General features: G+C 62.3%; 55 protein-coding genes (2 of these 55 cut by a window edge). 21 read left to right on the top strand and 34 right to left on the bottom strand.

What is annotated here, in order from left to right; translation table 11 throughout:
* On the bottom strand, window positions 1–271 hold the 5' portion of the coding sequence (locus B0E50_RS02430; RefSeq protein ID WP_077439484.1) for a hypothetical protein. 227 nt of this gene lie to the left of the window's left edge; the window shows 271 of its 498 coding nt (coding positions 1–271); its start codon is at window positions 269–271; the stop codon falls past the left edge of the window.
* 72 nt (window positions 272–343) lie between these two features.
* Window positions 344–1,675, bottom strand: coding sequence for a glycosyltransferase family 4 protein (locus B0E50_RS02425; RefSeq protein WP_168170789.1), 1,332 nt, complete (start codon window positions 1,673–1,675; stop codon window positions 344–346).
* A 305-nt stretch (window positions 1,676–1,980) separates the two neighbouring features.
* On the opposite strand from B0E50_RS02425, the gene rfbB reads away from it, so the two are divergent.
* The 4 genes from rfbB to rfbD are packed head-to-tail and all read left to right on the top strand — an operon-like array spanning window position 1,981 to window position 5,437.
* A complete protein-coding gene (gene rfbB / locus B0E50_RS02420; protein ID WP_077439482.1) occupies window positions 1,981–3,030 on the top strand; it encodes a dTDP-glucose 4,6-dehydratase in 1,050 nt (349 codons plus the stop codon).
* A gap of 24 nt (window positions 3,031–3,054) precedes the next feature.
* The gene (gene rfbA, locus B0E50_RS02415; protein ID WP_077439481.1) at window positions 3,055–3,945 is read left to right on the top strand and encodes a glucose-1-phosphate thymidylyltransferase RfbA; all 891 of its coding nucleotides are present in this window, start codon (window positions 3,055–3,057) and stop codon (window positions 3,943–3,945) included.
* Complete coding sequence (rfbC, locus tag B0E50_RS02410) at window positions 3,942–4,499, top strand: dTDP-4-dehydrorhamnose 3,5-epimerase (RefSeq protein WP_077439480.1); 558 nt, start codon at window positions 3,942–3,944, stop codon at window positions 4,497–4,499. The genes rfbA and rfbC overlap by 4 nt, the downstream gene beginning before the upstream one ends.
* Window positions 4,496–5,437, top strand: coding sequence for a dTDP-4-dehydrorhamnose reductase (gene rfbD, locus B0E50_RS02405; protein ID WP_077439479.1), 942 nt, complete (start codon window positions 4,496–4,498; stop codon window positions 5,435–5,437). The genes rfbC and rfbD overlap by 4 nt, the downstream gene beginning before the upstream one ends.
* A 246-nt stretch (window positions 5,438–5,683) precedes the next feature.
* On the opposite strand, the gene B0E50_RS02400 is transcribed toward rfbD, so the two are convergent.
* The 6 genes from B0E50_RS02400 to B0E50_RS02375 are packed head-to-tail and all read right to left on the bottom strand — an operon-like array spanning window position 5,684 to window position 11,642.
* Window positions 5,684–7,213 (bottom strand): hypothetical protein, encoded by a 1,530-nt coding sequence (locus B0E50_RS02400; RefSeq protein WP_077439478.1) that lies wholly within the window; start codon window positions 7,211–7,213, stop codon window positions 5,684–5,686.
* Between the two features lie 2 nt (window positions 7,214–7,215).
* Entirely contained in the window at window positions 7,216–7,578 is a 363-nt protein-coding gene (locus B0E50_RS02395; protein WP_077439477.1) for an EamA family transporter, read from the bottom strand.
* A complete protein-coding gene (locus tag B0E50_RS02390) occupies window positions 7,575–8,276 on the bottom strand; it encodes a WbqC family protein (RefSeq protein ID WP_077439476.1) in 702 nt (233 codons plus the stop codon). Before B0E50_RS02390 ends, B0E50_RS02395 begins: the two co-directional genes overlap by 4 nt.
* A 3-nt stretch (window positions 8,277–8,279) precedes the next feature.
* Window positions 8,280–9,932: an HAD-IA family hydrolase gene (locus B0E50_RS02385; protein WP_077439475.1), complete on the bottom strand. Its 1,653-nt coding sequence runs from the start codon at window positions 9,930–9,932 to the stop codon at window positions 8,280–8,282.
* A complete protein-coding gene (locus B0E50_RS02380) occupies window positions 9,923–10,663 on the bottom strand; it encodes a class I SAM-dependent methyltransferase (protein ID WP_077439474.1) in 741 nt (246 codons plus the stop codon). Before B0E50_RS02380 ends, B0E50_RS02385 begins: the two co-directional genes overlap by 10 nt.
* Before the next feature lies 1 nt (window position 10,664).
* Complete coding sequence (locus B0E50_RS02375; RefSeq protein ID WP_077439473.1) at window positions 10,665–11,642, bottom strand: glycosyltransferase family 2 protein; 978 nt, start codon at window positions 11,640–11,642, stop codon at window positions 10,665–10,667.
* Between the two features lie 278 nt (window positions 11,643–11,920).
* Between B0E50_RS02375 and B0E50_RS02370 the strand changes: the two genes are divergently transcribed.
* The gene (locus tag B0E50_RS02370; RefSeq protein ID WP_077439472.1) at window positions 11,921–13,333 is read left to right on the top strand and encodes a mannose-1-phosphate guanylyltransferase/mannose-6-phosphate isomerase; all 1,413 of its coding nucleotides are present in this window, start codon (window positions 11,921–11,923) and stop codon (window positions 13,331–13,333) included.
* A gap of 141 nt (window positions 13,334–13,474) precedes the next feature.
* Here B0E50_RS02370 and rffA read toward each other — a convergent pair whose 3' ends face one another.
* The 6 genes from rffA to B0E50_RS02340 all read right to left on the bottom strand — a co-directional run bounded on the left by rffA (window position 13,475) and on the right by B0E50_RS02340 (window position 20,299).
* Entirely contained in the window at window positions 13,475–14,623 is a 1,149-nt protein-coding gene (rffA, locus tag B0E50_RS02365; RefSeq protein WP_077439471.1) for a dTDP-4-amino-4,6-dideoxygalactose transaminase, read from the bottom strand.
* A 342-nt stretch (window positions 14,624–14,965) separates the two neighbouring features.
* Entirely contained in the window at window positions 14,966–16,795 is a 1,830-nt protein-coding gene (glmS, locus tag B0E50_RS02360) for a glutamine--fructose-6-phosphate transaminase (isomerizing) (RefSeq protein WP_077439470.1), read from the bottom strand.
* A 131-nt stretch (window positions 16,796–16,926) separates the two neighbouring features.
* Complete coding sequence (locus B0E50_RS02355) at window positions 16,927–18,297, bottom strand: pyridoxal-phosphate dependent enzyme (protein ID WP_077439469.1); 1,371 nt, start codon at window positions 18,295–18,297, stop codon at window positions 16,927–16,929.
* A 167-nt stretch (window positions 18,298–18,464) separates the two neighbouring features.
* Entirely contained in the window at window positions 18,465–18,692 is a 228-nt protein-coding gene (locus B0E50_RS02350) for a YdcH family protein (RefSeq protein WP_077439468.1), read from the bottom strand.
* A 387-nt stretch (window positions 18,693–19,079) separates the two neighbouring features.
* A complete protein-coding gene (locus tag B0E50_RS02345; protein ID WP_077439467.1) occupies window positions 19,080–19,712 on the bottom strand; it encodes a hypothetical protein in 633 nt (210 codons plus the stop codon).
* A complete protein-coding gene (locus B0E50_RS02340; RefSeq protein WP_077439552.1) occupies window positions 19,709–20,299 on the bottom strand; it encodes a DUF4398 domain-containing protein in 591 nt (196 codons plus the stop codon). The genes B0E50_RS02345 and B0E50_RS02340 overlap by 4 nt, the downstream gene beginning before the upstream one ends.
* A gap of 114 nt (window positions 20,300–20,413) precedes the next feature.
* On the opposite strand from B0E50_RS02340, the gene B0E50_RS02335 reads away from it, so the two are divergent.
* The gene (locus tag B0E50_RS02335) at window positions 20,414–21,499 is read left to right on the top strand and encodes a PilT/PilU family type 4a pilus ATPase (RefSeq protein WP_139350729.1); all 1,086 of its coding nucleotides are present in this window, start codon (window positions 20,414–20,416) and stop codon (window positions 21,497–21,499) included.
* A 72-nt stretch (window positions 21,500–21,571) separates the two neighbouring features.
* Here the strand turns inward: B0E50_RS02335 and maiA are convergent, their stop codons facing one another.
* The gene (gene maiA, locus B0E50_RS02330) at window positions 21,572–22,246 is read right to left on the bottom strand and encodes a maleylacetoacetate isomerase (protein WP_077439465.1); all 675 of its coding nucleotides are present in this window, start codon (window positions 22,244–22,246) and stop codon (window positions 21,572–21,574) included.
* A 172-nt stretch (window positions 22,247–22,418) separates the two neighbouring features.
* Between maiA and B0E50_RS02325 the strand changes: the two genes are divergently transcribed.
* Both B0E50_RS02325 and B0E50_RS02320 read left to right on the top strand, forming a co-directional pair.
* Window positions 22,419–23,600, top strand: coding sequence for a phosphoglycerate kinase (locus B0E50_RS02325; protein ID WP_077439551.1), 1,182 nt, complete (start codon window positions 22,419–22,421; stop codon window positions 23,598–23,600).
* Window positions 23,600–24,238, top strand: coding sequence for an HAD hydrolase-like protein (locus tag B0E50_RS02320; RefSeq protein WP_077439464.1), 639 nt, complete (start codon window positions 23,600–23,602; stop codon window positions 24,236–24,238). Before B0E50_RS02325 ends, B0E50_RS02320 begins: the two co-directional genes overlap by 1 nt.
* Window positions 24,239–24,305: 67 nt before the next feature.
* On the opposite strand, the gene tkt is transcribed toward B0E50_RS02320, so the two are convergent.
* Window positions 24,306–26,309, bottom strand: a complete 2,004-nt coding sequence (gene tkt, locus B0E50_RS02315) for a transketolase (RefSeq protein WP_077439550.1) — start codon at window positions 26,307–26,309, stop codon at window positions 24,306–24,308.
* Between the two features lie 269 nt (window positions 26,310–26,578).
* Here tkt and B0E50_RS02310 point away from each other — a divergent pair, with 269 nt between their 5' ends.
* The gene (locus B0E50_RS02310) at window positions 26,579–27,301 is read left to right on the top strand and encodes a hypothetical protein (RefSeq protein WP_077439463.1); all 723 of its coding nucleotides are present in this window, start codon (window positions 26,579–26,581) and stop codon (window positions 27,299–27,301) included.
* A gap of 236 nt (window positions 27,302–27,537) precedes the next feature.
* Complete coding sequence (locus tag B0E50_RS02305; RefSeq protein WP_174575015.1) at window positions 27,538–28,134, top strand: porin family protein; 597 nt, start codon at window positions 27,538–27,540, stop codon at window positions 28,132–28,134.
* Between the two features lie 101 nt (window positions 28,135–28,235).
* Here B0E50_RS02305 and B0E50_RS02300 read toward each other — a convergent pair whose 3' ends face one another.
* The 4 genes from B0E50_RS02300 to B0E50_RS02285 all read right to left on the bottom strand — a co-directional run bounded on the left by B0E50_RS02300 (window position 28,236) and on the right by B0E50_RS02285 (window position 32,281).
* Window positions 28,236–29,240 carry a class I fructose-bisphosphate aldolase gene (locus B0E50_RS02300; protein ID WP_077439461.1) on the bottom strand — a complete coding sequence of 335 codons (1,005 nt, stop codon included), beginning with the start codon at window positions 29,238–29,240 and terminating at the stop codon, window positions 28,236–28,238.
* Between the two features lie 131 nt (window positions 29,241–29,371).
* The gene (locus B0E50_RS02295) at window positions 29,372–29,815 is read right to left on the bottom strand and encodes an energy transducer TonB (protein ID WP_077439460.1); all 444 of its coding nucleotides are present in this window, start codon (window positions 29,813–29,815) and stop codon (window positions 29,372–29,374) included.
* A gap of 94 nt (window positions 29,816–29,909) precedes the next feature.
* Window positions 29,910–31,385: a pyruvate kinase gene (gene pyk, locus B0E50_RS02290; protein ID WP_077439459.1), complete on the bottom strand. Its 1,476-nt coding sequence runs from the start codon at window positions 31,383–31,385 to the stop codon at window positions 29,910–29,912.
* A gap of 80 nt (window positions 31,386–31,465) precedes the next feature.
* Window positions 31,466–32,281: a S1/P1 nuclease gene (locus B0E50_RS02285; RefSeq protein WP_077439549.1), complete on the bottom strand. Its 816-nt coding sequence runs from the start codon at window positions 32,279–32,281 to the stop codon at window positions 31,466–31,468.
* A gap of 140 nt (window positions 32,282–32,421) precedes the next feature.
* Between B0E50_RS02285 and gap the strand changes: the two genes are divergently transcribed.
* Window positions 32,422–33,423, top strand: a complete 1,002-nt coding sequence (gap, locus tag B0E50_RS02280) for a type I glyceraldehyde-3-phosphate dehydrogenase (protein ID WP_077439458.1) — start codon at window positions 32,422–32,424, stop codon at window positions 33,421–33,423.
* 127 nt (window positions 33,424–33,550) lie between these two features.
* Entirely contained in the window at window positions 33,551–33,970 is a 420-nt protein-coding gene (locus B0E50_RS02275; protein ID WP_077439548.1) for a group III truncated hemoglobin, read from the top strand.
* A 42-nt stretch (window positions 33,971–34,012) separates the two neighbouring features.
* On the opposite strand, the gene tpx is transcribed toward B0E50_RS02275, so the two are convergent.
* Window positions 34,013–34,513, bottom strand: a complete 501-nt coding sequence (gene tpx / locus B0E50_RS02270; protein ID WP_077439457.1) for a thiol peroxidase — start codon at window positions 34,511–34,513, stop codon at window positions 34,013–34,015.
* A 174-nt stretch (window positions 34,514–34,687) separates the two neighbouring features.
* On the opposite strand from tpx, the gene B0E50_RS02265 reads away from it, so the two are divergent.
* A complete protein-coding gene (locus B0E50_RS02265; protein WP_077439456.1) occupies window positions 34,688–35,224 on the top strand; it encodes a DUF2058 domain-containing protein in 537 nt (178 codons plus the stop codon).
* A 125-nt stretch (window positions 35,225–35,349) separates the two neighbouring features.
* Here the strand turns inward: B0E50_RS02265 and B0E50_RS02260 are convergent, their stop codons facing one another.
* From B0E50_RS02260 to hmgA, 3 genes are read right to left on the bottom strand one after another with little or no spacing between them, the layout of a single operon-like run.
* The gene (locus tag B0E50_RS02260; RefSeq protein WP_077439455.1) at window positions 35,350–36,336 is read right to left on the bottom strand and encodes a fumarylacetoacetate hydrolase family protein; all 987 of its coding nucleotides are present in this window, start codon (window positions 36,334–36,336) and stop codon (window positions 35,350–35,352) included.
* A 25-nt stretch (window positions 36,337–36,361) separates the two neighbouring features.
* A complete protein-coding gene (locus B0E50_RS02255) occupies window positions 36,362–36,943 on the bottom strand; it encodes a hypothetical protein (protein WP_077439454.1) in 582 nt (193 codons plus the stop codon).
* Window positions 36,940–38,247 carry a homogentisate 1,2-dioxygenase gene (gene hmgA, locus B0E50_RS02250; protein ID WP_077439453.1) on the bottom strand — a complete coding sequence of 436 codons (1,308 nt, stop codon included), beginning with the start codon at window positions 38,245–38,247 and terminating at the stop codon, window positions 36,940–36,942. Before hmgA ends, B0E50_RS02255 begins: the two co-directional genes overlap by 4 nt.
* 142 nt (window positions 38,248–38,389) lie before the next feature.
* Between hmgA and B0E50_RS02245 the strand changes: the two genes are divergently transcribed.
* Window positions 38,390–38,839: a hypothetical protein gene (locus B0E50_RS02245; protein ID WP_077439452.1), complete on the top strand. Its 450-nt coding sequence runs from the start codon at window positions 38,390–38,392 to the stop codon at window positions 38,837–38,839.
* 44 nt (window positions 38,840–38,883) lie between these two features.
* Here the strand turns inward: B0E50_RS02245 and hppD are convergent, their stop codons facing one another.
* Window positions 38,884–39,978 carry a 4-hydroxyphenylpyruvate dioxygenase gene (gene hppD, locus B0E50_RS02240; RefSeq protein ID WP_077439451.1) on the bottom strand — a complete coding sequence of 365 codons (1,095 nt, stop codon included), beginning with the start codon at window positions 39,976–39,978 and terminating at the stop codon, window positions 38,884–38,886.
* Window positions 39,979–40,088: 110 nt separating this feature from the next.
* Between hppD and B0E50_RS02235 the strand changes: the two genes are divergently transcribed.
* The 3 genes from B0E50_RS02235 to B0E50_RS02225 all read left to right on the top strand — a co-directional run bounded on the left by B0E50_RS02235 (window position 40,089) and on the right by B0E50_RS02225 (window position 42,054).
* The gene (locus B0E50_RS02235; protein ID WP_077439450.1) at window positions 40,089–40,550 is read left to right on the top strand and encodes a MarR family transcriptional regulator; all 462 of its coding nucleotides are present in this window, start codon (window positions 40,089–40,091) and stop codon (window positions 40,548–40,550) included.
* Between the two features lie 208 nt (window positions 40,551–40,758).
* Window positions 40,759–41,676, top strand: a complete 918-nt coding sequence (locus B0E50_RS02230; RefSeq protein WP_077439449.1) for a DUF3365 domain-containing protein — start codon at window positions 40,759–40,761, stop codon at window positions 41,674–41,676.
* Window positions 41,677–41,679: 3 nt separating this feature from the next.
* Window positions 41,680–42,054, top strand: a complete 375-nt coding sequence (locus B0E50_RS02225) for a toll/interleukin-1 receptor domain-containing protein (RefSeq protein WP_077439448.1) — start codon at window positions 41,680–41,682, stop codon at window positions 42,052–42,054.
* A gap of 514 nt (window positions 42,055–42,568) precedes the next feature.
* Here the strand turns inward: B0E50_RS02225 and B0E50_RS02220 are convergent.
* From B0E50_RS02220 to B0E50_RS02210, 3 genes are all read right to left on the bottom strand, one after another.
* Window positions 42,569–44,692: a choice-of-anchor tandem repeat GloVer-containing protein gene (locus tag B0E50_RS02220; RefSeq protein ID WP_168170786.1), complete on the bottom strand. Its 2,124-nt coding sequence runs from the start codon at window positions 44,690–44,692 to the stop codon at window positions 42,569–42,571.
* Window positions 44,693–44,869: 177 nt separating this feature from the next.
* On the bottom strand, window positions 44,870–46,378 hold the full coding sequence (locus tag B0E50_RS02215; RefSeq protein WP_077439446.1) for an oligopeptide:H+ symporter: 1,509 nt from the start codon (window positions 46,376–46,378) through the stop codon (window positions 44,870–44,872).
* A 106-nt stretch (window positions 46,379–46,484) separates the two neighbouring features.
* A complete protein-coding gene (locus B0E50_RS02210) occupies window positions 46,485–47,333 on the bottom strand; it encodes a tryptophan 2,3-dioxygenase family protein (protein WP_077439445.1) in 849 nt (282 codons plus the stop codon).
* A gap of 303 nt (window positions 47,334–47,636) precedes the next feature.
* Here B0E50_RS02210 and pdhA point away from each other — a divergent pair, with 303 nt between their 5' ends.
* Genes pdhA through B0E50_RS02195 form a run of 3 tightly spaced genes read left to right on the top strand, consistent with a single transcriptional unit; the run spans window position 47,637 to window position 51,130 of the window.
* Window positions 47,637–48,737 (top strand): pyruvate dehydrogenase (acetyl-transferring) E1 component subunit alpha, encoded by a 1,101-nt coding sequence (gene pdhA, locus B0E50_RS02205; RefSeq protein ID WP_077439444.1) that lies wholly within the window; start codon window positions 47,637–47,639, stop codon window positions 48,735–48,737.
* 3 nt (window positions 48,738–48,740) lie between these two features.
* Complete coding sequence (locus tag B0E50_RS02200; protein WP_077439443.1) at window positions 48,741–49,721, top strand: alpha-ketoacid dehydrogenase subunit beta; 981 nt, start codon at window positions 48,741–48,743, stop codon at window positions 49,719–49,721.
* Window positions 49,722–49,741: 20 nt separating this feature from the next.
* On the top strand, window positions 49,742–51,130 hold the full coding sequence (locus B0E50_RS02195; protein ID WP_077439442.1) for a dihydrolipoamide acetyltransferase family protein: 1,389 nt from the start codon (window positions 49,742–49,744) through the stop codon (window positions 51,128–51,130).
* A 65-nt stretch (window positions 51,131–51,195) separates the two neighbouring features.
* Here B0E50_RS02195 and B0E50_RS02190 read toward each other — a convergent pair whose 3' ends face one another.
* Both B0E50_RS02190 and B0E50_RS02185 read right to left on the bottom strand, forming a co-directional pair.
* On the bottom strand, window positions 51,196–51,846 hold the full coding sequence (locus B0E50_RS02190) for a DUF6348 family protein (RefSeq protein WP_077439441.1): 651 nt from the start codon (window positions 51,844–51,846) through the stop codon (window positions 51,196–51,198).
* 45 nt (window positions 51,847–51,891) lie between these two features.
* Entirely contained in the window at window positions 51,892–52,395 is a 504-nt protein-coding gene (locus B0E50_RS02185) for a M48 family metallopeptidase (protein WP_077439440.1), read from the bottom strand.
* A gap of 76 nt (window positions 52,396–52,471) precedes the next feature.
* Here B0E50_RS02185 and B0E50_RS02180 point away from each other — a divergent pair, with 76 nt between their 5' ends.
* Entirely contained in the window at window positions 52,472–52,855 is a 384-nt protein-coding gene (locus B0E50_RS02180) for a VOC family protein (RefSeq protein WP_077439439.1), read from the top strand.
* A gap of 19 nt (window positions 52,856–52,874) precedes the next feature.
* Here B0E50_RS02180 and B0E50_RS02175 read toward each other — a convergent pair whose 3' ends face one another.
* From B0E50_RS02175 to B0E50_RS02160, 4 genes are all read right to left on the bottom strand, one after another.
* Window positions 52,875–53,198: a hypothetical protein gene (locus B0E50_RS02175; protein ID WP_077439438.1), complete on the bottom strand. Its 324-nt coding sequence runs from the start codon at window positions 53,196–53,198 to the stop codon at window positions 52,875–52,877.
* Window positions 53,199–53,233: 35 nt separating this feature from the next.
* Window positions 53,234–54,598 carry a tryptophan--tRNA ligase gene (locus B0E50_RS02170; RefSeq protein ID WP_077439437.1) on the bottom strand — a complete coding sequence of 455 codons (1,365 nt, stop codon included), beginning with the start codon at window positions 54,596–54,598 and terminating at the stop codon, window positions 53,234–53,236.
* A gap of 34 nt (window positions 54,599–54,632) precedes the next feature.
* Window positions 54,633–55,547: an arginase gene (gene rocF / locus B0E50_RS02165; RefSeq protein WP_077439436.1), complete on the bottom strand. Its 915-nt coding sequence runs from the start codon at window positions 55,545–55,547 to the stop codon at window positions 54,633–54,635.
* Window positions 55,548–56,331: 784 nt separating this feature from the next.
* Window positions 56,332–56,498, bottom strand: partial view of a hypothetical protein gene (locus tag B0E50_RS02160; protein WP_077439547.1) — the 3' portion only. It continues 85 nt past the right edge of the window; the window shows 167 of its 252 coding nt (coding positions 86–252); its start codon lies beyond the right edge, outside the window; its stop codon occupies window positions 56,332–56,334.

The following is a 56,498-nucleotide window of genomic DNA, read 5'->3' as shown; positions in this document are numbered from 1 at the left end:
TGCGCATCCTGGCATGCACCTGTGCGAGGTCCGCAAGTCGATCGCCCAGCTCGCGAATCTGCTGCAGCTGACCGTCTCTCGCCACCAGCGACTCGCGGTAATCATTCTGCAGCGAGTCGAGACGCTCGCGCACGACGGAACAATCATGCTCGACCTCTACCAGTCGGCTCAATCTCTGGGCCGCAAGCCAGTGCCAGTCAAGCGGGGCCGATACCGCGCCCGCAGTGGACACTGCGGCTTGATCGGCCGAAACAGCATGGTGTTCTTTCATAGTTCAATCCAATTCATTGGCTCAACCACTGCTCCATGCAAAGCCGGCGATTCGGCATGTGCGCCTGGTTGTTCATCCATTCCATGACGGCGCCTCATGCGCCATGTTCGCATCAGGCATGCTCATCCCGTTCGCGCCATTCAGGCGGAATCGCTGCACCAGCACATTCATGCAGGCCTCCACGGAAAAGTCTCGTGCCATGTCACGTGCCGCCTGCCTGCCCAGGCTGCTTGCCAGTTCGCGATCCTGATACAACGCATGCATGTAATGCGCGGCATGCCGGAAATCCGGGTCGGCCCAATGCTGACCCTCGGCATGTGGATACTCACCATGCCGCACGGCGATCATCCGGTAGTCCACCAGACAACTGTTGTCCTTCGTCATGAACTCCATGTTGCCCGAGTAAGCCGTGGCCACCACCGGCTTGCCCATGTGCATCGCTTCGGCGATACCCAGCCCGAAACCCTCGCAACGATGCAATGACACATATACGTCGATACAGCGATGCAGTGCCTGCAAGTCGCTGCGCTCCAGCATGTCATCACGCACCTTGATGCGGCGGTCGCGCGCTGCGACACCGAGCAACTCCATCATCAGCGTGGCATTGCGATCACCATTGCCCGACTTGATCAGCAAGGTGACTTTTTCATCCCCTCGCGGAAATGCCGCTCGGAAGGCTTCGATGACGGCATACGGATTCTTCCTGGCTATCGCCGAATTGAAGTCGAACGAGCAGAAAAAGACATAGTCGTCGTCGCGCAATCCAAAATGACCACGCTGCAGGCCGCTGTCGCTGCCTGACATCAAAGGCACCGGGACACGCGTAACCGGCTTGTTGCAGACCCGGCGCAATGACTGCTCCACGAAGGCAGACGAAACCATGATCTCGTCGACTTGATCGAGTGCATGCAACCAGTCTTCCGGAAATTTCTCGAGCTCCCAGAACCAATAGCCTATGACGTGACGGTCACCGCCATGGCGCACGCCTATGCTGTGCAGCGTATCTTTCCAATGGTCGGGGTTGACGAAGATGAGGTCCTGCGTGAACGAGGATGCTGTCCTTACGTGAGGCGCCAGCGTCTGGTCACGACGATCATGTGGAATATCGATGTCCACATCATGCAGCGACACCGGGTAGCCGGAAACAAGCAAGGCATTGGCATAAAGCCGCGCACACTCACCCAGTCCGAGCCAGCGGGAAAGGTAGCCGTACAAATTGACTCCCTGGTCGCATTCGACAGCCGGCGTCCCCGTGCGGACCGCCAGGCCGGCCGCCGTCCCCGTGGCGGAATGCTGCCAATCGCCCGTGCGCTGAAATCCGAGCCCCTGCCGAGCCGGCCTTTCCAGCACGCCACGCACCCATTGTCGGATCGGGACAGGAATCCGCAGGCGGATTGCGGTCAAGCGTGAGCTCGACAATGCCCGTATGAGAAAACCCCGCAACGTCGGACTGAGCATTTTCAGGTTTGGAACCGACACAGCCACCTCGGGTATTTCGACGTACGTGTTTCAGTCATGTGGTTCGCAAACAACGCGTTTCGACGGTCGGGTGCCCATACGTCGCAGGATCATGCGGCAGCACACGGATCGGGTCAGGGATGCCGGCAAATCAATGGCATACATGAACGCATACGTGGAGCCGGATAGCGCATGCTGACACTCTCCCAGCGCTCTATGACAGAATACTTTGGATTATTCCGGAGTTATACATGAAGACATGGCTGGTCACCGGCGGAGCCGGTTTCATTGGCGCCAATTTCGTGCTGCAGGCAGTAGCCGATGATCTGCGCCTCATCAATCTGGACAAGTTGACCTACGCCGGCAATCCGGACACGCTCGCCTCGCTCGTCGGCAACGACCGCCACATCTTCGTGCAGGGGGATATTGGCGACCGTACGCTGGTAGCGAAGCTATTGTCCGAATACCGCCCGGATGCCATCGTCAATTTCGCCGCCGAATCGCACGTCGACCGCTCGATCGATGGCCCGGCCGCCTTCATCGAGACCAATGTGGTCGGCACGCTGGGTCTGCTCGAATGCACCCGCGACTACTGGCGCGGCCTCGAAGGCGCCGCACGCGACGCCTTCCGCTTCCTGCATGTCTCCACCGACGAGGTGTATGGCTCGCTGGGCGCCGAGGGCAAGTTCACCGAGGCTACGCCGTACGCACCGAACTCGCCCTATTCTGCCTCGAAGGCCGCCTCCGACCATCTGGTACGCGCGTTCCACCATACCTACGGCCTGCCGGTACTGACCACGAATTGCTCGAACAACTACGGGCCGTACCAGTTTCCGGAAAAACTCATCCCGCTGATCATCCAGAAGGCCTTGGCCGGCGAACCGTTACCGGTTTATGGCGATGGCCTGAACATCCGCGACTGGCTGTTCGTGGGTGACCACTGCAGCGCGATCCGACGTGTGCTCGAGGCCGGCCGCGTTGGCGAGACCTACAACGTGGGCGGCAACGCCGAGCGCGAGAACATCACCGTGGTGAAGACCATCTGCGCGCTGCTTGATGCGCGCCGGCCGCTGGCCGATGGGCGCACGCGTGAATCACTGATCACCTATGTCAAGGATCGCCCCGGTCACGACCGGCGCTACGCCATCGACTCGCGCAAGTTGCAGGATGAACTGGGTTGGCGTCCGTCGCAAACCTTCGAAAGCGGCATCGCGCAGACGGTGGACTGGTATCTCGCGAACCAGTCATGGACCAAGCGCGTACTCGACGGCAGCTATCGCATGGAGCGTCTCGGCTCGTAAAGCCGAGATCATCAGGATTCGATCATGAGTCACACACAGAAAGGCATCATTCTCGCCGGTGGTTCCGGCACCCGGCTTCACCCGATCACCCGCGCGGTCAGCAAGCAGCTGCTGCCCGTGTACGACAAGCCGATGATCTATTACCCGCTGGCCACGCTGATGCTGGCCGGCATTCGCGAAGTGCTGGTGATCAACACGCCGCATGAGCAGGAGATGTTCAAGCGCCTGCTCGGTGACGGTTCGCAATGGGGCATCGACATTCGCTACGCCGTGCAGCCCTCACCGGATGGCTTGGCGCAAGCATTCACCATCGGACGCGATTTTGTCGGCGGCCAGCCCAGCTGCCTGGTCCTGGGCGACAACATCTTCTACGGCGTCGGCCTGACCGAACGTCTCAAGCGTGCTGCCGCGCGCGAACACGGTGCCACCGTGTTCGGCTACTGGGTGAAGGATCCGGAACGCTACGGCGTTGCGGAATTCGATGCTGCCGGCCAGGTCATCGGCCTGGAGGAAAAACCGTTCAAGGCGAAATCCCATTACGCGGTCACCGGCCTCTATTTCTACGACGGCCGCGTCTGTGATTACGCAGCGGCGCTGAAACCCTCGCCTCGCGGCGAGCTCGAGATCACTGATCTGAATCGCTGCTACCTGGATGACAAATCGCTGCACCTGGAGCAACTCGGCCGCGGTTTCGCCTGGCTGGATACCGGCACCCACGAATCACTGATGGAGGCCGGCAACTACATCGAAACGATCGAGAACCGCCAGGGCCTCAAGGTATGCTGCCCGGAGGAGATTGCCTACGTCAATGGCTGGATCGACGCCGAGCAGTTGCTGGCGCTGGCCGCACCACTGGCCAAGACAGGTTATGGCCAGTACCTGCAGCAACTCACGACACAAGGCCATGTGCGATGAAAGTGATTGAAACCGCATTGTCCGGCGCACTGATCATTGAACCGCAAGTGTTCGGCGATGCCCGCGGCTTCTTCTACGAGAGTTACAACAAGGGCAAGTGGCAGCAAGCCGGCATCCGGGCCGACTTCATCCAGACCAATGTCTCGCGCTCAGCCAAGGGCGTGCTGCGCGGCCTGCATTACCAGTGGCCGAACCCGCAAGGCAAGCTGGTCAGCGTGCTCGAAGGCGAGGTGTATGACGTGGCGGTGGACATCCGTCGCGGCTCGCCCACGTTCGGACAATCGGTCGGCGTGATGCTGACCGCCGACAACCATCGCCACTTCTGGATACCGGAAGGTTTCGCGCACGGCTTCTGCGTGTTGTCGGAGTTCGCCACGTTCACCTATCAGTGCACCGCGCTTTACGACGCCAAGGCCGACGCCGGCATCCGCTGGAACGACGCCGACCTCCGCATCGACTGGCCGTTGGGCGAGCCGCTGCTGTCGGAAAAAGACAGCAAGGCACCCTTGCTGAGGGATGTTGAGTCCGATCGCCTGCCGGTGCTCCAGGCGTGAAGATCCTGTTGCTTGGCGCCAACGGCCAACTGGGCCGAACCTTTGTCGACCACGGAGGCCTGGCCACTCGAGGCGACCTGATCATGGTTACGCGCGACGGCTCCTTCGGCGGTACTGATGGCAGCTGCGAGGTTTCGAATCTTGCCGAACCGGCGACGCTTGCTGCCCTGCTCGATCGCGTAAAGCCGGATGTCGTCATCAATACCGCCGCCTATACCGCCGTCGACCGTGCCGAACAGGAAGAGGAATTGGCCACCCTCGTCAACGGTGAGGCCGTCAGCGTACTCGGCAGCTGGGCCAAGGTGCATGGCGCGTTGATCATCCACTATTCGACCGACTACGTCTTTGATGGCAGTCAGTCACGGCCGTATGCCGTCAACGATCCCACCGGTCCGTTGGGAGCTTATGGCCGCAGCAAACTCGCCGGCGAACGAGCCCTGCACGACAGCGGCGCGGACCATCTGATCTTCCGCACCGCCTGGGTCTATGCCGCGCACGGTCAAAATTTCCTGCGGACCATGCTGCGCGTGGGAGCGGAACGTGAAGAGCTGCGAGTGGTCGCCGATCAGCACGGTGCGCCGACCAGCACGACGGTCATCGTGGAGGGCACACTCGCGGCTCTCGACCGCTGGTTGTGCAGCGACAAGACGGCGCGCACTTCACTTCAGGGTGTGCATCATCTCGTGGCAAGTGGCGCCACGACCTGGCATGGGTTCGCCACCTCCATCTTCGATGGAGCCGTGCAGCAACGGATCGTGGAACGCGCCCCTCGCATTACCGCGATCAGCACCGCCGAGTTTCCCACGCCTGCACGTCGACCCGCATGGTCGGTACTCGACAACGCCGGTTTCGCCGAGAACTTTGGTTTCCAGCCCCCTGCCTGGCAGCAGGGTCTGGAGGATGTCTTGTGCAAGCTTTCAGCTAGTTCCGCGAAATAGCCCGGCGCCATTCGAATAGAGGGTTGCGCAGATCATCAATGGCTTGCCATCGATCTGCGCCATCAACGTCAAGGCGTCGGACTGTATGACCTTTGCCCCGACTGGTACCAAGTGGCGCCGATCAGGTACCAGCTCAGCGGGGGCCAGTGACAAACGAATCACTGGAGTTGAGATTCCCGGTTTCCTGTGAACAAAATCAATTGCCCCTGATACTTCGCGCCAATCTTGCCCTTCACGAAAAGCAGCTCACTCACCGCGAACATATTGCTCAAGCCCCAGGCCCCCAGACTCTTTCCGCCGAAAATGCTCCTGGATGAAGCGATAGGTCAACGGATGAGTCACCGGATAAGCCAGACTCTTGCGTCCATCGAGTGGGCCGGTGGAAATCATGATCGAGTCAACCGGTGAACTCGACAGGCGAGAGATCTCGTGAAGTTCAAACGAGGCCTTCCGGGGAAACAGCGGATAGATTTCCCAGATCGGCGATTTTTCATTCAACACCGCGAGCAGACCGGGATAGTAGGGCAACGCAAACACCAGGCCATGAACCTGCGCTGCCTCGTCCAGCATGCGTGCAGCCCCCTTATCGACCATCACCGTGTCGCCCTGCACGCGCACTGCCTCGAGTTGCGACGCATGATGAAGCGCCCAACGAGGCTGCAGTGGGACGGCTACCGGCAGAGATATCAACAGCAGGACGGCGACAGTGACGTATTTGCCAGCGTTGCGGCGCCATGCGAGCGACGCTGCGGCCAGAGCAAGCGCCAGAAAGGGAAGAATCGCCTGCGCCATATGAGGGGCGTCAGCACGCGAAAATGCCACGTTGGCATACGGCACGGCGAGCGTCCATGCCGCCATGAACAGGCTTGCCGTGGGGCCTGCATCGCGTGGCATTCGACGCAGCAGAAAAACAGCGCCAGCCACCAATGCCATCGGGATGACAACGAACAAGAAGCCCAGAGTCAGTTGCGGAAGTGCAGTACCGACACTCGACGCCGCACCGATCCATGGCCACGGGATCGGCAAGGGCAGATTGGTTCCGCCATACTCGAACAGCAAGTAGTGCAGCACGCTTTCTTCAGCACCCAGGTAACCTGGTACGAAGCTCGCTGCGAGAAGGACCGGACTGTAGCCGGCTAAAACACCACCTGCCCAGCACAGCAGCCACTTCAGTCTCACAACCACCCGATCACGGTAGTACAACAGCGCCATGGCGAGCACGGTGGCAACCACGCCATACATGCCGTGATTCTGTCCGATCACCGCGGCGACCCCCACCGATAGACCAAGCTGGAAGTAACGGGTTGCATCCGGTTTGCGGAAGAGCCGGTACAGGCATAGCAGCAGGAGAGCACAGATGGCGATATCGAAAGTCTTGTGCCGCGGCACCATCCAGAGAGTAAAGAGCACAGCCACTGGCAACAGTTGCCAGAACCGCGACATGCGCCACGCTGAGCCAACCACGCCGGTCGCCAGCGCGACGCCCATGGCCGCGATCACGGCAAGCCCCGCGCGCAGTGCGAGGATGCCATGCGCCTTGAATGCCAGAAGCGCTGCGGTCAGGTAGTAGCGCCCCAACTCATAAGACATGAAGTCGCGTAGAGGTACGTCGCCGGCCATGACGCGTTGTACGCCATACCAGAGATAACCCTCGTCATGCAGGAAGTCACCGAATGCCCGATTGAGTCGATAACTCAACCAGGCCAGCGACGCGGCCAGAATGGCGGACACCACCGCAGCGCGCCGTATCGACCAGCCCCCCTCCCCAAGTTGCATGCTCAGACTCGACTCGTCAAAAGAAGGCCTGCGATCACCAGCACGAGACCAGCCATCTTGGAGGTGGTCAATGACTCACCGAAAAAGGGGATCGCAAGAAGGCCGACAAGGACGAAATTCAAGGCCATGAAAGGGTAGATTTTGCTCAAAGGAAAGCGCGAGACAGCCACGATCCAGCAAGCCGAGGCGAGAAAGGCAGCAATCAGCCCGCTCAAAACCCATGGACGCAAGAACATCTGCAGCACGTACAGGAGCAACTCCCGGCCACCAGCGGGCGAAGGCGGGGCGAGACTGGTCTGCCACTTCAGAACCAATTGCCCAAACACGGTAAGGATGATGGTGAGTGCGACGAACAGGTAACTCATCGTTTTGCCCCCTCACGCCAACCCCAGAGATAGTAGGGTGCGTCTGGCCCGGTGTTGAACAGGACATCCAGTACCGATACCGCGTGCTCGAATGGTGGATAGGGTTGATCGTACGTGGGATACCCCGAGTAGTCCTTGTATTCGAGTGCTATCCCGGCCGCCTTGAAGCATTCGTCGTCGATATAGTCCCTGGCTGCGGGACCGGACAGGTAGCTGGTGGCACCGCTCTGCCTGACCATATCGAGCAATCGCTCAAGCTTGCGGCCACTGACGGTGAACTGGCGGGAATCCATGAACTCGGTTGTGATGCCCAGGCAATCGGTGGCTATCGTGCGCGTCAGCCATTGATTCATTTCAGACAGGTTCTTCCAATGACGCCCACGATAGAACTCCTCGAACAGCGCTCGGTACAGGCCGAAGTAGGGAGCCTTGGAATAGCTGTGCAAGAGTGATTTCCAGTGACTCTCCTGCCACTTGGGACTCTCCATTTCCACTTCGTGGATGAGCCGGCTGGTATCGGAGCCGACAGGGACAGTGAGCCACATGAGCCCATCCTTGGACTTGATGCGGTTGCGCGAACGCCAATCCCTGCTGGTGAACTGGACGTCATCCAGAAAGATAAAGGTATCCACGTCATGGATGATGTCGAAATAGCCCTTCCATGGAATGTAGTTCGACTGAATGCTCGCAACCCTCACGGATTACTTCTCCTTGTTGATGCGCGCCAGCCGGAGCGCCAGCGGAAGCACACGAAGATCAGCGGCGATCCAGATGTTCGCGCTGGCGGCAGGCGCCACCAGATCGAGCAATTCGCGGTTCAATCGGTAACGTCCTCCCGGGCGATCGACCAGGAGGCACGATCGCCATCCCGCCTGCGTCGACCCGAGTGCATCCCTGGCCGGATTATCACCCACCATGAGCAGTCGTCCAGCGGACATGCCCAAGCCGGATGCCACTGCATCAAACGGCGCCCGCGCCGGCTTTTCCCCGCCATGTTCACGACTGAACACCAGCAGATCGAAAGCCTTGGCAAGCTCTCCGCAAGCAGCCAGTTTGGCGCGTTGCCCGGTGGGCGGATTGTCCGTGAGAAGGGCCAGCTTCAGACCTTGCGCATGCAACTCGCGCAGAACATGGGCCACTTCAGGGAAAACATGCGCGGTTTCCGGAGTGACGGAGCGATAGGCTTCCAGAAGGTGTTCATGCAGTGAATCATCACCTAGACGGTCGACGATGACGTCAATCAACCGTGCATGCTCTCCCTGCTCCAGCGCGATATAGGTTTGCAGCAGCAGCGTTTGTGTTTCGACCCGGCCCTCGAGACGTGCCCCCGCCAGTCGCATCCGGTCGAAAATCCAGCGTTTGTGATCGATCAGGGTGTCATCCAGATCAAACACCACGCCGCCGATGCTTCCCGGCTCGAAGAGCGGGATAGCCTGCCGTGCCAGCGAGCGCACCGTTCGGACAGGCCGCAGCGAATGCATCGCAGGCCCACCAAGCAGGAAGGCCACCAGATTGTTTCCTTCTGCCAGCGCATGCGCACTGGAGGTTCCATGCCGAGGATTGATATCGGAGACGAAATACCCTGCGCCGGGAGTTCGCAGTATTTGCACATTGAAGAGCCCGCAAGCTCCCCGTTCTAGTAGCCATTGCACCAACTGGTCCAGCAACGGCGCCGCAGCACGATCATTATCCGAGTCGCTCACGACAGCAAAGCCACTCGATGTGCGCACGCGCCTGCGCATGGTCAGAGGGGACGCACGCCCTTGAAAGTCGACGGCAAAGTCGATGGATAACTCATCGAAGGAATCCAGCCACGACACCCAGACATGTGAACTGGACAGGGGCTCGACATCGTCGGACCTCAAATCGGCAGGCGTCCGCAAGACCATTGCCTCCCTTCCGCCCCAACCTGCTCGTGGGCGACCAAACAGCGGGAAGGCTGCATCCAGCCTGAGATCCATGCGGCGCTGAACGGCAATGCCGGACTCTTCCAGTGCGGAATACAGCGCCCGTTTGTCCAGCAGTACATCGAGCAATGCCGACGGGCAGACCGCCGTTCGCGCACCGGCTTCCAGCAAGCTTGGCCCGAGCAGGGCCAGGCGCCGCAACTCGCGCTGGGTAGCAGGGATGACCAGGCTGATGCCCTCGGTTCGAACCAGGTCAATCAGAAACTCATCGAAGGTGACAGCATCAAGCGCCGGCGCGACCACGTAGCGATCCGCATAAAGCTCCCCCACCGCGTCGCAGGTGCTGTCGACCACGACCACCCGTGCACCCGGCATGGCGTGAATTGCCTCAATAATTCCCTGCCCCTGGAAACCTCCGCCCGCGATCAGCGCGACGGTCAGCGACATGACCGGGCTTCCAGGAAAATGGCGTTGCAGATGTCGGGGAGATCAAACCCCACCTCGTCCATCGCGCGCAGGATCTCCGGGGAGAGATTCATCGATGCGAGCTGTGCCGTGGTCAGCGGCTTCAACATCAAGCCTGCGCGCCCAACAACCTGCAGACCGCATTCGGTCATCAATGCCGTCAACGAGTCAGGATCGAAATAGCGCCGATGACCCAGCGCGAGATCGGCAGGGCTGAGATTGTGCACATCTGATAGAAGGCCGGCTTGATGACCAATCATTCGATGCAATGAGTGCGCATTGGGAACAGCAACCATCAACCTGCCGCCAGGTGCCAGGAACTTCGCGAAACGGCGCAATACCAGCGCGGGGTCCACTACATGTTCAAGAACAAAGCCCATCTCGATAACGTCGAAAAGGCTGTCCGTGGCAAAGTCCTCGAAGAAGGAATGCTCAAGCCTCACATAGGCTGGCGGCACTACCTCTTTCTGGAACATTTCGATGATGCTCGCCGAACCTTCGACAATCACGTACTCGCGAAGTCGACCGGCGAGTGCGTCAAGCAGTCCCTGCACGGTTACACGATGACCCACACCGAGACTGAGTAGCGAAAATTTCTGCAGGTCCCGGGTTCGCCGGATCATCTGTACCAGACCGGCGCGCAGCAGCCGAATGTTGTCATCGAAAAACTCGAATCCCGGTGCGTAGGCCGTACTGTCCTGGTCGATCAACATGTCATTTGGGTTCAATGGGGGATTGCTCGATATGTTTCACGATGTAAAGCGGCCGCTGCTGGGTCTGTACGAAAATGCGGCCAACATAGATACCGATTATCCCCAGCCCGATCATCATGATCCCGAAAAACGCGGTGAGCAGAGCGACGATTGTGGGAAACCCGACCAGGGTCGACCCGGGATCAATCAACTTTCGCAGGACGACATAAGCGGCGTTGACCAGGGAGCAAAGCAGCGCGACACCGCCGATCCAGAGGCTTGCATACAGCGGCTTGGCCGAAAATGAGGTAACCGCCTGGACAAGCAAACTCAGCCGCTTGCCCAGCGTGTACGAAGAGACACCTGCACGGCGCGTCTTCACCACGGGAATGCCCAATTGAAGGAAGCCAGCCCAATACATCATGCCAGCCAGAAAGACATTGCGGTCGCCAAGGCAAAGAAGCGCTTCCACGTAACGCCGGTTCATCAGTCGTTCGGTAACGACGCTTGGAGGTACGGCGGTATCGCTCAGGCGATTGAAAGCCGACCAGAACAAGCTTCCTCCCCTGCGCTCAAGCCAACCGCCCTTGCGCTCCTGCTGGTAGCCATACACTACATCGGCTTGCGTCTCGCCCATCTTCTGCCAGAGGTCACCGAGGAACCCCGGCGACACTTCCAGGTCACAGTCGACAAGAAACACTCGATCTCCCCGCGCATGCGCCATGCCGGCAATCGCGGCTTGGTGGTGGCCAAAATTGCGTGACAATTCGACCAGCCGGATATTCGAACGCTCCCGACAAAGCTGTCGGACCCAGCTGGCCGAGTCGTCTGGCGAGCCATCGTCTACAAAAACGAATTCAACCGATGAAATACCGAGACCGCCCAGGACCTCATCGCATAGCCTGACAAATTCACTCAGGAACGGACGGGACTTGTACAGGCAGGTGACAATGCTCAGCGCGCATGCGTTGCCCACTTGCTCTACGCCACTGGCAGACATAAGAATCTCTATTGCGAGCGTTGATGGTGAAAGCGGTCAAAACAAATGGACAGAGGTCGGTGAGTTTAGCTCAAGGGTCATCGGCGCAGCCATCCCGATCCGGCTTGAACTCTTCGCCCACCATTGCCTGCGGTCGCAGGATGCATGCCAGATGGACAGACAAGCTCAAGTCCGCCCAGAATGGATCGATGGCATAGGATCATGTCGTTCAACAAGCACCAGCGACAAGACGTCTGATGCAGACAGCCCTCGCCAACTATTGAAGGACATCGCAACTGATGCTCACACCCCTCATCCTAAGCGGCGGCAGTGGTACGCGGCTGTGGCCCGTATCGCGCAGAAACCTGCCCAAGCAGTTCCTCGCACTGGCCGGCCAAGGCACCTTGTTCCAGCAGACCATCGCGCGTGCTCAGCAACTTCCGCTGGTGGCGGCACCCATCGTCGTGGCGAGCGAGGACCACCGCTTTCTGGCTGCCGACCAGTTGCTTGAGGCCGGAATCAAGGACGCTACCATTGTGCTTGAGCCGTTGGCCCGGAATACGGCTCCGGCGATTGCACTCGGTGCCTTGCAGGCGTTGCAGCGCGACGCTGACGCCACCCTCCTGGTGCTTCCCGCCGACCACTTGATCGGCGACACCGAAGCGTTCGTCGACGCCGTGAACAAAGCGCTTCCGCTGGCTGCAGAGGGCTGGCTGGTCACCTTCGGTATCCGCCCCGAGCGTGCCGAAACCGGTTTCGGCTATATCCGGCGCGCCGCGGCGATCGACAGCAACGGCTTCCGGGTAAGGCAGTTCGTCGAGAAGCCGGACCTGGCGACGGCACAAGCCTATGTTGCCCACGGCGACTATGACTGGAACTCGGGCATGTTCCTGTTCAGGGCATCCCGTTACCTGGAAGAATTGGCTGAGCACGCGCCAGCCATGCTCGCTGCTGTGCGCGCGGCCCACGCAAAAGCCTCGGGCGACCTGGACTTCGTGCGCATCGACCACGACGCCTTCGCGACCGTGCCTGACGACTCGATTGACTATGCAGTGATGGAAAAGACCGCCCGCGCTGCGGTGATTCCGGTCAGTTGCGAATGGAGCGACATCGGCTCGTGGTCCGCCCTGTGGCTGACCGGTGACAAGGATGCACAGGGAAATCTTCTCGAAGGCGACACGCTCGCTGTGGATACGCACAACTCGCTGCTGCGCTCGCACGAGCGCCACCTGCTGGCCACGATCGGTGTCGACGACCTCATCGTGGTGACTACACCCGACGCCACCCTGGTGGCGCATCGCGACGCCGCGCAGGACGTCAAGAAGATTGTCGAAACGCTGAAGGCTGCCGGCCGCAGCGAGCATTCGATCCACCGCGTGGTGCATCGCCCGTGGGGCAACTATGACTCGATCGAGGCTGGCGAGCGGTTCCAGGTCAAGCGTATCCGGGTCAAGCCCGGCGCGAGTCTGAGCCTGCAAAAACATCACCATCGGGCGGAGCACTGGATTGTCGTTTCGGGTACGGCGGAAGTCACCTGCGACGACAAGACGTTTTTGCTTGGTGAAAACCAGAGTACCTACATTCCGCTAGGCAGCAAGCACCGCCTGCGTAATCCCGGCAAGGTATCGCTGGAGCTGATCGAGGTACAGTCAGGCAGCTACCTTGGTGAAGACGACATCGTGCGCTACGACGACGTTTACGGTCGCGCCTGACTCCCTCAGTCGAGCCGGGCCCGATCACTTAGACCGAATGGTCTCGGTTCTTGAGCAGTTCGCCATCTGATACCGAACCGCTTCGGCATCAGATGGCATTCTCTTTCAACGGACGCCCCGGAATCAGCCCGACCTGGCGAGTCAACCAGCAAGCTTGATGGCGCTCGTCAACACGCTGAGCACCCTTTGCTGGTGCGCCTCCGTCAGCCCCATCCACAGAGGCAGCCGAATCAGCTGTTCCGACTGACGGTTCGTCACCTCCAGCGATCCATGTACCCGGCCATGACGTTGCCCGGCCGGCGACGAATGCAGCGGTACGTAATGGAACACGGACCCAATGTCGTTGCGCCTGAGTTCGTCCAGTACCTTCTGCCGGTTGATCTGCGGTGCAAGCAGCACATAATACATATGAGCATTGTGCTGGCAGTCGACCGGCACGATATGGCGTCGAAGAACACCAGCGTCCTCCAGCGGCTCCAGTATCTCGTGATAATGCCGCCAGCTGGCCAGGCGCGATTGCGTGATTCGATCCGCTTCCTCAAGTTGCGCCCATAGGAACGCCGCAATGAGCTCACCCGGAAGGAACGACGACCCCACCTCCTGCCACGTGTACTTGTCCACTTCACCTCGGAAGAAGCGGCTTCGATCCGTACCTTTTTCCCGGATGATTTCGGCGCGGAGGGCCAGCTCCGGATCATTCACCAGAAGCGCCCCACCCTCGCCCGAGATCACGTTCTTCGTCTCGTGGAAACTGAAGGCGCCAAGGTCACCAATGCCGCCCAATGCGCGCCCTTTATAGCTGGACATCACGCCCTGTGCCGCATCCTCCACCACCTTCAGGCGGTAGTGCCGGGCGATCGTCATGATCGTATCCATCTCACACGCCACGCCGGCATAGTGAACAGGGACAATCGCCCTCGTACGTGGAGTGATGGCCGCCTCGATCAACCGTTCATCCAGGTTCAATGTATCTTCGCGGACATCCACGAAAACCGGCACACCGCCCCGCAGCACGAATGCATTCGCCGTCGACACGAAGGTGTAAGACGGCATGATGACCTCGTCGCCTGGCTGGATATCCAGCAACAAGGCGGCCATCTCCAGGGCAGCCGTGCAAGAGTGGGTCAGCAGCGCTTTGGTGCTACCGGTGCGCTCTTCGAGCCAGCCGTGGCAACGCTTGGTAAACGGGCCGTCACCTGCCAACCGGCCGCCGAAATGGGCCTCGGCTATGTAGTACAGCTCCTTTCCCGTCATATACGGCCAATTGAAGGGGATATGGCTCTCTTTCATTTCGTCGACACTCCATCAGCGCCCTACGACGCCTCTTGCGCCAAACTGGGATCCAAGCAAGGCAAGCAGAAACAACCTGAAAATGTGCGCATCCCAAGCTGTCGGATTGCGAGCCGACCCGTCGCACATTGCCTGGAAACAACACATCCTGAAACACGAAATTGACTACCGCGGTGTCGGCGGATGCGTGGCCCGACTGGGTGAATGCGCCGGTTCTGATGAAGCCTCTGGTTCAGCGCCAACAGGATTGTGCACCCGGTGTCACCCCGAACTCCGACAGGTCCCCCTCATCCAACAACCTGGAAAGCGACCGGATCCACAGGAATCACGGGACTCTGCGCGCTACTCCACCGTCACAGACTTGGCCAGGTTGCGCGGCTGGTCGACATCCGTGCCGCGCAACACGGCGACGTGATAAGCCAGCAGTTGCAACGGCACCGTGAACACGGCCGGTGCAATGAAACTACCGCCGGATTCCACCCGCAGCATCGCACCATGACCGGCCATGTCATCCATGCCGGCTGCACCGTCGGCAAACACGATCAAACGACCGCCGCGGGCGCGTACTTCCTGCAGGTTGGATTTTAGTTTGTCCAGCAGTGGACCATTCGGCGCGACCGCGACTACCGGCATGTCTTCGTCGACCAGGGCCAGTGGCCCATGCTTGAGCTCGCCAGCCGGATACGCCTCGGCGTGGATATAGGAAATTTCCTTGAGCTTGAGTGAACCCTCCAGCGCAACCGGATACTGCGCCCCACGGCCGAGGAACAACGCGTGCTGCCGGTGGATGAATTCCGCCGACAACTCGATAATTGCCGGCTCCAGTTTCAGTGCGCCTTCGATCGCACGTGGTAGATGCAACAGCTCGGCGCACAGCACTGCATAACGCTGCGGATCGAGTCCGTTGCGCCGCGCCAGCTCCAGCGCCAGCAAAGCGAGTCCGGCGAGCTGCGTGGTGAATGCCTTGGTCGAAGCCACCCCGATCTCCGGGCCGGCGCATGTCATCAGCTTCAGGTCTGCCTCGCGTACCAGTGAGGATTCGGGCACGTTGCAGATCACCAGGGTGCCGAGGTAACCGCGGCGGCGCGACTCGCGCAACGCCGCCAGTGTGTCGGCCGTTTCGCCAGACTGCGAGATGGCAACGAACAAGGTGTCGACAGGTACCACCGCCTCGCGGTAACGGTATTCGCTGGCCACCTCCACGCTCACCGGCAACTGCGCGTATTCCTCGATCCAGTACTTCGCGACCAGGCCGGCGTGATAGCTGGTGCCGCAGGCGATGATGTGCAAGCCGCGTGTGCGCTGCAGCAGCGCGTCGCTGTCAATACCGAAGATGTTCGGCAGCACACCATGCGGGCCAATGCGCGCCTCCAGCGTATTGGCCACCGCACTTGGCTGCTCGAAGATTTCCTTCTGCATGTAGTGCCGGTATTCGCCGCGCTCGACGGCGTCGGTGGACAGCTCGCTCTCGTGCACCATGCGCTCGACCGGGTGCCCGTCGAGAGCATGGATCTGCACCGAGTCGCGGGTGATCTCCACCACATCGCCCTCGTCGAGATACAGCATCTTGTTGGTGACCTGGATCAGTGCCTGTGCATCCGAACCAAGGAAATTCTCGCCGATGCCGACACCGACCAGCAGCGGTGCGCCACGACGCGCACCGACCACGCGACCGGGCTCGTCACGGCTGATCACGGCAATGGCGTAGGCACCTTCCAGCTCGCGCACGGTGGCCAGCACGGCCTCGCGCAGGTTCAGGCCCTGACTGATGTGCCGATCGATCAGCGCCGCCATCACCTCGGTGTCGGTCTCCGAAGTGAACACGTAACCGGCCGCCTGCAGCTCGGTGCGCAGGCTGGCGTAATTCTCGATGATGCCGTTATGCACGATGGCGACACGACCGGCCACATGCGGGTGCGCATTCGCTTCGCTGGGCACACCATGCGTGGCCCAGCGGGTGTGTGCGATGCCGGTGCCACCGGGAATCGGATCGGCGCGATACAACGCCTCCATCTCGCGCACCTTGCCCTTGGCACGCACGCGCCGGATCTCACCCTGGTCGAGCACGGCCACGCCCGATGAATCATAGCCACGGTATTCCAGTGCCTTCAGGCCGGCAATCAGCAAGGGGGCGACGTCGCGCTGGGCAGCGGCAGCAACAATTCCACACATGGCGAGTTCTCCTCATGACGAATGCGAAGCTTCCGGCCCCGCCACAAGCCATCATTCTGGCGACGTTGCATTGCTATCAGCTTTCGTGGCGCATGCCCTTCGTTCGCGGCCACACCATCGAATCAATCCGCTCAGTTCACCTTGCGCCGCAGATAGTTCAACAAGTCGATGCGGGTGATCAGCCCAAGGAACTGTTCGCCGTCCACCACGATCGCCACGTGCCCGCGCTCGAACACCGGCAGCAACGACTCGATCGGCTCGCTCACCGCGAGCATCTGCAGGTTGCTCATCATCGCGGTGGACACCGGGTCGCGGAAACGCGTCTCGTCGGCATGCACGTGCATCAGCACATCCGATTCGTCGACGATGCCGACCAGCTTGTGCCCGTCCATCACCGGCAGCTGCGACACGTCATACAGCTTCATGCGGGTGTATGCGGTGATCAGCAGTTCGTTCGGACCGATCACCACGGTGTCGCGCTGTGCAAACGGGCGCAGCAGCAGATCGCGCAGGTCACCGTGCCGTTCGCGTTCGAGGAAACCGTTGTCGAGCATCCAGTAGTCGTTGTACATCTTCGACAGATACTTGTTGCCGGTGTCGCAGACCAGGGTCACCACCCGCTTCGGGCTACTCTGTTCACGACAATATTTCAGTGCCGCGGCCACCAGGGTACCGGTGGACGAGCCACCCAGTACGCCCTCCTTGCCCAGCAACTCGCGCGCGGTAAGAAAACTCTCCTTGTCGGAGATCGCATAGGCCTTTTTCACCCGGGTGAAGTCACTGATGCTGGGCAGGAAGTCTTCCCCGATGCCTTCGACCATCCAGCTGGCGGACTTGGTCGAGAGCGTGCCTTCGTTGATGTACTGGGCCAGGATCGAGCCGACCGGATCGGCCAGGATCATTTCCGTCTGCGGCGAGTGCTCGGCAAAGAATTTGGACAGGCCACTCAGGGTGCCGGATGAGCCGCAACCAAGTACTACCGCGTCGACCCTGCCATCCATCTGTTCGAGGATTTCCGGGCCGGTGGTCTGGATGTGCGCGAGCGGATTGTCCGGGTTGCCGAACTGGTTGATGAAATACGCACCCGGTGTCTCGCGCGCAATGCGCTCGGCCATGTCCTGGTAGTAGTCGGGATGGCCCTTGGCCACGTCCGAGCGGGTCAGCACAACCTCGGCCCCCATCGCCTTGAGATTGAAGATCTTCTCGCGGCTCATCTTGTCCGGCACCACCAGGATCAGGCGGTAGCCTTTCTGCTGCGCCACCAGCGCCAGACCGAGGCCGGTATTGCCGGCGGTGCCTTCGACCAGGGTGTCGCCTGGCCTGATCCGGCCGGCCTTCTCGGCACCCTCGATCATCGACAGGCCGATGCGGTCCTTGATCGAGCCGCCGGGATTGGCGCTCTCGAGCTTGAGGAACAGTTCGCACGACCCGGTATCCAGGCGCTGTGCGCGCACCATCGGGGTACGTCCGATCAGTTCGAGGACACTCTGGTGGACCGTCATGGAGACTCCGTGGCAAGGCCCGTCACATGCAGGTGCACGCGCATTCATCAGGCAGGACACCCATCATAACCGAGCCGCCGATTCCCACCGCGATAACGCCGCGGCCCCGCGCCTCGATCCCGCAAAGGAGAGAGGCCCGGGGCCGCGTGTCACGTCAAACCGCAGGTTCAGTGGATATGGTGCGCCCGATCCGCCCACATGCGTTCGAGTCGTGCCTTGGCGAGCAGCTTCTCCTTCTTCATGCTGGCCAGGGTCATATCGTCGATGGGAAGCACGCCGATATCGGCGTCGTGCACCTTGCTGTCGAGCTGTCTGTGGTGCTGGTAGAGCCGACGGAACTCTGCATCGGCTTTCATCAATGCCTCGACATCCTCACGCTGCTGGTTTTCAAACATGGTCCGACCTCCTCACGAGTGGGTATGCGGCGCCCCGGACAGAGGCATCCGCAGACAATTGAACACATGCGCACACCCACGGCCCGCACCGGAATACCGGACTGCGGGAGGAGAAAAATACGTGGAATGCATGCATGGTTCAGGTCAGTGACCCATGCGGCAGGAATGCCCCATGGGACTTCGACCCTACTCCCCCGATCCGGGTGGTGCAAGCCCGCCGGGTGGCTTGCACAGTGCTGGCAAAATATCGGTTAAAAAGCTGTCAAAACAGCCATTTACATTTCGCAACCAGATCCGCCGCAGCGTGCGTCGAGACCAGCAACGGTTGGTGTTGATGACCCACAAAATGGCTCATCAACACCTCGTTCATTCGTTCTGGTGGCGATATCAATGCCCGTTGCTGGACTTGTCCTGCGTGGCCGGCGCGTTGTCCTGCATCTGCGAACGCATCGCCTTGGCAGCCTCTGCTGCCAGCGAGGCCTCGTGGCGGGCAGCCTTGGCCACCTTGGCCTGTGCCGCCGCCAGCTTTTTCGCCTGATCTGCTTCCGCGCGCGCCTGATCGGCCGCCTGCGAATAGGCCTGCCCCTCCTCTTGCGCTCGCGCAGCCTCTTCCTGGGCCAGTTGGGACTGCAGGCGCTGGCGCTCGAGCTCACGGCGCGCGATTTCCGTCTCGCGCCTGCTGTTGTCGAGCATGATCTGGTCGTGCTCACGGTCAAGCTGGGTCAGCTTGAGCTGGGCGTCCTGCAGCTGGGCTGCCGTCCTGGCCAGATCCACCCGCCTCTCCGCCAGATACAGCGCATGGGCCCGATCGTGCCGGCCGGCCTGCGCCAGCCGGTTGATCGCATCGTGTGCGCGCGCTTGCTCGGCCTGGGCGTAGTTGCCCAGGCTGGGATCGTTGGCGAGCTGGTCAAGGCTGTTGTTCAGGCGATTGATGTCGATATCGTCCTGCCGCGCCTGAGCCGCTCCGGTGGCCGCCAGCGCGAGTGCAATCGCGGCGAAAGTAGTGGTGAATCGCTTCATGGCTGGCCCCCCTGGGTGCTGGAGCTTGAGGCTGGCGGCTGATTGTCCGTGGGTACGGTCTGGAAACCACTACCCGGAGGTGGCGCGGACAGCACGGACGAAGCCGGTGCTGGCATGTCCTCGGTCGGCGCCGGACTGCTGGATGAGGAGGCTGCGGCGGGCGCTGCTTGCTGCTGTTCCTGCTTCTGGGCCTCGGCCTCGAGCTGCTCGCCCTGGGCGCGCAGACGGGAATTTTCCTGGATCTTGCTCTGGATCTGCGCACGGGTCGCCGCCAGCCGCGCCTTGCTGCGCGCCAGCTCGGCGTCCGCGCGCGATTCCTCGGCCAGACTGGCTGCGTCGACATACTTGCGCTCGGCCATGGCCGTCTGGGCCTGCTGGAACTTGTCCTGGGCAAAACCCAGATCGACCGGCGCGTAATCGGCCGCGCCAGCGTCACGCGCCGCCTGCAGCTGGGTCTGCGCCATGTTCATCGAATCATCGGGCGGAGGCACCGTGGCGCAGCCGGCCAGCGCCAGGGTCAACGCCAGGGCGACCGTGGTCGCGCGAATGCGGCGGGAGAACCCGGCCGGCAGGGAAAAGATGTGCACCGTCACATTCCTCGTAGTGTGTCGCGGCGTATTGTGGGCAGGCATAATCCATCATTGCAACGCGCATTTCTGAAACAGGGGACTTTCGTGGACATCGGCTACTTCCTCAAACTCATGGTAGACAAGGGCGCGTCGGACATGTTCCTGACGACCGGCGCCCCTGTGAACATCAAGGTCGAGGGGAAACTCTATCCGCTGGGCAACACCGGGCTGCCCGGCGGCATGGTCAAGAAGATCGCCTATTCGCTGATGGACGAGGGCCAGGTGCCGCAGTTCGAGCGCAATCTCGAACTCAACATGGCGCTTGCGGTGAAGGAAGCCGGCCGCTTCCGCATCAACGTGTTCAAGCAGCGCGGCGAAGTGGGCATGGTGATCCGCGCGATCAAGAGCGAGATCCCCAGCATCGACCAGCTGCAGTTGCCCAGCATCTTCCGCGAACTGATCATGGAACCGCGCGGGTTGATCCTGGTGGTTGGCGCCACCGGCTCGGGCAAGTCGACCACGCTGGCGGCGATGATCGACCAGCGCAACACCCACTCGTCCGGTCACATCCTCACCATCGAGGACCCGATCGAGTACCTGCACCGGCACAAGAAGTCGATCGTGAACCAGCGTGAGGTCGGCCTGGATACCCACAGTTATCACGAGGCGCTTAAGAACGCGATGCGCGAGGCGCCGGACGTGATCATGATCGGCGAGATCCGCGACACCGACACGATGGAGGCAGCGATCGCATTCTCCGAAACCGGTCACCTCTGCCTGGCCACGCTGCACTCCAACAACGCCGACCAGACGCTGGAACGCATCCTCAACTTCTTCCCGGAATCGGCGCACAAGAACGTGCTGATGAACCTGGCGCTGAACCTGCGCGCGGTAATCAGCCAGCGCCTGGTGATCGGCAAGGACGGCAGGCGCATTCCCGCCGCCGAAGTGCTGCTGAATACTCCGTTGATCCGCGACATGATCCGCCGCGGCCAGATCCACGAGATCAAGGAGGCCATGGATCGCAGCCTGCAGGAAGGCATGCAGACCTTCGACCAGTCGCTGTACCGGCTGTACAAGGAGGGTCGCGTTGAACTGGAGGAGGCCCTCAACAAGTCCGACTCACGCGATGGCCTGGCGCTGAAGATCCGCCTTGCGGAAGGCGGCAGCAACAGCCCGGAACTGATCGGCAACGATCCTTACGGCATGGGCTTCTAGAATCAATCAAGGAGTGAGGAGTGAGAGAAGGCATCGTTGTCTCGCTCCGCTCGCTCTCACCTCTCTCAACACTCACTTCTCGCTCTTCGGCCCATCCGGCTGCGCTTCCGGCGCGGCATGCTTGAACACTTCCAGTTCGTTGCACGCGTGATAGATCCGCTGCAACGTCGGGTAGTCGTCCAGCGGCAGTTTCCAGCGCAGCGCGTTGTAGACCTGCGGCACCAGACAGGCGTCGGCCATGCCAGGTGTCTCGCCATGGCAGTAGCGGCCGGTGGCTGCATTGTCGACCAGCATCGCCTCCATCGCCTTGAAGCCACTGGCAATCCAGTGCCGCGACCATTCGGCACGCTGCGCCTCGTCGGCAGCGAACTGCGATTCGAGTTGATTCAGCACGCGCAGATTGCCCAGCGGATGAATGTCGCAGGCCACCGTCATGGCCAGCGCCCGCACCTGCGCCCGTCCCCGCGCATCGACCGGTAGCAGCGCCGTCTCCGCTCCGGGATACATCTCGTCGAGATATTCCATGATCGCCAGCGACTGGGTGAGTACACGGTCGCCATCGAGCAAGCACGGAATCAGCTCCTGTGGATTGAGCGCCTTGTAACCTGGCGCATGCTGCTCGCCACCGTCCCGCACCAGGTGCACCGGGCGCGTCTCGTAACCCAGCCCCTTCAGATTCAGCGCAATGCGCACACGGTAGGCGGCGCTGGAGCGCCAGTAGCCGTAAAGCACCAGACCGGTAGTCATGCCTCGCCCCCTCGCGCGAAAATCGCAGTCTAGCCCCAGTCCGGGCCATGCGGATGACCGGCGACAATGGCCGATCCCGGTTCACGGCCGGTTTGCATCGGCGCGTGGGGCGCCGGACAATAGGCGGTTGCCGCCCACCTGTGGCGATTTCAACCATCACTGGAGTTCCGCCGTGTCAGTCATCCGCATGAGTGACCTCGATTTGCGCGATCAGCGCGTGCTGATCCGCGAAGACCTGAATGTGCCGATCGACGACCACGGCCAGATCACCTCGACCCAGCGCCTCGACGCCGCCCTGCCGACGATCCGGGCCGCCCGCGATGCCGGCGCCAAGGTGTTGGTACTGTCGCACCTGGGTCGGCCGAAGGAGGGGCAGTTCGACGCGGCATCCTCGATGGCGCCGGTGGCACAGTGGCTGGGCAACCGGCTTGGTACCCCGGTTCGACTGGTGGCGGACTATCTCGATGGCGTCGACGTCGCGGCCGGCGAAGTGGTGCTGCTGGAAAACTGCCGCATGAACGTCGGCGAAGGCAAGGACGATGAAGCGCTGGCGAAGAAATATGCCGCGCTGTGCGACATCTTCGTGATGGACGCCTTTGGTACTGCGCACCGCGCGCAGGCCTCCACCCACGGCGTGATCAAGTTCGCGCCGGTCGCCGCCGCTGGCCCGCTGCTGTCGGCCGAGCTGGACGCGCTGGGCAAGGCACTGGAGCATCCGGCGCACCCGTTGCTGGCGATCGTCGCCGGCTCCAAGGTCTCCACCAAGCTGACCCTGCTCGACAACCTGATCGGCAAGGTCGACCAGCTGATAGTGGGTGGCGGCATCGCCAACACCTTCATCGCGGCAATGGGCCATTCGATCGGCAACTCGCTGTACGAACCGGATCTGATCGACGCGGCGAAGAAAGTTCTCGCCGATGCGAAGCGCCGGGGCGCCGAAGTGCCGATGCCGGTCGACGTGGTGGTGGCACCCGCGTTCTCCGCTCAAGCGCCGGCCACGGTGAAGCCGGTCGACCAGGTCAACGATCACGAGATGATCCTCGACATCGGGCCGGAGACCGCGAAACGCTACGCCGAACTGATCGCCAAGGCCGGCACGGTGGTGTGGAACGGCCCGGTCGGCGTGTTCGAATTCGACGCGTTCGGCAAGGGCACCGAGACACTGGCCCGCGCCATCGCCGCCTCGCCGGCGTTCTCGATTGCCGGTGGCGGCGATACGCTGGCCGCGGTGGACAAGTACGGTATTGCGGACGATGTCTCGTACATCTCCACCGGTGGCGGCGCCTTCCTCGAATTCCTCGAGGGCAAGGAGCTGCCGGCGGTGACCGCGCTCAAGGCGCGTGCGATCAAGTAATGCTTTGCCTGTTCGACCTCGACGGCACCCTGATCGATTCCGAGCACGGCATCATCGCCTGCGTGAAGCACGCGCTGGCGAAGCTGGACGTGCCGGCGCCGCCGCAGGAGGAGCTGCGCGGATGGATCGGGCCGCCGCTGCGGCACAGTTTCGCGCCGCTGCTGGATCACGATCCGGTGCGGGTCGAAGCGGCGGTGGAGCACTATCATGAGCGCTTCCACACCGATGGCTGGCGCGAGCACGACATCTACCCCGGCATTGAGTCGCTTATCGAGCGCCTGCTCGGCGCCGGGCATCGGCTCGCCGTGGTCACCAGCAAACCACAGCGGCATGCCGCGCCGATCATCGCGCACCTGCCGTTCGGAGATGCGTTCCTGCGCCTGTACGGTCCCGATCCAGGCAGCGCACACAGCGAGAAGGCCTCGATGATTGCCGCCGCACTGGCGGACTTCGGCGCCAGCCCGGGAGACACAGTGATGATCGGAGATCGCCGCTTCGATATCGAAGGCGCAGTGGCCAACCGCGTACGCGGCATCGGCGTATTGTGGGGGTTCGGCAGCCGCTCGGAGCTGGAGCAAGCCGGCGCCAGTGCGATTGCCACCACGCCAGACGAACTGGCCGGTTTGCTGACGGCCTGACTGCTTTCCGGATCACAACAAAAAAGCCGCGGCATGCCGCGGCTTTTTGTGTCGGTCAGAGCTGCGCTCAGCGAATGACGCGCTTCACCGCATCCACCACGTGGGCCACCGTGAAACCGAAGTGCTCGAACAACTGCGGCGCCGGCGCAGACGCACCGAACGTGGTCATGCCGACCACCTCGCCGTCCAGGCCCACGTATTTGCACCAGAAGTCGGCCGTCGCGGCTTCCACCGCGACGCGGGCACGACACCAGCCCGGCAACACGCCTTCGCGATATTCCAGCGGCTGCGCGTCGAATACCTCGGTGCATGGCATCGACACCACGCGTACCGGCACGTTCTGCTGCGCCAGGGTGCGTGCTGCCTCCATCGCCAGCTCCACTTCCGAACCAGTGGCAATCAGGATCGCCTGGAACTTCGTGTCCAGTGGATCGGACAACACATAGGCACCACGCGTGATGTCGGCGACCTGCTGCTCACTGCGCTGCTGATGCTTGAGGTTCTGGCGCGAGAAGATCAGGCAGGCCGGCGCACCCTTGCGCTCGATCGCGGCCTTCCACGACACCGCCGATTCCACCGCATCGCAGGGACGCCACACCTGGTTGTTCGGGATGTAGCGCAGCGAGGCCAGATGCTCCACCGGCTGGTGGGTCGGACCGTCTTCGCCCAGGCCGATCGAGTCGTGGGTGTACACATGGATCGCGTGCGCCGGAATCAGCGCACTCATGCGCACCGCGTTGCGTGCGTAGTCGGAGAACACCAGGAAGGTGGCGTCGTACGGGATGAAGCCGCCGTGCAGGGCCAGGCCATTGGCGATCGCGGTCATGCCGAACTCGCGCACGCCGTAGTAGACGTAGTTGCCGCTGGGGTCATGGCCGTTGCCGGCGTCGACGCTGCCCTTCCACTTGGTGAGGTTGGAGCCGGCGAGGTCGGCCGAACCGCCGATCAGTTCCGGCAGCAACGGGGCAAACGCCTCGATACTCATCTGTGAGGCCTTGCGCGAGGCCACCGTGGGGCCGTCGGCCTGCAGCTTGTCGACAAAGGCCTGCGACTTGGCCGCCCAGTCGGCCGGCAGCTCGCCACTCATGCGGCGATTGAACTCGGCTGCCAACTCCGGGAAAGCCGCCGTGTACTTGGCCAGCGCGTCGTGCCAGGCCTGCTCGGCCTCGGCACCCGACTTGCGATGGTCCCAGCCAGCATAGATCTCGGCCGGGATCTCGAACGGTGCGGAACGCCAGTCAAGCTCGTCACGGGCGGCGGCAACCTCGTCCTTGCCCAGCGCGGCGCCGTGGCTCTCTTCCTTGCCCTGCTTGTGCGGCGCGCCGAAGCCGATGATGGTCCTGGCGCAGATCAGGGTCGGCTTGTCGGGCTGCGACGTGGCCTGCGTGATGGCCTTCTTGATCGCTTCGGCATCGTGGCCGTCGACACCACGGATCACGTTCCAGCCGTAGGCCTCGAAACGCGCCGGCGTGTTGTCGGTGAACCAGCCATGCACTTCGCCGTCGATCGAGATGCCGTTGTCGTCATAAACCGCCACCAGCTTGCCCAGCTGCCAGGTGCCGGCCAGCGAGGCAACCTCGTGCGAGATGCCTTCCATCAGGCAGCCGTCGCCAAGGAAGACGTAGGTGTGGTGATCGACCAGGTCATGGCCAGGGCGGTTGAAGTGCGCCGCCAGTACCTTCTCGGCCAGCGCGAAACCCACGGCATTGGCCAGCCCTTGGCCGAGCGGACCGGTGGTGGTTTCCACCCCGGGGGTTTCGCTGGCTTCCGGATGGCCGGCGGTCTTCGAATGCAGCTGGCGGAAACGCTTCAGCTGCCCGATCGGCAGGTCGAAGCCGGTCAGGTGCAGCAGCGCGTACTGCAGCATCGAGCCGTGCCCGTTGGAAAGCACGAAACGGTCGCGGTTGGCCCATTTCGGATTCGCCGGGTTGAACTGCAGGAAGTCGTTCCACAGCACCTCGGCGATATCGGCCATGCCCATCGGCATGCCCGGATGGCCGGAGTTGGCCGCCTCCACGGCGTCCATGGCAAGGGCGCGCACGGCGTTGGCGAGTTCGCGGCGGGTGGTCATCAGGTCGTTCTCCGGGCTGGCGTCGGCGAAAAGCGGCCATTGTCGCCGATCACTGGTCATCTGTCGCCAGAACTTCACCCCCGGACACTCAATACGTTTGCCATCAGTGGCTTGACATTAACCACGGCTTAATTTTGAACCCGCCGGTATTGAAACTCTTCAGGTTCAAGCCTTTCTAATGTTTCAGCACCGCCCCGAAGTAGGTGCGCCTTCTGCGTCCAACCGAACCCCCGGAACGCCGATGGCCCTAAAAAATCAGGAGTACCCCCATGAAAAAGACATTGTTCTCGATTGCTTTTGTTTCTGCCGGTCTGGCATTGGCCCCAGTGACGTTCGCCCAAGACGCTCAGCCGAGCAGCGGCAACTACCAGTCCAGCCAGCCCGTAGGCAGTGGCAACTGGCTGATCGACCTTAGCGCCGGCCGCACCGACGGCTACAGCAAGAACAGCAATTTCGGCAGCGGCTTCGGCAGTGGCTCAGGCAGCCTGTTCAGCAACAAGAACGGTCGCCGCACTGGCTATAGCGTGCTTGGTGGCTACCGCTGGAAGGTTGGTTCGGATCTGGGCCTGGGCCTTGAAGCCGGTTACGCCGACCTGGGCAATTACAAGCTCAGCAATCTGGGCAGCAGCGGATCCGTCAACCAGAGCAGCACGCAAAACGCGCTGCGCGGCTGGATGCTGGGTGGTAACGGCCGTATCAACCTGCTGCCGAAGTGGTACATCAGCGGCCACGCTGGTTACTTCCATGCGAACAACAACGGTGGCGCTTACAACGATACCCTCAGCCAGGATCTCTTCCATGGTGGCGACCGCGGTGGCTACTACGCCGGCATCGGCACCGGCTGGGATATCAATGATCACTTCGGTCTGGGCGTGAAGTACGACTACTTCCACGCGTCGGCCGGCAACATTCATGACATACCGACCGACGCGGACTTCGCAGTACGTCGCTCGACCGGCATCGTTTCGCTGGATGCCGAGTACCGTTTCTAAGCATCGAATGGTGCCGCATCAAACGGGCGCCTCCGGGCGCCCGTTTCCTTTCATATTCATGAGCTTGCCGCAAATCTTAATTCAAGCTTAATACTATACTTACAAGTATTGAATCTTTGCCGCGCAGCTCCATCTAACTGTTCAGTGCTTGCCAGACTTCGGCTTGGCCACACCCGGCGTCGTGCCCATTTCCCCAACCGGCCGGCGACCGTTCCAGTCATAACAGGAGAATCTCCATGAAAAAGACACTTATTGCCGTCGCCCTTGCTACCGCCGGCGCACTCGCCATTCCTGCTGCCTTCGCGCAGAACGCACCGGCTGACAACGGCGGCTGGTTCGTCAACGGCAACGTCGGCCGTACCGCCATCAATCAGGGCCCGTACGACAACGGTCATGACACCGGCTATGCCCTCAATGGCGGCTACCGCTGGTCGCTGGCTCCGAACTTCTCGCTGGGCGGTGAAGTGGGTTACAACGACCTGGGCAACATCCGCGCCAGGAACGTCTTCAACAGCCAGCCGGTGATCGCCCCGGGCAAGTCCCAACTGCATGGCTGGACCGCGGGTGCCAACGCGCACCTCGACCTCAGCCCGAACTGGTACATCAGCGGTCGCGCCGGCCTCTACAGCTGGACGGGCCACGGCATGAGCAACGACGTCAACCCGGTCAACAAGGGCCTGAATGACAACAGCTGGTACGGTGGCGCCGGCGTGGGCTACAACATCACCAGCAACCTCAGCGTCGGCCTGAACTACGACTACTTCGACGCGAAGAAGCACAACGTCGACCTGAGCACCGACATGGTCTCGGCCAGCGCGGAATACCGCTTCTGATCGACTGATCCATGGTCTGCAACGAGAACGGGCGCCGCAAGGCGCCCGTTCTTTTTTACCTCAGTGCGCCTGGACGGCTCACTGGGCACGCTTCCTATCGATCAGCCTTTCCACTGACCCAGCGCGGCCAGGCCGTTGTCGCGCGCGCGGGCATGCACGGTTTTCTGCGCTTCGGCGTAGTTCGCCTTCATGTCCTTCGCCCACAGCTTCAGTGCCGCCTGCTGCATGGCGCGACCGTAGGAGAACGACAGCGGCCACGGGTGCGGGCCGATCTGGTTCATCGCGTTCAGATGGGCAGTGGACTGCTGGTCGGTCTGGCCGCCGGACAGGAACACGATGCCCGGCAGCGAAGCCGGCACGGTGGTCTTGAGTACGCGTACGGTGGCCTCGGCCACTTCCTCGACGTCGACCTGCTCGTCCGAGTCCTTGCCCGGAATGACCATGCTGACCTTCAGGATGGTGCCTTCCAGCATCACGTTCTGCTCGTACAACGCATTGAACAGGCTACGCAGCACGGCTTCATGCACCTCGTAGCTGACTTCGATGCTGTGGTCGCCGTCCATGATAACTTCCGGCTCGACCATCGGCACGATGCCCGCTTCCTGGCACAGTGCGGCGTAGCGGGCCAGCACGTGGCAATTCGCCTCGATCGCAGTGGAGCTGGGGTTGTCTTCGGAGATATTGATCACCGCGCGCCACTTGGCGAACTGCGCGCCGAGCTTGGCGTATTCCTGCAGGCGCTCGCGCAGGCCATCCAGGCCCTCGGTGACCACGTCGCCCGGGAAGCCGGCCAGCGGCTGCGGGCCCTTGTCGACCTTGATGCCCGGGATGATGCCGAGCTTCTTCATCAGCTGGGTGAACGGCACGCCGTCCTTGGTCGACTGGCGGATCGTCTCGTCGTACAGGATCGCGCCGGAGATGTGCTCGTTCAGGCCCGGCGTGGTCAGCAGCAACTCGCGGTAGGCGCGACGGTTCTCTTCGGTGTTCTCGATGCCGACGGCCTCGAAGCGCTTCTTGATGGTGTTGGTCGACTCGTCGATGGCGATGATGCCCTTGCCGGGCGCGACCATCGCCAGGGCGATGCTTTCGAGATCTTCAATACTCATGACGACTCCGGTAGCGAGGGCGATGCCTGCCCGCACAAGATAGAAGCCGCCTCGCGGGCGAAGCGGCTGGTTAAAAACGGCAATTATAGGCCAGTTTGCCGAACGCGGCCGGGACCGGCATCAGCACCGGTTTACGATGCGTAGCCGGGCAGCTTGCAGGCATCCATCAGCTGCTTGCGCTGCGCCGGGTCCGCTGGCGCATTGAATGGCACGACGTAGTAGGTGGCAATCGGTTCGCCGGCACGATTGGTCAGCGACGGTCCGTAGCGGAAATTGGATACCGCGCTGCGTGCGGTAGGACCCAAGTCGCTCTTGGGTTCCACCTTGACCACCTGCACATCCATCGGCACGCCGTCGGAGCCGATCGTGTAGGTCACCGCGGCACAACCGGGCTTGTCCAGGTTGAGGCCGCTGTTCGGCGCATCCATCTGCACCTTGGTATTGAGCAGGATCCAGTAACGGTAGAGATCCTGCTGATCGACCCGATGCGCCTGTTGCGCCAGCACCGGTGTCAGAAAACCCAGTGTCAACGCCAGCAAAAGACCCTGTCGAAACGGGCGAGGCAACATTTTCATGACGATCTCCTGTGCACGGTATACATGGTGGTCTTGATCACTTTACCCGAGCTGGATTCCATGGCTCTGCCGGATGCAATGCTCCTGCCGTGAATCAGAGGTCGCGCAAGCTCTCGACCATGCCGTCGGCGCCGACCGAGAGCAGCTTCAGCGTATTGGTACCGCCTACGTGGCCGACGCGGTCGCCGTAAGTGATGACCACGCTGTCGCCCTCGGCCAGCTTGCCTTTCTCGAACAGCAGCTGCACCGCAGCACGCGTGGAGGAGGCCATGCTCTGCCTCTCGCCGTGGCTGAACTCTACCGGCTGCACGTCGCGCAACACCTGCATGCGCCGACGCGCGGCCGCGAACGGCGACATGCCGTAGATCGGCACCGCGCTGCGGTAACGCGACAGCCATTGTGCGGTGGCGCCGGATTCGGTCAATGCCACGATCGCCCGCACACCCAGCTGGCCGGCCAGCACCATCGCAGCCAGCGCAATGGCCTGGTCGGTACGGTTCATATGGTGGCTGGCGCCAGCCAGATCCTCCTTCGGCTCGAACTGGCGCTCGGCACCGAGACAGATCCGGCGCATCGCCGCCACCGCCTTGTCCGGATGCGCACCCGCCGCGGTTTCCTCCGACAGCATCACGGCATCGGTGCCGTCGATCACCGCATTGGCGACGTCCAGCACCTCGGCACGCGTCGGAATCGGCGAGCGCACCATCGACTGCAGCATCTGCGTGGCAGTGATCACCGCGCGGTTGCGCTGCACCGATTCGCGGATGATCTTCTTCTGCAGGCCCGGCAGTTCGGCATCGCCGATCTCCACGCCCAGGTCACCGCGCGCCACCATCACCACGTCGGAGGCGTCGATGATCTCGCCCAGCACCGGGATCGCGTCGGCGCGCTCGATCTTGGCCACCAGCGCCGCACTGCCACCGGCTTCGTGCAACAGCCGGCGGGCCTGGTGCATGTCCTCGGCCGAACGCACGAATGACACGGCGAGGAAGTCCGCGCCGATCTCGGCCGCCAGTTTGATATCGGCCTTGTCCTTGTCCGACAGCGCGGTGACCGAGAGGCCGCCGCCCTGCCGGTTGAGGCCCTTGCGATTGGACAGCTTGCCACCGATCAACACCTGGCAGCGCACCTCGGCACCAATCACCTCCAGCACGGTCAGCGCAATCAGTCCGTCGTCCAGCAGCAGGACGTCTCCAGCATGCACGTCCTGCGGCAATTCGTAATAGCTGACACCGACCCGCGTGGCATCGCCGGCCGGCGCGTCAGGACGACAATCCAGCACGAACGGGGCGCCATCGACAAGCGCCACCGGACCATTCGCAAACGTCTCGACGCGGATCTTTGGTCCCTGCAGGTCGGCCAGCACGCCGACTTCGCGCCCCGCCGCCGCCGAAGCCGCCCGTACGGCGTTCGCGCGCGCACGATGATCATCCGGAATGCCATGTGACAGGTTCAGGCGAACCACGTCGACGCCTTCGGCGATCAGTTTCTCGAGCATCCCCGGAACATCGGTGGCGGGGCCCAGGGTGGCGACGATCTTGGTGCGGCGCGTTTGGCTATCGGTAGTCATTGCTTCACGGGATTGGCGGTTGTCGCCAGAGCCTAGCAGAACCCGGTTCGTCCGCAGTGGGCAGCGAATGCCGCTTTCGCTCAATGGCCCAGCGTGAGATTGAGCACTTCGGCCAGTCGCCGGCCAGCCTCGCGCAGACGCAACTCGGCCACCGGCAGCTCGGCATCGACATAGGCCTGATCGATCTTGTGGCTGGCTGGATAGAACCCGGCCCCCGCCGTAATGCTGCAGGATTCCTCCGCCCATTGCGCATAGGGGTCGTCGAACGGCGCGATCGGGGGTGGCAGCGCCACCGGACCATGTGCATCGAGTGTCTGCGCATATGCCTGCACATCGAGGCCACGGGTTTTCAGCATGCCCGAATCCCATACCTTGTGCAGGTTGCTGCCCTTGCCATCGAACTGCACCTGGTAGGTGTTGCCGCCCTTGTCATCCCGCGAGCCGGCATGCAGCGGCTGATGGACATCGCCGACAAAATGCACCACGAATTTCAGTGCCTCGCGACGCGCTGCATCCGGCTGGCTGCGATCACCCAGCACGTCCACATAGTGTTGCAGCCCGGCAACCACGCAGCGCCCGTCCTTGCAATCACGCGGCGGCACATAGTTGCAATCGCCATGGACGAAATCGATGTAGTGCAGGCCGCGGGTCTGTTTCCACAATGCCGCCTGGGCCGGATCGTCCTGGATCTGGTCGGGCCAGCTGGCAATGTCGGCCAGTGAGGTGGTGTGCTCCGGAGCCAGCAGACGTTCCACCTCGGCCTCGGCAGCCGGGCTCAGGTGCCGCTGTGCCAGTTCCGCCACGACGCTGTGGCCGAGCGGACCCCAGGCCTGCGCCAGCGGCGCGACCGCGAGCATGGCCAGTGCGATGGTGAGCGAGCGACGTAACGAGGTCATGGGATCGTCCGGTTGAAAAGCCCAAGTCTGCCACAGCGGTGACCAGGCCTGGCCGCTTTCATTGTATGATTCGCGGCTGAAACTCTGGCTCCGCGGCCTGCGGTTGCCCACCCATCATCGCCTCAGGAGGACGCTCCCTCATGACCATCAAGGTCGGCATCAACGGCTTCGGCCGCATCGGTCGCAACGTGCTTCGCGCCGCCGTGCAGAATTTCGGCAACGACATCGAGATCGTGGCGATCAACGACCTGCTTGAACCGGATTACCTCGCGTACATGCTGCGCTACGACTCCGTACACGGCCGTTTCAAGGGCGACGTGAAGGTCGAAGGAAGCCATCTGGTGATCAACGGCAAGACCATCCGCCTGACCCAGGAGCGCGATCCGGCCGCACTGAAGTGGAATGAGGTGAGCGCCGACGTGGTGATCGAATCCACCGGCCTGTTTCTCGACAAGGTCACCGCGCAGAAGCATCTGGATGCCGGCGCGAAGAAGGTGATCCTGTCCGCACCGTCGAAGGACGACACACCGATGTTCGTCTATGGCGTGAACGACAAGACCTACAAGGGCGAGGCGATCATCTCCAACGCCAGCTGCACCACCAACTGCCTGGCGCCGATCGCCAAGGTGATGCACGACAAGTGGGGCATCAAGCGCGGCCTGATGACCACCGTGCACGCTGCCACCGCCACCCAGAAGACCGTCGACGGCCCGAGCAACAAGGACTGGCGTGGTGGCCGTGGCATCCTGGAGAACATCATCCCGTCGTCCACTGGCGCTGCCAAGGCCGTAGGCGTGGTGATTCCCGAACTCAACAAGAAGCTCACCGGCATGAGCTTCCGCGTGCCGACCTCGGACGTGTCCGTGGTCGACCTCACCGTCGAGCTGGAAAAGCCCGCGACCTATGCGGAAATCTGCGCCGAGATGAAGGCGCAGAGCCAGGGCGCTTTGAAGGGCGTGCTCGGTTACACCGAAGACAAGGTCGTGGCGACCGACTTCCGCGGCGAGACCTGCACCTCAGTGTTCGATGCCGATGCCGGCATCGCGCTGGACAGCACCTTCGTCAAGCTGGTGAGCTGGTACGACAACGAGTGGGGCTACTCGAACAAGTGCCTGGAGATGGTGCGAGTCGTGGCGAAGTAAGCTTGGCCATGATGAACTAGAGGAAAGGCCGGGCCCACGCTCGGCCTTTTTGTTGCTGCCGTTCGACCTCACCGCAGCGACGACTTGCCGCACGGATCATCCACGGACGCGGTCTATCATGCGCCGCATGGATACCCGATCCACCCTCGATGAAGCTGGCATCGCGCGCCTGGTCGATCGCTTTTACGACAAGGTCCGCGCCGATCCGCTGCTCGGCGCGGTGTTCAACCCGGCCGTACGCGACTGGGACGAGCACAAGCGACTGCTGACGTCCTTCTGGTGCTCGGTCGCGTTGCGCGCGAACAGCTATCAGGGCAGTCCGATGACGGTGCATCGCGCACAACCGGCGATCCGCACCGAACACTTCGAACGCTGGATGGCGCTGTGGCGTGAAACCGTGCCCGAAGTGCTGGACGAGACCGGCACCGCGCAAATGATCGAGTACGCCGAACGGATCGGCCGCAGCCTGCGCCTGGGTCTGAATTTGCCGGAACATCCACAAGCCCGACCACTCGGCATCCCGATCGTGGGACAACTTCGGAAATGAACCCGCAAGGCGCGGGTGGGTGCCCGCACCTTGCTCAGAGCATCAGCTCAACGCAGCCAGCGCCGCGTCATAGTTCGGCTCATGCGCGATCTCGCTGACCAGTTCGGCATGAATCACCTTGTCATGCGCATCCAGCACCACCACCGCGCGTGCAGCCAGACCTGCCAGCGGACCGCTGGCAATCGCTACGCCGTAATCGTTGAGGAACCGGTGCCCGCGCATCAGCGACAGATTGACTACCTGATTCAGTCCTTCGGCACCGCAAAAGCGTGCCTGCGCAAACGGCAGGTCTGCCGAGATGCACAGCACCACGGTGTTGTCGAGTTGACTGGCCGACTCGTTGAAATGACGGACAGACATAGCGCAGGTCGGCGTATCGACGCTCGGGAAAATATTCAGCACCTTGCGCTTGCCCGAAAACTTCGACAGCGTGACATCAGACAGATCACCACCAACCAGGCTGAACGCCGGCGCCGGCGTACCTACCGCCGGAAACTGGCCGCTGATGCTGATTGGCTGACCCTTGAGTGTGACGTTGGACATGTTGCACCTCGCGAGGGAAAAGGGCCTACAAGTAGAACATGGCCGCAGTCAGAAAGACGAGACCGCCCGACGGTAGCTAGGCAGTGGCATGACCTGAATCAGCTGCGTGAGCCGGCTGTGGGCCACGCCGGTACAATCACGTGTGCGATCCTGCCCAGCCACCCCATCGTCCGTATGCGCAATCCCCTGCAAGAACAGCTGCTCAAGGCCGGCCTGGTCAACAAGAACAAGGTGGCCCAGGTGGTGCGCGAGCAGACCAAGCAGCGCCAGGGCAAGGCGCCGATGGCGCCCGCCACCGAGCAGGTCGATGCGCAGCGGCTGCAGGCGGAACGTGCCGAACGCGATCGCGCGCTGGCGGCAGAGCGCAACACACAGGCACGTGCCGCCGAGCAACGCACCCAGATCCATCAGATCGTCGAGAGCCACAAACAAAAACGCGAAGGCGAAATCGCCTACCGTTTCACCGATGGGGACAAGATCCGCAGTGTGCTGGTGAATGAGGCGTTGCGTGCGCAGCTGGCCAGCGGCACGCTGGTGATCGTGCGCCACGATCAGGGCTATGAGCTGCTGCCCCGCGCCGCCGCCGACAAGGTCTACGCCCGCGATGCGGCGATGATCGTGCTCGACCATGGCCGCAGCACCGATGCCGGCAACGATCACGACGACGAGTACTACCAGCAGTTCCAGGTACCGGACGATCTCATCTGGTAGCGCCGGCTCTCCGAGGGTTCCCATCGGCCATGCCATCACCGCGCCATTTCACCATGGCGCATTCGCCCATCAAGGCGTGTGTTGTCACATGACAGGGCCCAACGTGAGCCCTGTCGGCAACGACATCAACCCTTGTATGGTGCGATCTGCTGCTCGATCGCACCGAAGATCGAAGCGCCAGCGACATCGGTGATGTCGATCTTCAGGCGGTCGCCGAACTTCAGGAATGGCGTACTCGGTTTTCCATCGCGCAACGTTTCCACCGTGCGCTGCTCGGCCAGACACGACGCGCCCTTGCCGGTGTCCTCGTTGGCGATGGTGCCGGAGCCGACGATGCTTCCCGCGGTCAGCGGCCGCGTCTTCGCCACGTGCGCCACCAGTTCGGCAAAGCTGAATTGCATGTCGACGCCACACTCGGCCTCGCCGAACCAGGCGCCGTTCAACCAGGTGCGCATCGGCAGGTGCAGCTTGTCGCCCTGCCACGCATCACCCAGTTCGTCCGGCGTCACCAGCACCGGCGACAGCGCCGAACGCGGCTTGCTCTGCAGGAAGCCGAAGCCCTTGGCCAGTTCGCCCGGGATCAACCCACGCAAGCTCACGTCGTTGATCAGGCCGACCAGCTGGATGTGCTCCGATGCCTGCGCCGGCGTCACCGCCATCGGCACGTCGTCGGTGATCACGATCACCTCGGCTTCCAGATCGATGCCGTAATCCTCGCTCGGCACCACCACCGGGTCACGCGGTCCCAGAAAACCGGCACTGGTCGCCTGGTACATCAGCGGATCGGTATAGAACGACTTCGGCACCTCGGCGCCGCGCGCACGGCGCACGCGCTCGACGTGCGGCAGATAGGCCGAACCGTCGACGAACTCGTAGGCACGCGGCAACGGCGAGGCCAGTGCCGTCATGTCCAGCGCGAACGTGCCGGCGGCGCTGCCCGCGTTCAATTCGTCCGACAACGCGTTGAGCCGCGGCGCGGCGTTCGACCAGTCATCCAGCGCCGCCTGCAGCGTCAGCGCAATCCCGCCTGCCTTCACGGCGCGGCCGAGATCGCGGCTGACCACGATCAGCGTGCCGTCGCGGCCGCCTTCCTTGAGACTGCCAAGTTTCATGCCTTTGCTCCCCGGATTGCGCTCATTACATGCAACCGTCTTCGTTATCGATCTGCGGCGGAATGCCGACACGCCACCGGCTCACCTTTCCGCTGGTATCCGTTTCGAAAATCAACACATCGCCCTTGCCATCCGCGATGCGAAGGTATTGCTCATTCAGCTGGTACTTGTGCGGCAGTACCTGCAGGCCGGAACCGTAAAGCGCGTGGATCTGCGCCACGCTCATGCCGACCTTGCCGCCACCCGGCGCGATCTCTTTCGGCGTGCCCACGTCGTAGCGGACGAAACGCCCGTGATCGAACATGAAGTCGAAGTCGCCTAATGCCTTGTTCCACGTCGGCTGCAGCAGGGAGCAGTCGCCACCCGGGTCGACCGCACCGTTCAGATCAGCCCGCCATGCGGCGCGAAACGCATCCTCGTTCATGCCGAAGCTTGCAGCACCGTAACCGGTGTAACTTCCCAGCGCGTCCTGCGCCTGCAGCGCTTTCACCTGCGCGGCCGTCATGGTTGATTTCGGCCTGCCCGAAGCCGTGGGGGCAGGCGGCGGCTCGCTGGAGCAGGCCGCCAACGCGAGCACACATGCCAACACCATAACCACCTGCTTCATGTGCGCTCCGGATTGAAATGCTTGCGAATGCCTTGCCAGCATTCGTAATAGTTCTGCTGGCGCTGTGGCATATCGAGCGCCTGCCGGGTGGGACGGATCACCTTGCGCGTCTCGAACATGAAGGCCATGGTGCCACCGATCACGTCCGGCTTGGAGAGGTCGGCCGCCGAAGCCTTCTCATAGGTGGCGGCATCCGGGCCATGCCCGCTCATGCAGTTGTGCAGCGAAGCCCCGCCAGGCACGAAACCTTCGGCCTTGGCGTCATACACGCCGGTGATCAGGCCCATGAACTCGCTAGCCACGTTGCGGTGGAACCATGGCGGACGGAAGGTGTGCTGCGCCACCAGCCAGCGCGGCGGGAAGATCGCGAAATCGACATTCGCCGTGCCGTGTGTGTCGCTGGCCGAGGTGAGCACGGTGAAGATCGACGGATCGGGATGGTCGAAACTGATCGAACCGATCGTGTTGAAATGACGCAAGTCGTATTTGTACGGCGCGTAGTTGCCATGCCAGCCGACCACGTCCAGCGGTGAATGGTCGATCTTCGCCGTCCACAACGCGCCCTGAAACTTCGCAACCAGCTCGAACTGGCCTTCCACGTCTTCGTACGCCGCCATCGGGGTCAGGAAGTCGCGCGCATTGGCCAGGCAATTCGAGCCGATCGGGCCGAGATCCGGCAACCGGAATAGTGAGCCGAAGTTCTCGCACACGTAGCCGCGGGCCAGATCGTCCAGCAGCTCGACCCGGAAGCGCACACCGCGTGGAATCACCGCGATCTCCTGCGGCTCGATCTCGATCACGCCAAGCTCGGTGGCCAGGTGCAGGCGACCTTGCTGCGGCACGATCAGCAACTCGCCGTCGGCGTTGTAGAAGAAGCGCCCCTGCATCGAGCGATTGGCTGCATACAGGTGAATGCCGATGCCAGCCTGCTCGGCCGCACCGCCATTGCCGGCCATCGTCACCAGGCCGTCGACGAAATCTGCGGGTTTGTCCGGATGCGGAAGCGGATCCCAGCGCAGCTGGTTCGGCGTGGCCGGCGCCTCGTCGAAGCGGTTGTGGAACGTGGCATGTTCCAGCGACCGGAACGGTTCATGCACCGCGGCCGGACGAATCCGGTACAGCCAGCTGCGTCGGTTGAGATGGCGCGGCGCGGTGAACGCGGTGCCCGACAACTGCTCCGCATACAGTCCATGCGCCACCCGCTGCGGCGAGTTCTGTCCTTGCGGCAAGACGCCTTCGATCGCCTCGCTGGCAAACTCGTTGCCGAAACCGGACTGGTATTCGTTTTGCTTCACTACGCTCATGAACGTTCCACCATCATGGTTACTGCCACGGCACCCGAACGCACGTGGCAGAGCCTTGGAAAGATACCACCGCGATTACTGCTAGATTGGACGTGCTGCTCTGTCAGAACGGTCTCACTCAACTTCATGAAAAGGGAGAGTCATGTCATCCGAATTCAGCATTCCAGCAGATGTCTATTCGTCTTTTCAGGCCAGTGCCAGCAGTGATATTTCCGACATTGCCACGCCGCTGGTAGAAGTGAAAGGTTGGATCAGGTTCATTGCGATCGCCCAGATCGCGATTTCAGTTTTGTATATCCTTATTTCGCTCGTTATCGCGCTGCGCGGCATCGGTGCGTTCGGTATCGGCATAGTTGTCGCGTTGCTGCCGATCTATTTGAGCGTGTTGATACTGCAAATCGTCGCCGCAGCCGAACGGGCTTACACACGAGGAGATGCCTCTACACTGAAGCTCGCCCTGAGCAAAGTGAAAACCTATTTTCTGATCCAGGCGATTGTAACGATGGCCGGCTTCATCTTCGCTATTGTCTTTACTATCTTCGCCGCCAATTTTGCCCTCGCCCTGTACGGCATTCGCCATCTTCCACACTAAAGCCAGTAGCGCGTGTCATAGGGGCCTTGCTATGCCACGCGCTATCACAACACGCCGCGCTTCATCTGATCGCGCTCGATCGACTCGAACAGCGCCTGGAAATTGCCTTCACCGAAGCCTTCATTGCCCTTGCGCTGGATGATCTCGAAGAAGATCGGACCGATCGCGTTCTGGGTGAAGATCTGCAGCAGCTTGCGCTGCTTGGTTTCCAGATCGGCGTCGATCAGGATCTTGTTCTTCGCCAGGCGCGGCACATCCTCACCGTGATTCGGCACACGCACGTCGATCACCTCGAAGTAGGCGTCCGGGGTGTCGAGGAATTCCACGCCAGCCGCACGCATCTTCTCCACCGTGGTGTAGATATCGTCGGTAAAGCAGGCGATGTGCTGGATGCCTTCGCCGTGGTAAGCGTCGAGGTATTCGTTGATCTGGCTCTTCGGGTCGCTGGATTCGTTCAGCGGAATGCGCACGATGCCGTCTGGCGCGGTCATCGCCTTGGAGACTAGACCGGTTTTGGCGCCCTTGATGTCGAAGTAGCGGATCTCGCGGAAGTTGAACAACCGCTCGTAGTAATCCGACCACTTCTGCATGTTGCCGAAGTACAGGTTGTGAGTCAGGTGATCGATGAAGGTCAGACCGAAGCCGGCCGGGTTCTGATCGGCACCTTCGATCGGCGCGTAGTCGGCGTCGTAGATGCTGCCGGCGTTGCCGTAACGATCGATCAGGTACAGCATGCAGTCGCCGATACCCTTCACCACTGGCGCACTCACCGCCTTGCTGGCTTCCTTGTGGTCGATGGCTTCGCCGCCGTTGCCGAGCACAGTGGAAAGTACTTCGCCGGATGGCTTCCTGAAGCGGATCGCGAAACCGCAGGCGCTGGGGCCGTGTGCCTTGGCGAAATCGGCGGCGAACGAATCGGGATCCTCGTTGACCAGCAGGTTCACGCCGTTCTGCCGGTACACGGTGATCGGCCGCGTCTTGTGCCTGAGGACCGCACTGAATCCCATCCGCTTGAACAGGTCATGCAACTCGCCAGCCCGACCTTCCGGCGCGGCAAACTCGACGAATTCGAAGCCGTCGATACCCATCGGGTTCTCGAACGTGGTGACCTGCATGCCAAGATTGGGCTGGGCGTTCATGGCGCTCTCCTGTGTGTCGGTGCACGATGGCAGCTCGCGAGCGTGCCACCATCGGTGGTAATCCCACGTTATAGTTACATATGTAACCATTTGCAAGGAACACTGCCGCAATGACCGCCAAGCGCAAGCCTGCCCCCGCCACCGCCGAGCACGCACCGCTGCAATTGGAACATTTCCTGCCCTACCGCTTGTCGATCCTGTCCAACACGATCAGCCAGACGATCGCCGACGACTACCAGCGCCGCTACGACATCTCGGTGACCGAATGGCGGGTGATGGCGGTGCTGGCGCGTTTCGACGGCCTGTCCGCCCGCGAGGTGGCCGAGCGCACTGCGATGGACAAGGTGGCGGTCAGCCGCGCACTGGCACGGCTGGTCGAGGCCGGGCGGGTCAATCGCAGCATCCACGATGGTGACAAGCGCCGCTCCGTACTCAGCCTCACCGAGGCAGGCTGGGTCATGCACGATGAGGTGGCGCCGATGGCGCGGGCACGCGAACGCGAAGTGCTGGCGAAACTGGACGCGGAAGAATGCGCGTGGCTTACCCGGATCCTGGACAAGTTGCAGGGCTGAGGCTCGGCATTGGGTGAACCACGCCGGCGCCTTCACGGCCAGGGTCGGTGAAGCGCAATCATCGGGACATGGCCTTCGACGTGCTCTGCTGCGGCCTGCCAGTGCCATGGAGCAATGCCATCCACCGCTGCCTTTCGGCACTTTGGGGGCATAATCGCGAAGACAGCACGCGTGGCGCGCTGGGGGCATCACCGAAGTTCCAACGGCAATGAACACGGTCGGGCCTGGGTCCGTTGACCTGCGCTCCGGCAAGGGAGCCGAATGTGCTGCGGCGGATCAACCTGATACTGCTCGCTGCATTCGCGCTCAGCATGTGCGCGGTCTCCCTGGTCGTGACATCGATGCTGCAGGAAACGCGACACGCGAGGTGCTTGCCCAGGCGGGTTTGATGCTGGACAGTGCCGCGGCGATTCGTTCCTACACGGAGACCGAGGTCGGGCCGCTGCTTGCCGACAAGATGGTCAGCGCGTTCCACCCGCAGAGCGTGCCCTTCTACGCCGCGACGCAGAATTTCCTCAGGCTGCACAAGGAGCACTCGGACTACGCCTACAAGGAGGCGACGCTCAACCCGACCAATCCGCGTGATCGCGCAACCGACTGGGAGGCGGACATCATGCAACGCTTTCGCAACGACGCAACCACCCGGGAAGTGACTGGCGCACGGGATACTCCGATAGGGAGAACCCTATTCATGGCGCGCCCGATTCGAGTCGAACCCGGATGCCTGGGCTGCCACAGCCTGCCCTCGGCGGCCCCGGCGACGATGCTCGCGCGTTATGGCAGCGACAACGGCTTCGGCTGGCAACCCAACGAAGTCGTCGGCGCGCAGATCGTCTCGGTGCCGCTCGCCAGCGCCGAATCAAGCGCCAGCAACGTCCGCCGCGGCGTGCTGACTGCCTTCGCTGCAACGTTCGCCGGCATGCTGCTGATCGTCAATGCCGCGCTCTATGTACTGGTCATCCGCCCGTTGCGCGCAATCGCGCGGATTGCCGACCAGGTAAGCCTGGGCGACGCCACCGCAGAAGAATTCCCGGGCGGCGGCGGCCGCGAGGTCACCGCACTCGCAGCCGCCTTCGGCCGTATGCGCAAGAGCCTGGACAAGGCGCTGCGGATGCTGGACGGCTGAGCCGTGACACACGATCTCTTCGTAAGCTATTCACAACCGGACCGCAACTGCGCGTTCGCCATCGTGCAACGCCTGGAGGCGCGCGGGATCAACGTGTGGATCGCACCGCGTGACGTGTCCCCGTCAGCCGACTGGGCCGCCGAAATCATCGATGCGATTGCGGGTGCACGGCTCATGCTGCTGATCTTCTCGGGCAGCAGCAACGAATCGGACCAGGTGCGTCGCGAGGTCGAGCGCGCCGTGCACAAGCAGTTGCGCATACTGCCATTCCGCATCGAGGACGTGCTGCCGTCGAAGAGCCTAGAATACTTCCTCAGCACACAGCACTGGATGGATGCGTTCCCGCCACCGCTCGAGCCGCACGTCGACCGCCTGTGAGACTACCTCGATGCCGCCCTCGGCGGATGCGTCGCCCGCGACCTCACCGCCGAACACCGGCAATCACAGAGCATAAGGCCAGCCGATATCACCCATCCGAGCGTCGGCATCGATGTCGCGCACTTGCGCCTGCTGGAGACCGAACTCGCCAGGCGTATCGGGCCCGTGGCCGGGCACCTAGTACGCCGGGCCGCACAGGGCGAGGGCGATTTCGATGCCCTCGCGCGACGCCTCGCACCGGAAATCGATGGCGAGTCGGAACAACGGATATTCCTCGAAGCCTGCTGACGGATCGGCAAGGGCAAATAGCGGATGGAACCATCGTGCACATCGTGCATCAACCGGTTGATCGACGGTGGAATTTGTTAGCGGCAAAGCGTTGAAAGATGCCCATATGGATACAAAAAGGGCAGCCAACTCTGGCTGCCCTTATATCTTTCTACCCAAAAATTCGATCAGGCCCCGTTGATGATGCGGGGTACTCAATCCGAACTTTTGTCCCAAACCATGTCGGTCACTGCATGGTTACTGACAACGGGACACCACTATTCAAAATAGCCTCTCCCGCGGGAACTGAGATCGGGCTGGTAGAGGTATTGAATGTACATACCACCGTGATGGAGCACTGCCCCAGATTTGACCACAACACGAGATTGCTCCCGTTCGACCAGACAACGTCAGCAACACCATCACCGTTGTAGTCCGAAGTCCCGGCAATCGTGTAGCCGACTACTTCCACTGGCACACTCAGAGTGACAGTTTTTTCGATGGATGCACCATTCATCAGCCAATAGCCCCAGTTTGCGCCGTCCTTGGTCTGCCAGACAAGATCGTCACGGCCATCGCCATCCAGATCGCCTCGTCCCACTATTTTCCAACCAGCGGGATACGTGGTGACGTATTTCGATGTGAAGCCACTGCCGGTGCTAAGCCACATGTAGAGATCGTTGTTCGCGCTGGTCCACAACACATCCGACTTGCCATCGCCATCGAAGTCACCGATAGCCGCCGGGTAATAGCCTGGCGTGATGTTGAAGATCCGAGAGCCAGTGCGCGTGCTGCCATCCATCAACCAATAGGCAAATTCGTGTGCTTGGTTGTCGACCCACAGCAGATCGTCCTTGCCGTCGCCATCGATATCGCCCGCACCCACTACGCTCCAACCGGCCGGATAGGTTCCCGCGTATTTCGGTGTATATCCACTGGCGCCACCAAACCAAATGTACAAATCATCGTGGGCGCTGGTCCACACGATGTCCGCCACACCGTCACCGTTGAAGTCTCCAATTGCAACCGGGTAATAGCCAGCCGCAATCGCCATTGACGCACCCTGACTTGCACCGGTTGTGCTTATGAGCGCCGTCGAAAAAGCACCCGAACCACTGGCCAGCAAACTGGCTCGACCGGCCCCAGTGACATCGTCATGCACGGGCACAACCAGCTTGTAAACGCCCGATGGACCATTCGTTATAAGGCTCCCGCCTGCAGTACCGTAGAACGTACGCGGTCCCGACTGAAGGATTGTGGAAGGAGATTTTCCATTGGCCGATGTGCCAAATTTCTGCAGAATAGTGAACACGCCATCGGGAGCGAGCTTGTACACAGCACCCTGCCCACTCAGGCTGCCTGCAGTGGTTGAACCATACAGATTGCCGTCCGAACCTTGCACCAACGGACCGGCGGCAAAGCCTTCCTGCTTTACGGTGTTGTCGAACGAATGCAGCACGGAGAACGTGCCCGTTTGATCGAGCTCGAAGACCGTCCCGAAGCCGTTCGCACCGCCACCCGTCGTAGTTCCGTAGAAATTTCCATCCGCCCCCTGAATCAGGTGACTCACGTCGGCGCCATCAGCGGCGCTGTCAAATTCGTGGATTACCGACAGATTGCCGTCCAGCGTGAGCTTGAACAGCACGTCAGTGGTAAGTGACGGTCCCATGTAGGTCAGCTGTGATCCAGCCAGCAGAGATCCATAAATGTTGCCATCCGAGCCCACCAAAAAACTGGTCGCGTTGTTGCCAGAGCCATAAAAGCTGTAAATGATTTTTTCCTGACCATCCGGCGTTAACTGAAAGATGGTTCCACCGTTGGAACCGTTGGTGCCCCCGCCGTATAGCGTGAATCCGTAGTAATTGCCGTCCGGCCCTAGCGTCACACCCATCGGCGTCGCACCATCGCTCGTGCTAAGGGTGTTGCCATAGAACGTATGCAATGTAGTGAACTGGCCATCCGGGGAAAGCTTGAATACCGTACCCTGCGGCTGCGGGCCGTTAACGGGATCGGTATACGGGCCTCCGGCATAAGTCGTCCCATACACGCTACCGTCGCTCGTCAAGCCAACCGATTGAACGAAGGGGACGCTGGCACGACTACCACCCGGAAGTTGCTGGGATCCTTCGTACAGGCCCATGTCGTGAATATCGGTGAATACGCCCGATGGAGTCACCGAATAAATGCCGCCTTGGGCGTAAGTCCCGCCACCAGATCCAAACGTGCCGTACATGATTCCGCTGGGTGCGATGGCAAAACCAAATTGCGCCGCACCCAGTCCGTCGGCATTCGGAAACTGCATGATCACCTGGTAACGCGCGGGTGACGCATGGGAGAAATTCCCCAGCCCCCCGAACAACAGCGTTGCCACAATGATCCTCCACGCTTTCGACACACGAAGCTGTGCGTCGGGACGCAACCGCGCCCCAAAATCTAGTGCCATATTTGCCCCCTGGAGAACGACCGTTGTGAAATCAAGTCGCACGCATCTTCTGCTGTTTGAACCACCTCGACAACAGCAAAAACTTACGACTGGTCGCACAAGGCGTTAGCGCACTCCATGCATCAGCCGGTTGATCAACGGTGCGATCAACAGCAGCAACACGCCCGCCCCAGCCAGAAGCCAGAAACTGAAAGTGAAGCCGGAGAGCGCCGAAGCGGCGGTCATCCCGCTCTCGCCACTGATGCGCCCGGCGAGCAAGCCCGACAGATTGCCGCCCACCGCCAGCGACAGGAACCAACCGCCCATCGACAACCCGACCAAGCGCGGCGGCGCCAGCTTGGTCACCATCGACAAGCCGATCGGCGACAGGCACAGCTCGCCCGCGGTCTGCAGCACGTAACACAGTGCCAGCGGCCAGAACGGGATCAGGCCGTGCACATCGAGCAACCGCGACAACCCGTACATCAGCCCCAGGAAGCCCAGGCCGTTGAAGACCAGGCCGAGGCCGAACTTGCGCGGGATCGACGGCTCCAGCCCGCGCCTGGCAAGGGCACCCCAGATCACCGTGAGCGGCGGCGCCAGCAACAGGATCGCCAGCGGGCTCACCGACTGGAACCAGCCGACCGGGAACACCCAGCCGCCGAACATCTGCCGGTCGACCAGGTTCTCCGCCAGGAAATTGAACGAGGTGCCGAGCTGGAAGTAGAACATCCAGAACAGCACGTTGAAGGCGAAGATGATCAGCATCGCAATCACCCGGTCCAGCTGGATGCGGTCATGCCTCAGCGCTTCGACCACCAGCATCGTGGCGACCCCGACAAACAGCAGGCCGAGCAGCCACTGCAACCCGGCGGCACCGATCCGCGACAGCAGCAGGTACACCAGCGGCACGGCCATCACCACGCCGATCAGTACCCAGACCACGCGCAGCCGATTCTCGCTACCGGCCGCCGGCCGCCCCACTCCACGCAGGCTGCGCCGTCCGAACCAGAACCACAGCAAACTCAGCAGCATGCCGACACCAGCGGCGGCGAACACCAGTTTGTAGTTCTGTTCCAGCGGGGTCGACGTGAAATACGACGCCATCCAGCCGGTAAGCAGCGGCGCCACGAACGCGCCTGCATTGATGCCCATGTAGAACAGCGTGAACCCGCGGTCGCGGCGCGGATCGTCGCGTCCGTAAAGCTGCCCGACCATCGAGGAGATGTTCGGCTTGAACAGGCCGTCACCCACGATCACCAGCGCCAGGCCGAGCAGGAGCATCTGCCGGTCCGGCAGCATGATCGTGAACAGGCCGGCAGCCATCACCGCCGCGCCGAGCAGGATCGAACGCTGATAGCCGATCAGCTTGTCCGCCACCCAGCCACCGAAGATGCCGGTGGCGTAGATCAGCGCGGTATACGCACCGAAGATGCTGCTGGCCCAGCCCTGCCCGGCGGCATCGCCATGGTAGAACTGCGCCACGATATACAACGCCAGCGCCCAGCTCACGCTGTAGAACGCAAAGCGCTCCCAGAACTCGGTCATGAACAGCATCCACAACGGACGCGGATGGCCGAGCAACTGCGGATAGTCGGGCACGTCGCCGGCGCCGGCGTCGAGGGTCTGGCTCATGCGGTTCCCTGGCTCGTCGCCGCCGATTCCGGCGGCGATCTATTGATGGATGGATCGTGCAGATGTAACCGGCACGCACGACGCCGTCAAATGCACCACCGCAGAGTCAGCTGCCGAGGATGGTGCGCACGTCCAGCAGCTCGGGGAAGAACTCCAGTTCGAGCGCCTTCTTCAGGAACGACACGCCGGACGACCCCCCGGTGCCGCGACGGTGGCCGATGATCCGCTCCACCGTTTTCATGTGGCGGAAACGCCAGAGCTGGAAACTCTCCTCCACGTCCACCAGCTGCTCGCACATGTGATATTCCGGCCAGAAACCCGCACGTTCCTCATAAATGCGCCTGAGCGTGGGCAACAACGCCTCGTTGCACTGATAGGGCTGGGTCCAGTCGCGTTGCAGCAGGGCCGAAGGCACGGCGTGGCCGCGCCGCCCCAGATAGCGCAGGAACTCGTCGTACAGGCTGGGAGCCTCCAGCACCTCACGCAGCGTGGCCTGTGCCGAAGGATCGTGCGCGAACACCTTGAGCATCTGCGCGTTCTTGTTGCCGAGCAGAAACTCGATCATGCGGTATTGCAGCGACTGGAAGCCGGACGACGGCCCAAGCACGCCGCGGAACTCCAGATACTCCGACGGAGTCAGCGTCTCCAGCACCGCCCATTGCTCGAACAGCTGACGCTGGATCTGCTTCACACGCGCCAGGATCTTCAGGCAGGCGTCAATGTCGTCAATCTGCAGATGCGCCACGGCTGCCTTCAGCTCATGGATCAGCAGCTTCATCCACAACTCGGAAACATGATGCTGCACGATGAACAGCATTTCGTCGTGATGCGGCGGCTGGCTCAATGGCTGCTGCGCGGACAGCAGGATGTCCAAGTGCAGGTAGCCGCCGTAGGTCATCTGCCCGTTCAGATCCGTCTGGATACCGGCCTCGATGTCGCGCTGGTTGTCGCCCATGGTGTTCCGTGTGCTCCCGAAAGGTTCATGGTAACGGTTGCCACGCCACGCGGTCCGATGTGCGGCAGGAAATCACGCCACGCAGGGCAGACTGGCACCTCGCTCACCGGCCCGTTGCAAGACATCGAAACAGCTTGCGGATCGCCATGGGCAGCCATTCCGTACGCGTACGAATGCTGCGCCGTACCTTGCAGCGCAACATGCCCGCCTGCTATCAAGTGCGGTCTTGTGCGGTCGTTTGTGCGCCTTGGCCCAGGCGCATATGACCACCCCCAATCCCCTTTCCTCACTCCGGAGCGAGTCGTGACCATCGCCGCCAAGTTTGAAATCGAATACTTGCAATACCTCGATGCCGAGGGCAAGCAGGTCCGTGACGATCTACCCGAGTTCGCGAAGGACCTCGGCCACATGGTCGAGCTGTACAAGCTGATGCTGTCGACCCGCGTGTTCGACGCCAAGTCGATCGCCCTGCAGCGCACCGGCAAGCTTGGCACCTACGCCAGCTGCCTTGGCCACGAGGCCGCGCACGTCGGCATCGGCAGCGCGATGAAGCCGGAAGATGTGCTGGCTGTCAGCTACCGCGAATACGGTGCCCAACTGTATCGCGGCGTGCAGCCGCGCGAGGTTTACATGTACTGGGGCGGCGACGAGCGCGGCAACGATTACCAGAAAGAACCGGCACGCCACGACTTCGCCTGGTCGGTGCCGATCGCCACACAGTGCCTGCACGCTGCCGGTACCGCGCTGGCGTTCAAGATCCGTGGCGAGAAGCGCGTGGCCGTGTGCACGATCGGCGACGGCGGCTCGTCCAAGGGCGACTTCTACGGCGCCATCAACATCGCTGGCGCGCAGAACCTGCCGATGGTGGCGGTGATCGTCAACAACCAGTGGGCGATCTCGGTACCGCGCAAGATCCAGTCCGGCGCACCGACGCTGGCGCAGAAAGGCATTGCCGCAGGCCTGTTCTGCATCCAGGTGGACGGCAACGACATCATCGCCGTGCGCAAGGCGATGGAAGACGCGCTGGAGCGTGCACGCAGCGGCAAGGGCGGCAGCGTGATCGAGGCGGTGACCTATCGCCTCGGCGATCACACCACCGCCGACGATGCACGCCGCTACCGCGGCGAGCAGGAAGTGAAGGACGGTTGGGAAAAGGAACCGATGAAGCGCCTGCGCAACTGGCTGGTAGCCAAGGGCGTGTGGGACGACGCGAAGGAAGAAGCCTGGAAGGCCGAGTGCGACGAGTGGATGGACAACGAGGTGAATGCCTACCTCGAGACCAAGACCCAGCCGGTCACGGCGATGTTCGATTACATCTTCGCCGAAGTCCCCGCCGATCTCGCCAAGCAGCGCGATTACGTCCTCTCGCTTGAAACCCAGCTCGAATCCAAGAAGGGTCATTGAGTCATGGCACAAATCACTCTCATCGAAGCCGTCACCCAGGCACTCGCCTACGAAATGGCGCACGACGACAGCGTCGTGGTGCTGGGCGAGGACGTCGGCCTCAACGGCGGCGTGTTCCGCGCTACCCAGGGTCTGCAGGAAAAATTCGGCGAACTGCGCGTGCTCGACACGCCGCTCGACGAAACCACGATTGCCGGCGTCACCGTCGGCCTCGCCGTGGCCGGCATGAAGCCGGTCGCCGAGGCGCAGTTTGAAGGCTTCATCTATCCGATGATGGAGCAGATCGCCTGCCACGCCGCGCGCATGCGCAACCGCACCCGCGGTCGTCTCACCGTGCCGGCGGTGTGGCGCGCGCCGTGGGGCGGCGGCATCCGCGCACCGGAGCATCACTCGGAAGCGAACGAGCACCTGTTCACCAACATCCCCGGCCTGCGCGTGGTGATGCCGTCGTCGCCGGCGCGCGCCTATGGCCTGTTGCTGGCCGCGATCCGCGATCCGGATCCGGTGATGTTCTTCGAACCCAAGCGGATCTACCGCCAGTACAAGGAAGAGGTGCCGGACGATGGCGAGGCACTGCCGCTGGACGTATGCTTCGTGCTGCGCGACGGCACCGACGTGACCCTGGTGAGCTGGGGCGCACAGGTGAAGGAGGCACTGGAAGCCGCCGACGAACTGGCCGCGCAGGGCATCAGCGCCGAAGTGATCGACGTCGCCACGCTGACCCCGCTCGACTTCGACACGATTGCTGAATCCGTACAAAAAACGGGCCGCTGCGTGATCGTGCACGAGGCACCGAAGACCGCCGGTTTCGGGGCCGAAATCGCCGCCCGTCTGGCCGAGGAGTGCATCTACGACCTGCTCGCGCCGGTCGAGCGCGTCACTGGTTTCGACACGCACATCCCGCTGTTCCGCCTGGAAATGAAATACCTGCCGAGCGTGGAGCGCGTCGTTGACGCCGCCAAGCGCACACTGGCCGCCAGCTAACCTTCAACGGACCCGATCCCATGGCTGATATCAAGACGTTCTACCTGCCCGACCTCGGCGAAGGCCTGCCCGACGCGACCATCGTCGAGTGGCATGTGAAGGTGGGCGACAGCATCAAGCTCGACGCCCCGCTGTGCTCGATGGAAACCGCCAAGGCGGTGGTCGACGTGCCCTCGCCGTACACCGGCAAGGTCACCAAGCTGCACGGCGCACCCGGCGACATCATCGAGACCGGCTCCGCGCTGGCCGAATTCGAACCGGACCCGAATGCCAAGCAGCGCGCCGAGGCCGAGTCGACCGGCCATCACCACGGCCCGAAGAAGAGCGTCGGCAGCACCGTCGCGGACGACAGCCACAAGGTGGTTGCCTCCGACGAAGGCGGCGAGATCGAAAACAACGGCAAGAAGGCCGATCGCGAAGACGAAGGCACCGTGGTCGGCGCGATGGTCAGCGGCAGCCACGTGCACGTCGAGCAGGCTGCCAGCATCGGCGGCGTGAAGGCGGTACCGGCCGTGCGCGCGCTGGCGAAGAAGCTCAAGGTCGATCTCAGCCGCGTGCGCCCGAGCGGTGCCGATGGCGTGGTCACCATGCAGGATGTGAAGAACGCTGCCGCGAACGGTTCGGCCGCACTCGGTGCCGCGCCGGCGCGTGCCGTTGCCGCTACTGCCGGTCGCCATCTGGCCCCCGAGCTGCCGCAGCCCGAGCCGGCACGCACTGCCACCTCGCTCGCCGGCAAGCCGGTACGCACCGCGCCGCCGAGCGTGCAGGCCAGCGGCCAGCCGGAACAGCTCAAGGGCGTGCGTCGCAACATGGCCCGCGTGATGGCCGATGCCCACGCCCAGGTCGTGCCGACCACCCTGGTCGATGACGCCGACCTGCACGCCTGGATCGGCAAGCAGGACATCACCGCCCGCCTGATCCGCGCGATCGTGTCGGCCTGCAAGACGGTGCCGGCACTGAACGCGTGGTTCGACGGCAAGAACCTCACCCGCACCCTGCATCCACACGTCGACATCGGCATCGCGGTGGATACCGACGACGGCCTGTTCGTGCCGGCGCTGCGCAACGCCGACGTGCTCGACGGTGCCGGCACTCGCGCCGCGATCAAGCGCCTGCGCACCCAGGTCGAGGATCGTTCGATCCCCGCCTCGGAACTGTCCGGCTACACCATAAGCCTGTCCAACTTCGGCATGTTCGCCGGCCGCTACGCGACCCCAGTCGTGGTACCGCCGACCGTCGCCATCGTCGGTGCCGGCAAGCTCAGCCACGACGTGGTCGCGGTGATCGGCGGCATCGAAGTGCATCGCCGCATGCCGCTGTCGCTGACCTTCGACCACCGCGCCGCCACCGGCGGTGAAGCGGCGCGCTTCCTCAAGGCGATGCTCGACGATCTGGCGTTGCCGAACTGACCTAGACGCACACGTAAAACAGACAGGGCGCCTTCGGGCGCCCTGTCTGTTTCTGTCACCAGAGCTCAGTAATCGCGCACGTCCAGCAACATGAAGCAGCGCGCGCTGTAGTCGCTGTTCTGCGGCCACGCGACCGCAGTCAGCGCCAGGGTACCCGCCGTCCACGGCTCGTTGTCGAGCGAAGCCTCGCTGCGTGAATCGCCCTCCGCGACCTGGCTGTGCACCAGCCGCACCCAGTGCAACTCGGGCGTCAGCGCTTCGCGCTTCAGCGTGGCCTCGACTGCCGCCAGCGCCTCGGCCGGAATGGTCACGGCATCGGCGGCCGTACCGCGTGCGTTGAACGGACCGATGAACACATCCCACGTACGCACGCCGATATCCCATGCGGCGATCCGCATCTTGCGATCGTCGGTGACGTACCAGCACGCCGCCAGCAGCAGATGGAAGGCATTCTGCTCGAACGCGTGCAGGGCATCGCGGCAACCGGCCTCACCACCACCGATGCCGGCGAAGCTCTCCTCGATGCGACGTTCCTCGCTCAACACCACGTCGATATCGAGGCGACCCGGCTCACCCGCGGCACCCTCATGCCACTCGGCACGGATCGCGGGGAAGTCATCGTCGGTGACCAGCCAGCCGTCCTCGTCGGCATCGAGCTCGACATCGTGCCGCTCGAACAACCGCAGCAGGTATTTCTGTAGCGCAGCACTATCCATACATATCCTCGCCCGGGTGCGGCTGAAGCCACTCTTGCAAAAACATCATTCGATCGGCGATGGCAGTTCGCGCCAAGTCAGGTAGACGCGCAGGTCGAACTCCCGTTGATGGTAGTCCGGCAACATGTACTGACACAGCTGGTAGAACGCCTTGTTGTGATCCTGCTCTTTCAGATGCGCCAACTCGTGCACCACGATCATCTGCAGGAATTCCGGTGCCGCGTCCTTGAACAACGCGGCTACGCGGATTTCCTTCTTCGCCTTGAGCCGGCTGCCCTGCACGCGCGAGATCGCGGTATGCAGCCCCAGCGCATTACGTACCACGTCAAGCTTGCTGTCGTACAACACCTTGTCGATGCCCGGCGCATTCTTCAGGTATTCCTGCTTCAGATCCATCGTGTAGGCGTACAGCGCCTTGTCGCTCTGCACCGCATGGCGATACGGATAGTGCTTGGCCAGATGCTCATCCAGGCGTTGCTGCGCGATCAGCTGGCGTACCTTGTCCTGCAAGGCGACGGGGTACGCCTGGAGATATTTGAGCAGCATCATGGAAGGCATTCTCGCATTGCGCCGGGTTCACGCGTGCCGGCGTAGAACGAACGCGCCGAATCCAGCGGAGATCATCATGCACCACAGCCGTCTAAGCACCCTCGTCCTCGACTGCTGCGGCGACGATCTCGCTGCGGCGACCGCATTCTGGAGCCAGGCGCTGGGCAAGCCGGTCGCCAATCCCGATCAGGACGGTGACGGCAAGTACGCGGAACTGGGAACCGCCGCGGATGAGCCGATCATCCTGCTGCAGCGGGTGGATCACCCCAGCCGCGTGCACCTGGACATCGAAACCGACGATCTGGAAGCGGAAATGCGCCGGCTGGAACGACTAGGGGCGAAGCGGGTGTCCTTCGTGCGCGGGCGCTGGTGGGTGATGGAGGCGCCCAGCGGCCACCGCTTCTGCGTGGTGCGCCCGCAACGCGATGCCTTCGGGCCTCACCTCAATCGCTGGGACTGACGGCGACCGGCCGTCGAAATCAGCGACGGCTTCCCCAGCAGGCGTGGCGCAAAAGCATCGCCAGCACCAGCACCGCGGCAAACGCACCGTAGCCATACAGTGCCGGCAAGACCTGCTGCCAGATGCCCCCGCTTGCGCGACCAAACTGGTCGACCGGCGGCAGCTCGACCATGTCGAAACCGATCACCGCGCATTGCACCGCGCCGATCATCGCCAGCAGCAGGGCCACGAAATCGAAAATGCGCCGGCCCGACGTCCGCGGGAGGCTTTTCGGATAGGCCCAGTAAGCCCAACACAGGATCAGCAGCCACGGTGCCAGCAGCAGGATGGCCAGGTAACGCATCGATCAATCACTCCGTCGGCTTGAGCCGCTGCACATCAATCCTGCGCAGCGAGCTGATCCAGCGCCTGACGCAGTTGCACCAGTGCCTGGTCACGTGACTGTGCATCGCGGTAGTCGGGCGTGCTGGCGACCTGCACACCGTCCAGATCCAGGATCATGCCCTGGGGCTGGATCTGCAGCACCGCAGCAGCGGCACCCAATGTCTTGAGGCGTTTCTGCAGCGCCCCAGCCGCCTTCGGATCGGCGAACGGGATCGACAGCAGCAACTCCTCGCCTTCCGCGGAGAACAGGCGAAAACGGAACTTACCATCGGCATCGCGGAAACTGGCGAAGCGCGGCATTTTGTCCTGCTTCGTGGCCGTCTTCGGCGGGGCCGTGGTGGTCGCCGAGGTACCGGCCGAACGCAGCCCCAGCGCATCGCGCAAGGCGGCAAGCTTCGGTGTGGCGATCGCGCGCGCCTTCTGCGCGCCCTGCTGCAGGATCGCCTCGATGGCGGCTGGATCGGCCATGAACGCCTCGTAGCGTTCACGCATCGGCGCCACATCGGTCTCGATGCGTTCGTACAGCACCTGCTTCGCGTCACCCCAACCCAAGCCGTCCAGCAGCGCCTGGCGGAACGCTGTCGTCTCGGCCTCGCTGGCAAATGCACGGAAGATGGTGAACAGCGCAGCGCTGTCCGGATCCTTCGGCTCGCCCGGCAGACGCGAATCGGTGACGATGCGCATGATCGTCTCGCGCAACTGCTTCTTGCCACCGGCGAACAGCGGAATCGTGTTGTCGTAGCTCTTGGACATCTTGCGGCCATCGAGACCGGGCAAAGTCGCCACCTGCTCCTCGATCAGCGCTTCCGGCAGCACGAAAAACTCGCGACCATGGATATGGTTGAAACGCTGACCGAGATCGCGCGCCATCTCGATATGCTGGATCTGGTCGCGCCCCACCGGCACCTTGTGCGCATCGAACGCGAGGATGTCGGCTGCCATCAGTACCGGATACATGTACAGGCCAGCGGTGATGCCGGCGTCAGCGTCCTCACCGGTCTCCGTATTCCGGTCCACCGCCGCCTTGTAGGCGTGCGCACGATTGAGCATGCCCTTGGCGGCGACGCAGGTGAGGAACCAGGTCAGCTCGGGAATCTCCGGGATGTCCGACTGCCGGTAGAACGTGACTCGTTGCGGATCGAGACCGGCGGCCAGCCAGGTCGCGGCGATCTCCAGCCGCGAGCGCTCGATCCGCGCCGCATCGTCGCTCTTGATCAGCGCGTGATAGTCGGCCATGAAGTAGAACGCATCGACATCAGCACGCCGGCTGGCTTCGACAGCCGGGCGGATCGCACCCACATAGTTGCCCAGGTGCGGGGTACCGGTGGTGGTGATGCCGGTGAGAACTCGAGTCTGCATAGGATTCGCTTGTAATGTCTGCGGGCCGGTGCACTCAGCGCAGCAGCGTGGATTTGCCAAAGAGCGATTCGACCAGATCTACCGCCAGTTTGGCGGTCTGGTTGCGCTTGTCGTACGCCGGGTTCAACTCGACGATGTCCAGCGACGCCATGCAACCGGTGTCGGCGATCATCTCCATGCACAGCTGCGCCTCGCGGTAATCGGGACCGCCACGCACAGTGGTGCCAACGCCGGGCGCGATGCTCGGATCGAGGAAATCCACATCGAAGCTCACGTGCAGATGGGTATTTCCATCGACGCCGGCCAGCGCCTCTTCCATCACGCCCTTCATGCCGATCTCGTCGATGCGGCGCATGTCGAACACACTCATGCTCGCCTCGCGCACCAGCTGCTTTTCGCCCTCGTCCACCGAGCGGATGCCGATATAGCGGAAAACGTCGGGTATAGTCGCTGGCGTGTTGCCGCTGAGCCCGGTGAGTTCGGCCGGACCCGTACCGCACAGGCAGGCTACCGGCATGCCATGGATATTGCCCGACGGCGTGGCCTGCGCTGTGTTGAAATCGGTATGTGCATCCAGCCACAGCACGCGCAGTTGCTTGCCTTCGTCGTGGCAATGTCGAGCCACGGCCGAGATCGAACCGATTGCCAGGCAATGATCGCCACCGAGCATGATCGGCAGACGACCTGCCTGAAGTTCCTGATGTACAGCCGTATAGACGGCCGTATTCCAGGCCACTACTTCATCCAGGTGACGGTAGCCATGCGTGGGCGGCTGCCATGGATTGAGCGGCCCCTGCAGGTTGCCTCGATCGATCACGGTCAGCCCGCGGCGCTCCAGCCTGGCAGCAAGGTTGGCCACCCGCAGCGCTTCCGGACCCATCGCGGCACCGCGGTGTCCGGCGCCGATATCGGTCGGCACGCCGATCAGTGAAACGGTCTGCTTGCTCATGAACCTGTATACCTGCCTGTAGCATCCGGATGACACAGGTCGGCGCCATTGCGCACCACCAGCATCAGCATGGTGACGGTAATTCGTGAAGCTCGGCTACGCACCACTGCTTCAGAACAGAATCCGCCGTCCTTGTGAAGAGACGCCCGCGGCATGGCGCCGCGGGAACTGGTTGGAGTTTACCGGAAGGAGCGGTTCGGCCACTGCGAAACCGGATGGAACGACCGCGCTGCACATAGATGACTGAGCGCAGATCGAATGGACGCAATGTGTCAGGCTACCGGAGGCTGATGGCCATTCATCGCAATGGGCGGCGGCGCGCCATGCTGCAATCGCACGGCTTTGGGAATCGGTGTCGTGCCAGCCGGCGCGATCGCGCCGGAAATCCGTCACCGACCTCAGTTGGATTCGGCGTGGCGACTCCGCGCGAGTTCGTCCTCGCGGCGCGAGCGAGCGCCCGGACTCCAGGTCACAAGTTCAATGCAGGCTATTGTACCTGCGGGCTTCGCGTTCCCTTCGACTTTCCCCAGCATCCCTGCAAACAGCGACATCGCACGCCAGAAAGTGGAGTGCGCAAGAAGCGTATGCATAATAGATTGTCCCGGCTGCCCCTGTGCAACCGCCGACCGATCGTAAGGCAAGTTCTTACGTCATGGCAACTTTTACCGCCACACCCACAATCAAGGCGGCAACTAGCTGCCACGTCACCCGGCCTCAGGCGTCCGGCAGTCGAAAGGAGGAGGCTCCTCTGCTGACGCCCCCTATCGCAAGGGCAGCTCTTCGGCTAGAAGCAATCGCACAAACTTTGCTGTTGCAGATCCGGTACACGCCCGTACTTCGCGAGAATGACTGGATCCGAATACTCGCCGCGATCCGTGTCCGCACCTTGTGCATAGACCAGGACACCCTCGCATTGTGTAGCCAGCTGCTCGCCGCGCTGACGTGCGAATT

Source organism: Rhodanobacter sp. C01, assembly GCF_002001045.1.
In the GTDB taxonomy this organism is placed as follows: Bacteria; Pseudomonadota; Gammaproteobacteria; order Xanthomonadales; family Rhodanobacteraceae; genus Rhodanobacter.
Note: the sequence above shows the minus strand (reverse complement) of the source record. Positions and strands in the feature narration are given on the sequence as shown.

What these genes read in the sequence shown, in the direction of transcription:
- rfbB (WP_077439482.1), top strand. Translation starts at nt 1,981, where the DNA reads ATGAAGACATGGCTGGTCACCGGCGGAGCCGGTTTCATTGGCGCCAAT.
- rfbA (WP_077439481.1), top strand. Translation starts at nt 3,055, where the DNA reads ATGAGTCACACACAGAAAGGCATCATTCTCGCCGGTGGTTCCGGCACC.
- rfbC (WP_077439480.1), top strand. Translation starts at nt 3,942, where the DNA reads ATGAAAGTGATTGAAACCGCATTGTCCGGCGCACTGATCATTGAACCG.
- B0E50_RS02400 (WP_077439478.1), bottom strand. Translation starts at nt 7,213, where the DNA reads ATGCAACTTGGGGAGGGGGGCTGGTCGATACGGCGCGCTGCGGTGGTG.
- B0E50_RS02395 (WP_077439477.1), bottom strand. Translation starts at nt 7,578, where the DNA reads ATGAGTTACCTGTTCGTCGCACTCACCATCATCCTTACCGTGTTTGGG.
- B0E50_RS02385 (WP_077439475.1), bottom strand. Translation starts at nt 9,932, where the DNA reads ATGTCGCTGACCGTCGCGCTGATCGCGGGCGGAGGTTTCCAGGGGCAG.
- B0E50_RS02380 (WP_077439474.1), bottom strand. Translation starts at nt 10,663, where the DNA reads ATGTTGATCGACCAGGACAGTACGGCCTACGCACCGGGATTCGAGTTT.
- B0E50_RS02375 (WP_077439473.1), bottom strand. Translation starts at nt 11,642, where the DNA reads ATGTCTGCCAGTGGCGTAGAGCAAGTGGGCAACGCATGCGCGCTGAGC.
- B0E50_RS02370 (WP_077439472.1), top strand. Translation starts at nt 11,921, where the DNA reads ATGCTCACACCCCTCATCCTAAGCGGCGGCAGTGGTACGCGGCTGTGG.
- rffA (WP_077439471.1), bottom strand. Translation starts at nt 14,623, where the DNA reads ATGAAAGAGAGCCATATCCCCTTCAATTGGCCGTATATGACGGGAAAG.
- glmS (WP_077439470.1), bottom strand. Translation starts at nt 16,795, where the DNA reads ATGTGTGGAATTGTTGCTGCCGCTGCCCAGCGCGACGTCGCCCCCTTG.
- B0E50_RS02355 (WP_077439469.1), bottom strand. Translation starts at nt 18,297, where the DNA reads ATGACGGTCCACCAGAGTGTCCTCGAACTGATCGGACGTACCCCGATG.
- B0E50_RS02350 (WP_077439468.1), bottom strand. Translation starts at nt 18,692, where the DNA reads ATGTTTGAAAACCAGCAGCGTGAGGATGTCGAGGCATTGATGAAAGCC.
- B0E50_RS02345 (WP_077439467.1), bottom strand. Translation starts at nt 19,712, where the DNA reads ATGAAGCGATTCACCACTACTTTCGCCGCGATTGCACTCGCGCTGGCG.
- B0E50_RS02335 (WP_139350729.1), top strand. Translation starts at nt 20,414, where the DNA reads ATGGTAGACAAGGGCGCGTCGGACATGTTCCTGACGACCGGCGCCCCT.
- maiA (WP_077439465.1), bottom strand. Translation starts at nt 22,246, where the DNA reads ATGACTACCGGTCTGGTGCTTTACGGCTACTGGCGCTCCAGCGCCGCC.
- B0E50_RS02320 (WP_077439464.1), top strand. Translation starts at nt 23,600, where the DNA reads ATGCTTTGCCTGTTCGACCTCGACGGCACCCTGATCGATTCCGAGCAC.
- tkt (WP_077439550.1), bottom strand. Translation starts at nt 26,309, where the DNA reads ATGACCACCCGCCGCGAACTCGCCAACGCCGTGCGCGCCCTTGCCATG.
- B0E50_RS02310 (WP_077439463.1), top strand. Translation starts at nt 26,579, where the DNA reads ATGAAAAAGACATTGTTCTCGATTGCTTTTGTTTCTGCCGGTCTGGCA.
- B0E50_RS02305 (WP_174575015.1), top strand. Translation starts at nt 27,538, where the DNA reads ATGAAAAAGACACTTATTGCCGTCGCCCTTGCTACCGCCGGCGCACTC.
- B0E50_RS02300 (WP_077439461.1), bottom strand. Translation starts at nt 29,240, where the DNA reads ATGAGTATTGAAGATCTCGAAAGCATCGCCCTGGCGATGGTCGCGCCC.
- B0E50_RS02295 (WP_077439460.1), bottom strand. Translation starts at nt 29,815, where the DNA reads ATGAAAATGTTGCCTCGCCCGTTTCGACAGGGTCTTTTGCTGGCGTTG.
- pyk (WP_077439459.1), bottom strand. Translation starts at nt 31,385, where the DNA reads ATGACTACCGATAGCCAAACGCGCCGCACCAAGATCGTCGCCACCCTG.
- B0E50_RS02285 (WP_077439549.1), bottom strand. Translation starts at nt 32,281, where the DNA reads ATGACCTCGTTACGTCGCTCGCTCACCATCGCACTGGCCATGCTCGCG.
- gap (WP_077439458.1), top strand. Translation starts at nt 32,422, where the DNA reads ATGACCATCAAGGTCGGCATCAACGGCTTCGGCCGCATCGGTCGCAAC.
- B0E50_RS02275 (WP_077439548.1), top strand. Translation starts at nt 33,551, where the DNA reads ATGGATACCCGATCCACCCTCGATGAAGCTGGCATCGCGCGCCTGGTC.
- tpx (WP_077439457.1), bottom strand. Translation starts at nt 34,513, where the DNA reads ATGTCCAACGTCACACTCAAGGGTCAGCCAATCAGCATCAGCGGCCAG.
- B0E50_RS02265 (WP_077439456.1), top strand. Translation starts at nt 34,688, where the DNA reads ATGCGCAATCCCCTGCAAGAACAGCTGCTCAAGGCCGGCCTGGTCAAC.
- B0E50_RS02260 (WP_077439455.1), bottom strand. Translation starts at nt 36,336, where the DNA reads ATGAAACTTGGCAGTCTCAAGGAAGGCGGCCGCGACGGCACGCTGATC.
- B0E50_RS02255 (WP_077439454.1), bottom strand. Translation starts at nt 36,943, where the DNA reads ATGAAGCAGGTGGTTATGGTGTTGGCATGTGTGCTCGCGTTGGCGGCC.
- hmgA (WP_077439453.1), bottom strand. Translation starts at nt 38,247, where the DNA reads ATGAGCGTAGTGAAGCAAAACGAATACCAGTCCGGTTTCGGCAACGAG.
- B0E50_RS02245 (WP_077439452.1), top strand. Translation starts at nt 38,390, where the DNA reads ATGTCATCCGAATTCAGCATTCCAGCAGATGTCTATTCGTCTTTTCAG.
- hppD (WP_077439451.1), bottom strand. Translation starts at nt 39,978, where the DNA reads ATGAACGCCCAGCCCAATCTTGGCATGCAGGTCACCACGTTCGAGAAC.
- B0E50_RS02235 (WP_077439450.1), top strand. Translation starts at nt 40,089, where the DNA reads ATGACCGCCAAGCGCAAGCCTGCCCCCGCCACCGCCGAGCACGCACCG.
- B0E50_RS02230 (WP_077439449.1), top strand. Translation starts at nt 40,759, where the DNA reads ATGAACACGGTCGGGCCTGGGTCCGTTGACCTGCGCTCCGGCAAGGGA.
- B0E50_RS02215 (WP_077439446.1), bottom strand. Translation starts at nt 46,378, where the DNA reads ATGAGCCAGACCCTCGACGCCGGCGCCGGCGACGTGCCCGACTATCCG.
- B0E50_RS02210 (WP_077439445.1), bottom strand. Translation starts at nt 47,333, where the DNA reads ATGGGCGACAACCAGCGCGACATCGAGGCCGGTATCCAGACGGATCTG.
- B0E50_RS02200 (WP_077439443.1), top strand. Translation starts at nt 48,741, where the DNA reads ATGGCACAAATCACTCTCATCGAAGCCGTCACCCAGGCACTCGCCTAC.
- B0E50_RS02195 (WP_077439442.1), top strand. Translation starts at nt 49,742, where the DNA reads ATGGCTGATATCAAGACGTTCTACCTGCCCGACCTCGGCGAAGGCCTG.
- B0E50_RS02190 (WP_077439441.1), bottom strand. Translation starts at nt 51,846, where the DNA reads ATGGATAGTGCTGCGCTACAGAAATACCTGCTGCGGTTGTTCGAGCGG.
- B0E50_RS02185 (WP_077439440.1), bottom strand. Translation starts at nt 52,395, where the DNA reads ATGATGCTGCTCAAATATCTCCAGGCGTACCCCGTCGCCTTGCAGGAC.
- B0E50_RS02180 (WP_077439439.1), top strand. Translation starts at nt 52,472, where the DNA reads ATGCACCACAGCCGTCTAAGCACCCTCGTCCTCGACTGCTGCGGCGAC.
- B0E50_RS02175 (WP_077439438.1), bottom strand. Translation starts at nt 53,198, where the DNA reads ATGCGTTACCTGGCCATCCTGCTGCTGGCACCGTGGCTGCTGATCCTG.
- B0E50_RS02170 (WP_077439437.1), bottom strand. Translation starts at nt 54,598, where the DNA reads ATGCAGACTCGAGTTCTCACCGGCATCACCACCACCGGTACCCCGCAC.
- rocF (WP_077439436.1), bottom strand. Translation starts at nt 55,547, where the DNA reads ATGAGCAAGCAGACCGTTTCACTGATCGGCGTGCCGACCGATATCGGC.